Origin of the sequence: Paenibacillus radicis (ex Xue et al. 2023) (assembly GCF_024722015.1) — a bacterium.
GTDB lineage: Bacteria > Bacillota > Bacilli > Paenibacillales > NBRC-103111 > Paenibacillus_S.
The window spans coordinates 1-57,671 of the sequence record NZ_JANQBD010000005.1 but is presented as its reverse complement, the minus strand read 5'-3'; the positions used below and the strand labels follow the sequence as shown (position 1 = coordinate 57,671).

Here is a 57,671-nt window from a genome sequence, read left to right as displayed (position 1 = left end):
GCGTGACCGGCTACGATGTGTACCGTGGCGGTGCGCTAGTTGGCAGCTCGACCGGCACATCGTACAGCAACACGGGCCTGGCTGCGAGCACCGCTTACAGCTACACCGTGAAAGCGAAGGATGCTGCGGGCAACGTCTCGGCTGCGAGCAATACCGCTAGCGCTACAACACAAGCCGGAGGCGGAGGAGGAACTATCGTGACCCTTAACCCAACGGATGACTCCTACGTACATGAGAGCAATGCAGCAACAAATTACGGGAATGCTACAACGATGTTTGTTAAAACGGATGCATCTCAGAATCGGTATGCACTCCTTAAATTCAGTCTTAGCAATATAACCGGAACGGTTACAAATGCCAAGCTGCGTGTGTATGGAAGCTCCTCTGCTTCAACAACATTAACCGCTTCACAGACAACGGACTCCTGGACCCAGGCGACCTTAGTCTGGAACAACAAGCCGGCAACAGGCTCCGCAGTTGGTACCGTAGCAATGAACGCAACGGCCGCATATTACGAGATCGATGTAACCTCTTATGTAGCAGCACAAGCAGCCGGTGACGATATCGTTTCCTTTATTCTGAGTGAGTCAGCAGGCAAATATACAACGCTCAACACTAGTGAGAATGCGTCCAACAAGCCACAGCTGGTCGTTACGAATTAAATGGTTAATCCCTTCAGGAAGTTCATTATTAAGGAGCTGAAGCCGTGAATAGGTCTATCCAATTAACTGGTTGGCTAATGAGTATTCTTTTATTCGTATCCATACTGAATGTGGGTGTAGTATTTGGCGCCACCTCCACACTAAATCCTACCGATGATTCCTATGTGTATCAAAGCAATGCAACTACAAACTTCGGTACTGATACTTCGATGTTCGTAAAAAGCTCAAGCGGAGCAGATCGGCTCGCGTTTCTTAAATTCAGTTTGAGCGGACTTTCGGGTGTAACCAGCGCGAAGCTCCGATTATATGCCAAAGCATCTGCAGCCTCGACCTTAACTGCTTCGCAAACGACAGATAGCTGGACACAAGGCGCAATCACATGGAACACCAAACCGACAACAGGCAGCTCTATCAACAGCGCACCCCTAACAGCAGCCTTCCAATATGTTGAAATTGATGTAACGGCCTACGTTCAAGCCCAAGCGAGCGGCGACGGTATTGCTTCCTTCGTTTTATCGGAAACCGCCGGAAAGTATACTGAAATCAATAGCAATGAGAATGCGTCCAATAAACCGCAGCTGGTTGTTGTCTCCGGTACGGGAGGCGGAGATACAACAGCTCCGACAGCACCAACTAATTTGGGAGCTTCGGCAGCTTCAAGCAGCCAAATCAATTTGAGCTGGACTGCTTCTACAGACAATGTTGGAGTAACGGGATATGACGTATACCGCGGAGGCAGCTTCTTGAAATCGGTAACAGCAGCTTCCACTAGCGATACCGGTTTGAGTGCGTCCACCACTTACAGCTATTATGTGAAAGCCAAAGATGCGGCAGGCAACCAATCCGCAGCGAGCAACACCGCGAGCGCAACCACACAAGCCGGCGGTACGACCGGATGTACGGACGCTTTAAGCTCTGCTTCAGCCATTCAGGATGCGATGAAAAATGCAATCGCTGGAACAGTAATCAAGATCGCGCCTGGAACTTATTCAGGTGTCCGGGCTACAAGCGGCGACCCTAAAGTGGATGGAAGCGGTGTTCCAACTGGAGTCTTCTATTCCGGCGCAAGCGGCACTTCCAGCAATCACATCGTGATTAAAGGCTGCGACCCTGCCAATCCTCCGGTACTGCAAGGTCCCGCTACCAATGACGGGTCTTACGGCATCCATTTGACAGGGGATTACTGGGAAATTCGTGATATTAAAGTTACAAGAGCACAGAAGGGCATTATGATAGACAACGGGAATAACAACTTGATCTACAAAGCGGAAATCTACAATATCGGTGACGAAGGCGTTCATTTCCGCGATGGAAGCTCCTACAATACACTCGATAGCTCCAACATTCATGATACTGGAAAATATCAAGCCGGTTACGGTGAAGGTGCTTACGTAGGATCAGATGAGAGCGCTGCTTATGAGCATACGGTGATAGGCAACGTAATTCGTTATACAACTTTCGGTCCAGGTATTACAGCTGAGCACATTGATATTAAAGAAGGTGCAGACGGAACGCTGGTGGAATATTGCTCCTTCAACGGGACGGGAATAAGCGGCGCTAACTCGGCGGACAGCTTTATTGACGTGAAAGGCGTTAACTCCAAAATTTACAACAATACTGGCAGCCGTAACGGCAACAGCAATGTGGTCGATGCGTTCCAAAATCGCACTCATGGTTCAAGCTACCCGACCGGTACCAACAATGACTTTAAAGACAATAGCGTCAATCTTGATGGAGTCGGATATATCGTTAATGCGGTAGGCGGCTCGGCTAAAGTTAAAGGCAACACGAGATCCGATGGTTCTTCTAACTTGTACAAGGGCAACTACACCGTATACTAGTTTATTTAAAACAAGGCTATCTCATAAGCGGCTATCTCCAGCCGCATATAAGATAGCCTTTTGTGCTTATACTTCATATCAGTCTTGTTAATTATCTTTTTACATATCTGTCGTAAGAGGCTTGTTGAATTTTCAATACGGCATCTATACCCATTTTATCAATTTGCTTCACATAATCGTCGAACTTGCTAAGCGGCTCAGAGCCCATAATGAACTTGTTCAGCATTTCGTCCTTATAGGTTGTAATTTCTGTAAATTTGGAGTTAAGAACGTCTCGCTCCGGCTGCTTGAACGAAAGAGTGACCGGATACTTATCTTTAATAAACGGTGTTACGGAATCGCGGATTTTAGCCAATTTAGGTGGAACCATTGCATTCTCATAACGGATATCCCATGCGTAAGCAAACTCGCGGTGTCCGAGCTCATACATTTTGATCAACGGGGAATTGTTCTTATCCTTCATGACCAAGTCCGTATACTTAGGTTCATTATTTTCCATGGTATAAGTCTCGCCAAGCTTACCAAAGTTCATCGCAAGCTGCCCTTCCGGACTGTAGAACCAATCATGCACTTTGGCCAGCTCCACCTTGTATTTCGATTTCGAGCTGATAGCAAAGCCATCCTTAATCAGAGTCTGCTGGCTCTTGGTGTAGGGAGGAGCGCCGTTCGGCCCTTGTGGAGGAATCACTCCCGTCATGTTCACATTAGGATTGACCTTCGCAATCAGCTTCTCCAAATAATCAACGCGTGGGAAAGAGTCGAAGGTAGCTCCGGATACTTCATTCGAAAATCTGGATTCCCATATTTTCTGGTCGTTCGTAATGTATTCCTTATCGATCAAGCCCTCGCTGTACAGCTTGGCGGTAAAGGCAAGTGCATCCTTCAGCCTAGGATCGGTAAATGTGTATTTAACCTTGCCGTTGTCCACATAAAACTCTTCTTCAAACGAAACGCCAAACGGCTCTACGAATGGCAGCAGGCCTTTAACTTTATTCCGTGTTGTGAATGGAATTTCATCATTTTTGCCATTGCCGTTCGGATCCTTTTCTTTAAAAGCCTTCAATACCTGATAGATCTCATCCGTTGTCTTAGGCTCCTTCAAGCCAAGCTTATCGAGCCAGTCCTGACGGTAAATTTGCAGGTTAATTGTTTTGACGGCGGAGATTTGCGGAAAGAAATAGATGTTGCCGTCATCGGACTTAATATCCTTCAGAATCGCAGGATTTTTCTCCACTAATTTCTTGAAATTAGGCATGTATTGGTCGATCAGCTTGTTTAAAGGCTCAAAAACGCCGTTCTCCCCGCCCTTATTCAATAAATCCGGTGTAGCTTGCATAAGATCCGGCAGGCTTCCGCCTGCAAGTGTCAAATTAAATTTTTCAATATAATCATTGTTGTCGGTAGGTGCCTTTAGCCATTTGAAATTAACGTTGGTCTGATCTGAGATGGGCTTCATCCAAAGCAAATCATTCGATTCGACAGACTCAGGTCTTGGCTTCATAAAGACGCTGATTTCTATCTTTTTATCCAGCACCTTCCCATCGGCATTCGCCTGTTTGTTTCCTTGCTCGCCAGCCTTGGCCTCCGGAGCACTTACAGCCTTCTCATTGCTGCCAGTCTGGCATCCCGTTAGGGCAACCGATACAACAACTGCACCTGTCAAGCCTTTCATCCACTGTGATTTCAACATAGTGACGCCTCCTTTTTTCTCATCTCATTTATTCAATCAAGGGTTGTTCCCTGGATCTTCAAACCATTCAATTACATGAACCTCACGGATCTGTTAGCCTTTAATCGACCCCATCATCGAACCTTGGACAAAATATTTCTGGATAAAAGGATAGATAATCAATATCGGCAGTGTAGCCACGACCAGCGTCGCATACTTTATCGATTCACTGATCAGGCTTTTATCATCAAACACGTCCACCATAACCTGATCCGTCTGATTCTGAATAACGATGGAACGCAGCAGGATTTGAACCGGAAACAAGTTCTCATCATTCAAATAAATCATCGCAGGGAAAAAGCTGTTCCATTGATTGACCGCATAAAATAATCCTATCGTCACCAAGGACGGAACCGATAACGGCAAAATAATTTTGATTAAGGTTTGAACCATCGAGCAGCCGTCAATTTTGGCGGCATCCTCCACCTCCAGCGGAATTTGCTCGAAGAAGGTCCTTTGGATAAATACATAAAAGGAAGTAATAGCGGTCGGAATGACGATAGCCCATATCGAATCTCTCATGCCGAGGGCATTTACAACGAGAAAGGTCGGTATCAGTCCGCCACTGAACAGCATAGGAAGCAGTACAATGCCTGTCAGAAGCTTGCGTCCGGGCAATTCTTTTCTTGATAGCGGATAGGCCGCGCATATGGTTAATGCCAAGCTGATGGCTGTACCAACTACTGTATAGGTAACGGTATTCAAATAGGATCTTCCGAGCATCGGGAATTCAAGCACTCTTCTATAGGCTTCCCATTGGAACCCCATCGGAATGATTCCCACTCTCCCTTGCTGAATGAAGAGCTGATCGCTTAATGAGGCGGATACAACATACAAAAACGGGTACAAGGTCACAACCATAACTAAACCCAATATGATTGTGTTGATTATTGTGAACGCCAGTCCTCCCAGCGTCATGCGATGGAATGCCATCTGATTTCCTCCCTCCTACCAAAGACTAGTTTCCGAGTATTTTCTTGCCAATCGGTTCGCAATAATGATAAGAATAAGCCCCATAACCGATTGGAACAGTCCGACGGCGGAAGCAAAGCTGTAGTTAGCATCCAAAATTCCTCTGCGGTACACATAGGTGCCTATTACATCTGCAGTCAAATACGTATTGGGGTTGTATAAGAGCACAATTAACTCATAGCCAACCTCCAGCATATCGCCAATTTTCAGCAGCAGCAGAATGATAATGGTAGGTGCAATGCCGGGAAGTGTAATATGCCAGGTTTGCTTCCAGCGATTGGCGCCATCTACTCTGGCCGCTTCGTACAGCTCCGTATTAATGCCTGTTAAAGTGGCAAAATACAAAATAGCCGACCAGCCTAATGTTTTCCACAAATCAAGAGCCGTATAAATCCCCCAAAAGTAGTTCGGGTCCAGCAAGAAATTAGTTCGTTCCATTCCGAATTTCACTAAAATATTGTTGATTAACCCAACACTCGGCGACAGAAAGGTTACAGCCATACTAGCCACAATAACGGTGGATACAAAATGGGGCAAATAGCTGATCGTCTGAACCGTACGCTTGATAACCGTTTTACGAACCTCATTTAAAAGGAGTGCGAAAATAATCGGCGCCGGAAACACGAAGATAAGATTTAATAAATTAATCATCAATGTATTCCGAAGCAGCCGGCCGAAGTAAACCGAATCGAAAAAATCGATAAAATGCTTCAATCCAGCCCATTCACTCGCAGCAATTCCCTTATAAATATTGTAATCCGTCAATGAGATAACAACGGCCATAATAACAGGAACATATCGGAAAATGAGATAATACAAAAGTGGAAGCAAAAACATCAGATAGTAGGGCATTGCTTTCTTCCAAGTGTTTCTTCTGCTTGATGCTTTTCGAACCTCCATGACAGTCGATGGCTTCGCGGCAAATGCAGTGTTTTTAGACAATGGCTCTGACTCTCCTTTCAAGTTCGGGTGATGCTTCAGTGATTCAGCAGCTCGCCCTCTAAATGTAAACGTTCACAAGTATTTCGTATATCGACTATTCTTTTGAAACATCAGCTTTTTTCTATTTTGACAAGCATTAATATTTTAGATGAATCGGCTTTTCCTGTGATTTGACACCTTAAAAAAAGGAAAATGGACGCCTCACGGCGTCCTTGCTGGTGCATTAGCGGTTAATTGGCACTAGCCTTCTTCTGTCATGCGCATTTGTCTGAATTGACCCGGTGTGATCCCTTCATGCCTTTTGAATACACGGATGAACGTATTGGAATTTGTAAATCCCACCTTGTCGGAAATTTCAACGACCGTTTCATTCGTTTGCCGCAGCATGATTTTTGCTTGATCAACACGCCTTGTATTAATGTAATCCACGAAATTCATGCCCGTAGTTTCTTTAAAAATACTGCTGAGGTAGGAGGGAGACAATCCAATATTTTCACCCAAAATAGTGAGGGACAAATCCAAATGATAATTATGCTCCACATACTCTTGAATCTGATTAAATAAACTGGTGTTCTGCCCCTGCTTCTTCTGTTGAATCCATTGACTGATGCTGCTGAATATCCTCTCGATGAACTCCTTCTTGTCCTGCAGCCTTGCACAGGCATTGACTTCTTTATATAAATCGAAGGAATCGCCGAATATTTCACCGGCAGTCGATTGTACTTCATAGATGGTCCTGATAGCGGTGCCAGTCAAAGCTTGGAAGAGGTTGGAAATAATCTCGGGCGTGAAGTCCCCTACCTTCAGATTGTCGCCCCATATTAGTAATAAGTGCTGACGCAGAGCCTGCATATTGCCTGTTTTAACACAATTGATGATATGCTTCTCTGTTTCAATCGAATATATAAAGGAGCGCTCCGGCGTCTTGCCAACTTCGTCCACGAATATGACACTGCCCTCTCCTTTGACGATCTTATACTGAAGGGCCGACAGCGCTTCCACATAGGATAAAGGGACCTCCTCCGCCAGCCTGTGTACATTGCCTATCCCTACCGTAAATGTCCGGCCATGCTCCCGCTCGAAATAAGAGGTAACCTGCCGTATAAAATCATGAATGATTTCCGGCTTCGGACTACTGTGATCCAAATTTAATAAAGATATAATTTTATCATTTCGCTTACGAATCGATTTCACCGTCATATGGGCTTCTCCCGATCCGTCCGCTGCACCAGCCATCCCATCGATTAGCTCCAAAATATTATGGTAATAAGGGCTGATTCGATCCTCCAGAGAAAAATCGACCGTTTCAAAAACAATGATCTGAAAAGCATCATATTTAAATTCCATTTGCAGTTCTTCGGCAAGTCCTTCGAAATTAACAGACGAAACTCTGCCCTCAATCAGATCATAAAGAAACTTTTGCTGAAGAGCAGGCAAGTTTTTTTCAAAGGAGTCCCTCAAGCTCTGATTTTCATAGTACACATAATTAATTATTCTATCGATAAACCCAAGCTCATCTTCTTTCAAATGCTCCGGGCGATCTGTATGCTTGCGGGTAAATAAGCTGATATAGCTTATGATCTTATTGATAGGGCGGTAAATCCGGTTCGTTAAAAAGTAAGACATAACCAGCCCGCCTGCCAGGCAAATTAGAGCCGCTATAAACGTGAACTGCCCGATTTTGTTCGCCTTTTCCGTAATAAAAGCAGTGGGAACGATGCTAATATATTTCCAGTCGTTTATATTCGATGAGGTAAATACAACCTGGTACGACCTGCCGTCTATCGTTGTGTTCAGGTACCCTTCCTGCTGGTCTATTTTCCTTACTTCTCCTGTAATGGCCTCCTTGACGGTGTTAATAAGCTCATCTTGCTCACTGCGAATTCTGCTGTTAAACAGCACCTTGCCATTGGCATCCACAGTATACACGAAGGCAGGATATGGATCGCTGATCCTTTGTACCATTTCCGAGAAGCTATCCGTATTTATAGTCAGGTAGAGGGCACCTGTCGGTTTTAATTCACTTAGTGGAACCGTCCGCATAAATGTAATATTGGATGAGCTTACACCGTAGGAAGAGATTTTGAATCTACCGAGTGAAGCAAACCCTTGGTGGCTGGAAAGGCTGCTGTTCCATTCGGATTTTTGCTCGGTCTTGTAAATAGTGGAGTAATAATAGTCTTTATTATATTTGGATTCGTAGTTCACAACGACAGGATAACGGTAAAACTGGAGCCAAATATCCGATATTAAATTGTTCGACAGCTTTACATTTTTCAAATATTTAATCATATCCAAAAACAGCAGCTGATCGCGGTCCCACGTTTCATCTGAAAGGTAGAGAGCCCTTCCAATTTGGGACTGCAAAGAAATTTGAAACGACAGCTCGTCGAGAGACCTTAACGTCTTATCGATATTATCCCGTGCCTGCTCGATATATTTATTATTCGATTTAACAACTTCTTCAACAAGCAAGGAAGAGGATTGCGTATACGAAACATATCCGAAAGTCAGAATAGCGATTAATATGAACAGGTTAAAGAAGAACAATGTTTTCACAAAAATACTTTTTTGTTTATACACCTTCAAGCTTTGCGGAATTAATTTCATAGTGTATCCCCCACTTACCTGCTTTTCCCGGAATGTACAGTCTTGAATGCACCCGACTTAATCGGTCTGTCCCCGGTATGTAAATTGCTTGAATAACGCTTTGCCTTGCGGCTGGTACATGACCCCAAGAGCAAACAGACCAACCCGTGGCGCCGTATAGCACTTGTACCTCGCAAAATTTTCCGGATACAGGAAGTCCGCGGGCACCGTAAGGTCAATCGGCTCATACTTGACGCCATCTGTCGAGTAGGTAAACGTAAACCTCCTGTTGATGGCATCCAGGCTTGTCTTTAGCCAGATGTCCGTCCCATCCGTAACCTCGAGCTTCTGCTGATACAGCTGGTTGCGGAAGCATTTCTCCGAGCGATCTATTTGCAAATATAGTCCGTCATGCTCCTGCTTCTCATGCAGCCTGCTGACATCGAGCTTTTGTCCTGACGTTTGCCCTATTCCGTTACGGATGCTGACCAGCAGCATGCCATCCATGTCTCTGTACAGCAGCAGTCCGGCTTCTTCGCCTAACGTTTGTGGTTCGAAGGAGAGGCGTACCTCCGCTTCGAAGGCTAAATGCTCCCAGCGGCGTGTCAACAGAAGCGTCTCATCTGGAACGTACAGCGAGTAAGGAGCGCAGTCCATTTCCAGCCCTTCCCCGGTGAGCCTGAAGCTGTCCTGCAGCGGATGCCTCACCCATTCCCAGACCGGGGAGAGCTGCGGCTCGGTGAACCGATCCGTTTCACCTAAGGCGTTGACGGCTTCAACGGCGTATGTGTGCGGGCCAGGCAACCGCTCCATTCCTGCTGGAAGCTCGATCCACTCCGCCGGCTCACCACTGTCGCCTACCTCCAGCCAGCCGTCATCTGTCCAGCGGACCGGCTCGAGGAAGGTTTCACGGCCCAGCGGTGTACTGCCGTTCGGCGTCAGTGGGCGGCCGCCCAAGTGGAGCATCCACCAGTTTCCATGCGGATCATCCACCAGCTTGCCGTGCCCGGCTTTTTGCAGCGGTTTGTTTGGATCCCGCTGAGTTAAAACCGGATTTAACGGGCAAGGTTCATAAGGCCCCCACACCGAACGGCTGCGGGCTATCGTTTCTTTATGTCCGAAAGCCGTGCCACCCTCCGCCAACAACAAGTAATACCAGCCGCTGCGCTTCAAAATATGAGGCGCTTCAGGCGTGCTCCCCCCAGTGCCAGACCACACCTGTTTCGGCTCACCCAACAGTCGGGAACCGTCACCGGCAAGTTCTTGTAGCCAACCTCCGCCAAAGGCGAGGTAGCGCCTGCCGTCGTCATCGTTGAAGATCGATGGATCAATGAAATGATGATTAAGCACAATGCCATCACTGTATGGACCTTCCGGACGGTCAGCAACATATAACACATTCGTACAACGGGGCTGACCGTGAAAATACGGCACAACCACCCAAAACTTCCCATCATAATAAGAAATATCGGGAGCGAATACGCCATGCGAGTCGGGTACTCCGGTCAGGTCAAGCTGGCTGCGGCGGGTAATAACGTGACCGATCGGCTGCCAGTGCACCAAATCGTATGAATGATGTATCATCACACCAGGAAAGTACTGAAACGTAGAAGTGACAACGTAGTAATCAGAGCCAACCCGAACCACAGAAGGGTCAGGATGATCTCCCGGAAGCACAGGATTAGGGAAACGATTTATAGGGTTAGACATTCTTATCACCTTTCATCTCTTTGTGTACACGCGTACATTATAGGAATGAAGTTAATATTCGACCTTAAATCAGTAAATCCTCCCGTACGGCCGTTTTTAAATTATCTGTCCTGCAGCGGCGGCTCCGTCTCCAACCAATTCCATTCATTGTTCGTAACAAAGATGCTGACAGCTTGATGACGGGATACACCCCAATCCTGATACCCGCTTATAAGCTCAACAAAAGCAGTGATGCGTTCCAAAGTCGGCTGCTGTAAAAGTTCATTAGCTAACGCAACGAAATTATCCGGCTTATCAGCAGCCTTCTCCACCACTCGCATGAAGGATTTGTGGCATGGAAACAGCACCCTGTTATAGGCAAGAATCATCCTTCCTGCGAACAAAACAACATTACTGACCGAATGGCTCAATAAATAAGGGTTGTTTTGTTCTATCGCTTTTTTGGCAAAATAATTTCCATACAAGGACACCTGCGCATAAAAGTCAGTCATGTTCTTCTCACGATTGGACTCGGGATATACAGGGATTTGTTGAAGTAGTACATCCAGCCCCTCTATTCTGGAAAAAGCCGCATAAGATCCGAGAAATGAAGCTCTAGTCGGTTCGCTTCCACGTATAACCGCCTTTTCCAAGAAGCTGTATGGAATAACCTTGCCATCGATATAACCACCAGAGTAGTCGCATACTTCTTTATTGAAGTAGAATAAATCATTTCGAGCCTCTCTTTCAGCAAACTCCTCGTCCGTAACGACAAGATATACATCAATATCTGAATCCTCCCTCTCGATTCCTTTGGCGATAGAGCCTGCGATTATAAGTGCGAGAACCTTCGGGTCTTTTTGTAAAACCTCGACTAAATTGGCAATCGATCTGCTGTGATGCTCTCTCATTAAACATCCTCCCCTTTCTTTATTTCACACATTTGGGTGATTCTCTAAACAAAACAAGCAGCATCCTTCAACAAATAATGCTGAACTGATGCTGCTTTATGATGATAATTTTATAGGCTATCTCCTTAGCACATAAGACGAGTCCCCTGCGGTCAAACAGCAGCTCTTTGCCCTCTATCTATATGGCTCATACAGCTTTGCCTACTTGCCTGCCCGCTTCTTGTAAGCGTCTGTGATCTCTTGACTCATTTTTACAACGTTCGGATCATTTTTCATTTTATTGATATAATCATCCCATGCCGTAATTGGCGCGGAGCCGAGCAAAATTTTGGTTTTCAGATCGGTAAGATTTTTAACGAACTCAGGTAAAAACTGCTGCATCGTCGGGGAGTACAATCCAATGCTGATGTCGGCAACACTGTTCTTCGTCCGGTCATCTTGAATTTTCTTATACAGCTCGTTTGCTTCCTTAGGGAAGAAAATTTTGGTTGAGCTTGCATACGGATCGGCTACATACACAATTTGGTTAAAATCCGGTCCGCCATGCTCGGTCAGCGCTTTGGAATCGACTACCTTAACGCCGTCCTTCACAGTATGATCGATGCCTTCCATTCCATACGTTTGGATGTCGAACACATTATCGTTCATCCACGTGTCAACCAGCTTCAAAATACGCTTCATTTTCGCTTCCGGCACAGATTTTGGAATAGCCAGTGTTCCGGCAAAGCCAGGTCCCTTAGGATTATAATTATTCACAGAAGTAAGCGGAAAGAAGTCCGTTTCTTTGAACGACGGCGTCGTTTTTTTGATTTCCGTGAAATAATTGATCATTGTACCTGCTTTTTCCGTAATCATACCCGCTTTGCCAGCCTTAAACAAGTCTCCAACCTGAGTCGATTTCATGGATGCAAAATCTTCGGGAATAAGCTTTTCCTTCACAAGCTTCGTCATGAATTCAATCGCTTGTCTGGCTTCGGGCAGGAAGGCAACGAATACCATTTTACCGTCAACAAGCTTCCAGTTCCCATTTACACCGGTAAAGCTGTTTTCAATTTGGCCAAGCGCTCCCATTGTTGCCGCAGAGTTAGTCGGCTCCACGTTAGCTGTGAAAGCTATTGTATCCTTTTTGCCATTTTTATCAGGGTCATTTTCTGCAAACGCCTTCAAGACTTGATACAATTCATCTGTTGTAGTGGGCGGCTTCATACCAACCGCATCCAGCCAATCCTTACGAAGAATAAAGTAACTGTCAGCTTCAGCTGGACGTGGCCGCGGAATAGAATAGTTTTTTCCATCTTCCATTTTGGTCAAATCCCAAGCTGTTTTTGAAATTTTGCTTGAAAGATTCGGGTAGTCTTTAATGAAATTGGTAATATCCCAGAATGCCCCCTGCTGTACCATAGAACGGAATACAGGAGAAAACGGATCGTTAATATAGGTCAAATCTGCAATATCTCCTGATGCCAGAGTTACATTGAGCTTATCCGAATAGCTATTGGACGATACCCATTGGATGTTCATTTTGGAGTTGGTTGCCTTCTCGATAGCCCGCTTGATTGCGTTATCATCCGCTGGAGGTGTGGGATTTAAAAGAATCGTCATAATACTAAGACTAAGCGGCTCCTCCGCCTTACCCGGCTGTGCTCCCGTACCTGCGCCAGCAGTTGGCGCTTGATCCGTGCCTCCTCCACATGCAGACAATAGCCCTCCTAACAACATAACGGAAGCTAAGCTGATAGCTGTCTTTTTCTTTGTAATCATTGTTTTGACTCCTCCTTATTATTCCTTATACAAATTCTCTTTTAAGTTCTTTGCTGCAGCTTAACCGTATGCCAAATCACATCTTCAAACAATCGCACTTTCTTGCATACGGCCCATTCCTGTTATTGGACTTTATTGCACAACCAGTAGTAATCCATTTTCGGGTAAAAGCAGCTTATTTTCCGCGTAGCTACGGCCTGTTGCCAGTTCAATGCTCCCTGAGCATGTCTCTGTATTGGCTTGGAGTGACACCTTCATATTTTTTGAAAATGCGATTAAAATAGCTCTGCTGATAACCTACCCGTTCCGCAACTTCCGTTATTTTCAGCTCGCTCTCACGCAGCAATTGTTTGGCTGTCGCTAAGCGAATATTGGTTAAATAATCAATAAAATTAATACCTGAAATTTGTTTGAAGGCCCGACTTAGCGTATAGGGACTCGTTCCAAAATGGTCAGCACAAGAATCAAGCGATAAATCAGTCATATAACGTTCATTCAAATACAGCATGACCTGCTCGACCATTTGCTTTAAGTGGAAATCCTGCTTGCTGATAAGCTCTTGAACGAAGGTTCCGATCACTTTATGCTTGAACCATTTGAGCATTTCATCCGGACTGTTCTGCATGCTTAAATGATCGAACAGGTTAGCCCCTTCGAATATATGAATGGGATTCATGCCCGACTGAACCATTGAGTTAAGCACACTGCCCAACAGCTGCAGCATCCCCTGTCTGACAATCATTTCAGTCGAGCCTTCATGAGACAGCTCCTGCAGGAACTGCTCGATCAGCTCCGCTGCTTCATCCTCGGAGCCCATCCGGATGGAATGAATGATCTCCTTTTCCAGTGTAAAGGGATAGCTGAACTTCCTCTGGGAGTCCGTTTTGTTCAACTGCTCCAAATCAATAATTTGATTAACCTCAGGCAGCTCGCGATAGCTAAGCGCATGGCGGGCTTCTTCGAACATATAAGGGATTTGCTTGATTTGTAAGGTTTGTTTACTAATGGATAAGGTGATTTGCAGCTTTAGCGTCCGGCCAATAGCTTGGATAAGCTCCTCACAGAAACCATGCAGCTCCATACGCAGCCTTTTAGGAGATTCATCCGAGGGCAGCATCAGCAGCACACCTATTGTTAAGTCATGGAAGTTGACAATCTCTCGCTCCAGCCCTTTATTTTGCGACAGCTCCCCGACAATATTCGTGACCGCGAAGGTGACAAGCTCCTCATCTCCTGAGGAGAAACGGCCTTCCATCCCGGATAATCCTCTTATCTGCAGCATTATAGCAACAAATGACTTCTCTTCAGTATCTCGCCCGAAGTGCATGAGCCGTTCGCGAATATCATGCTCGGAATAAGAAAACAGATAGCCTTGAACGAGCTGGAGCATGTATCCCTCGCGCACTAACGGCAGCTGTTGGTTAAGAGTATTACGCAGCGATTCACTTTCACTGGTCAGCGACAGCCAATGGTTTTCGATCATGCCGAACTCATCCTTATGGTCAGAGCGATCCGTGCTTTCCTTATTTCCTGCGAGCAGGCCAAGAAGCCTTTCGATCGGTGTGTACAGTCGGGAAGTTCCCAGCCAAGAGAAGAGGAATGCCAATAAAAGTCCGCCCAAGCTGATCATCAAGATCACTTTGGAGACGAACAGCACAGGAGATGTAATCGCCGTCAAAGGAGCCGCGGACAAATAAGTCCATGTATTTCCGAGTCTTGAGAAAGACCCCGAGGAAACGGAATAAGTAGTCTTGTTATGGGTAAACAGAAACGAGCTCTCCTTGCCCTCCCTCTTCTCGTATTCCTCTCTCAAAGCTGAATCGAGCTCTGTCCGCTTGCCGCTTCCTGTCAGGAACCAATTCCCTGCTGTCGACATCAGAATAGAGGAGCCCTCGTCATAAGGAGTCAGCGTTCTCAGCAGCTTGCTTAATTTAGCTTCATCGATCGTTGCGATCAGTACGCCGAACGGCTCCAGGCTCCCACCAGGAAACTTGGTCATTAGCATAAGCTCGGATTTGCCGCTGTTATTGCTTTCTTGGGCATTGTTTAGAAATGTATCTGTCCAGAAGATCGTTTTTTTCTGCTTCAAATACGAATTATAGGTGTCGATCTCCGAGCTTTTTTGCAAAAATACATACTTTTCTTTATTCATTGTCAGTGGTTTGGGTTTGTTTAAAAAAAACTCCGCCTTCTCAATAAGCGGATGCGAGCCTTCAATCACGATCATTGTTCGGTACAGCTCCTGCACCTGATCGTATTTATATACAAAATCAATATCCTTCAGCTTCTGGTCAAATTTCGGATCGAAGGACCAGTGTGAGAAGGTAAGCTCCAGGAAAGCAAGCTGATCGTCGATATTTTCAGCCCGCTGTTTAATCTGGCTTTGATGCAGCCTTTGCAGCTCGCCCTCTATTTTACCTGTAGTTAGCCAGTAGATGGCCGCACCCGTAATCAAGCCGGGAATACAAGCAATCAGTACAATCATCAGCAAGCTTTTCTTATAAAAGCTGCGCCGGTAGCCTTGATCCTGTTTACGCACCTTTAGCCAATCGAATTTTGATTTTTGAGACATACTGACACCTTCCTAAAGACGTTGTTGTAAGTGATAACTTCAACGGTGGCCATCCGAACTCCTTTATTCGCTCAAGTCTAATAGGTCCGGCTTCAGAACCGAAGGGCACGACAAGCTTTCAATTCATCCTTTAACCGATCCTACCATGCCACCCTTGGCAAAATGCTTTTGTAAAAACGGGTAAACAATCAGAATAGGAACCGTTGCCACAATAACCGCGGCCATCTGAAGTGTAGTGGAAGGAGGTGCTTGGGAAGCGGTGCTCGATACCATCAGATCGCTGTTGTTGGCGCTTAGCAGCATATTTTGCAGGAGCACTTGAATCGGCCATTTGGTGGCATCGTTCAAATACAGCAGCGCTGTGAAGTACTGGTTCCAATAACCAACCGCGTAAAACAGTCCAAAAGCGGCAATCGAAGGCAGTGACAATGGCAAAATAATTCGAAACCAAGTCGAAAGATCGCTGCTTCCATCAATCGCCGCCGATTCCTCAAGCTCCACTGGAATACTGTCAAAAAAGCTTTTCATCAGAATCACATTCCAGCCGCTTGCCAAAGCCGGAATAATGAGCGACCATAAGCTATTTATTAAGTGAAACTGGCGCACTACCATATAGTTCGGAATGATCCCGGGGCTGAAAAGAATGGTGAGCGTGATCAGAAACATAAACAATCTTCTGCCTCTTAGCCGTTTCCGCGACAAGGCATACGCCAAACCTGCTGTAACTACAAGGCTGCAGGCCGTTCCTACCGTTGCCAGAAAACCGCTGTTGCCAAGTGAACGAATGAATGCTTTGGATGACAGCATATATTGATAGGAAGCCAATGACCAGTCATGCGGCAGCAGCACGAACGGCTTTTGCAGAAACTCGGAAGGCTCCGTGAATGAGACTACGATGACATAATATAGCGGGAAAAAGGCCGCTGCTGCAATGATTGCCAGCAGGGTCAGGTTCGTAACGTTAATAATACGGTCTCCTATGTTTTCTTTCATGGTTTATCCTCCTAAAGGTTTCGCTTATAGCGAAACTTACTTCGTAAGCTTCGGCTTTCATTGTGCTAGAATACGCCTTCTTCGCCGAATTTTTTGGCTACTTTATTGGACAGCACGACCAGCGCCAAGCCGACAACTGATTTGAACAGCCCCACAGCCGTACTGTAGCTGAATTGTGCCTGTTGAATACCTACTCGGTACACATAAGTATCAAAAACTTCGGCAACATGGGAAACCGCCCCGTTATACATGAGAAAAATTTGCTCGAAGCCTACATCCATAATATGGCCTAAACGTAAAATTAAGAGGATGACTATAACGCTGCGGATTGCAGGCATTGTAATATGCCACATTTGACGGAATCTTCCGGCCCCGTCCATTCGCGACGCTTCGTATAGCTGCGGATCAATGCCGGCCATGGCCGCCAGGAATACGATGGTCCCCCAGCCCGCTTCCTTCCAGGCCGACTGTACCGTCACCATGATCCAAAACAAGTTCGGACTCGTCAGAAAACCAATCCTCTCCATACCGGCGGCTTCCAATATTTTGTTGAATACGCCTTCACCCTTTGCAAACAGAAGAAACGTCAGCCCTGCAATAATAACCCAGGATAAAAAATGCGGCAGGTAGACAATGGACTGAATAAGCCGTTTATATACGGCATTCCTCACCTCATTCAACATTAGTGAAAGGAGGATCGGCAGCGGGAAAAAGAAGACCAAATTCAGTAAACTGATTGCCATCGTGTTCCGAAACAACAGCATGAAATCCGGGTTGGAGAAAAATCTTTGAAAATGCATAAATCCAACCCATTTACTATTCAGAATACCGACAATCGGCGAGTAATTTTGAAAAGCAATAACGACTTCCGCCATCGGCACGTATTTGAATATAAGGAAAAATAACAGACCCGGCAGGGCCAGCATGTACAAATATTTGTCCCGTTTAAGATCCTTCCACAATCTCGATTGTGTAGAGGCTCCAACCCTCCGTGCCCTTTTTTCCGTGTGTACTTGATTCATAGAGCCAACTCCTTAACTATATTTCTCGTACAGCCATTCCTGTCATAACAAACCTTCCACAGGCAGCACTTTATGTGTGTTGTAGTCAAAATATTTACCTTCCAATAGACCCGTCAGCGTTCCAGTCACCCGTATTTCAACCTCAAAGCTTTCTTTATCACCTATTATGGCTGTAGATCCTTGCCACAGATAAGGAGACCAAGGTCTGACTGCGAGACTCTGGCCATTAACAAGTACTTCGACCGTGTCATGCGTATCCCAATCCTTGAAGCTTAGTTCAAACTGCCCCTTGGTCATGAGAGCATCGAGTTTTACAGTCCGTCTATAAACCAATGTACCTGCATAATAAGGATAACCCGCACAAAATAGTTCAGGTAAATCAGCCATGCCCGAGGGCTCTGTTGTCAGGATCGCCGTACCTTGTTCAGCGAAAAAGACACCGAATGGACCTTGCAAATATAAAGCGTCAACGACACCATCTCCATCCTTAAGCACTTGCACTTCCACCACAATCTCATTTAAGCCCTGCTGCAAATACGGGAGCACATCGCATGCAATATTTTGATGATCGTAAACTTCATGGTGATTAAAGTCAGCACGGGTCAGCCTCTGACCATTAATCTGAAGCCTCCAATCTCCTGCAATAGCTGATTCATCCATAAATAATCGGCATGCTTGCGGAATTTGCTCTACTTGAATAGAGATCCGGTACGAGCAGGCAACCGGATAAGCAATGCTTAGCTTGGGAGGAGTTCCAAATATTTGCCGGAAGGCGACTGGGAATTCCCGCTGCTGAGCCAAATCGTGACATTGCTCAATAAAAGTTTTGGCTGTAACCTCGAAGCTGGAACCTGCCATCTCGTTGTTCGGTACGCCTATCGTCAATTGAAATTTTTCCAGACGGATTGCATTCTCGCTGAGAGCATTTACCGCCCAAGGCCCCTGCTTGGATAGCAATACGGCATTCGATTTAGATTGCTGCGATGATCCAGCTTTCACTTGCGGTTCCTCGGTTTGTGACCATATTAATAGATGAGACTGGTAAGGTTGAAAGGTTAGACTGATCTTCCAGGCATCATCCTGCAAAGCGGCATCAATGGGCTCCGAATTTCCTGTTTCCAAGTCGAGCAGCCGGAATTCGTAGGAAGCAGAACCTGGCTTCATGTGCGTCCCTCGCATACGCTCCTGATTTATCTGAAGTTCCGCGACCTCTCTGCCCCCTTCTTGGTTGCTGATAAACACAGCGCCGCTGTGCTCGGAGAGCTCCCGTGTCTGCATCAGGAAGGGCTTATGCCTTCCCTCCGTATGCAGCTTTACAGCGGCTGGAGCTGCTTGGTCCAGCAATACAAGCAGCGTTTCCACTGTATTGGTGAAAGTTCCCCCACCGCTCGGTATGAAATAGGCGCTGCAGCTCCCTTTGGACCATGAACCCGCAGCATGGATTCTATCGGCCGGTGCTGCCACTTCCGCTGGTACCGCTGCAGCTATGCTCTTCCAATACTGCGCTTGTAGAGAGAGTTCTGCTCCGAACAGCTCGGCAGCCTCCTGCTCCGTAGGACTGCCCTCTTCAATGAGCTCATATGGAAGCAGTCCTAATCCTATTACGGTACCCCCGTTATCAACAAAAGTCCGGATGCTTCTCCACGCGTCAGCCTCCAGATTCGTAACAGGAGGTATAATCAGTACTTCATATTCAGCAGTTCCCAGCTTAATGGTACCACCAGAAAGATCCGACTCAGCAAGCAGTTCCGCGTCCAAATGATCGAAATCTATACGGCTTCGGAGCAATTGAACACCCAGCTCTTCCCAATCTCCGCGTAATTTCTCCAGGCGTTTCTTTTCCCCCGGATCCTCTCCCGCATAATCGAAGCGGTGAAATGGATTTCCCATATGTGTCCAGAGCGTGGTCGTTGGATCCAAAACCGCGATACGAATATCCGCCTTGCCTTCACTCATCAACCAACTGATCCTCCCCGTATAATCTGCAAGCTGACGAAAGTGCGGCCAATAAGGATTTTGCAAAAATTGGGAAGGAGGCGCATCATGCTGGACCAAACCGTCCAAAGTATAAAAGAAGGCATGAAAATTATAAAAATTCGTGCCGAGCGCAGCCATCCTGTCAATCATCCATTTGGCATCCTGAAGCGTCATGGACCAGCCTACGCTGTGAAAGCATTCAATTAGATTACGTTCCCGGTTCAACTGGCGAGCCAAAGAGCTAACCATCTTCGGATTATTCCTAAATTGTCCCATATACTTGTTGAGTATCCACTCCAATGAACGGCCGAGCTTCTCATGTGCCGAATCTCCACCTGGAACATGACTAAATAGCTGTGTCGTCATGCGTACGGACGGTACCTCTGCCACATACTGCAATCCATGCCGTTCACACCAGTCATAAATCTGCTCATGGTAAACCTCTCGCAGCAGTAAATGAATCGACTGATAGTAGTCATAGCGGAATTCCGCCGCACCCGGACTATCCGAATAAATAAGCGCGCCAAGCTGCTCCTGCATACCGCGGCCCGTCCGTTGTTTATAATAATCGGGCAATTGCTTGGACCATGGTATTTTTCCAAGCAACCCCGTTTCATCCGTAAACATCCCTTTGATAGTTTTACCGAAGTGATCCCCGATATAATAGGCATACTTGTCATGCGTCAGTCGGATAAAGCATTCAATAGCCTCCCGATGACAGGGGTCCACGAAGGTACCGTAATACTTGAAATCATCGATTTCCTGCTCAAGGAACAGGATCACATCCCATTCACCTGCCGGAACCTCCCAATCCATTTGATAAATGGTCCGATAAGTGAAGTAGCGTTTCTGGTTATACGCGGTAAGGCCTGATTTCTGAAACACTTGATCCGCCTGAATATTACCAATCGTATGGCGCACATCTACAGCTTGATCCCACATCCTCTGCCCATCCGGCGAAACCGGCACAGCCTGTGCGGACAATATCCTTGCCCATGGCAGCTCCAGCTTAAGCTTGGTCCCACCGGATACCCGCTCGGAACGATGAACCAAAGTGCAATGCTTGGCATCAGGATACTCAAGGGTAACCTCTCCTCCTGCAATGCCGCTTGGATACGGGTATTCGTCATACAACCATACATGCATGTCATGCTGCTTGGCGCATTCTACGGCAGTACGCACTTTTTCAAACCAGGCCTCTGACAAATACGGAATTTGCAAGCCTTGACGAGGGCAAATAAAAAATCCGCCGACCCCTTTATGTTTCATTTCAGCAATTTGCCTTTTGATTTGATCGTTGCTCATCTCTCCGTTCCAAAACCAAAACGGGTGAATACGGTACTCTGCGGAAGGATTTTTAAATTGATTTTCCATTATTTCACTGCCTCCTGGCTCCTACTGCTGTAGTTGTTGTCTTCACTGTAGACGATTCCCTATCAAGCGGCAATCGCACTTTTTTGATAGCAGGGTAAAGGGTTGTAGACTTTTTTGCACGGATTAAACATTGTTGCAGAGTGTGGAAATAGGAGCTCCGTACGGCATTTATGAACTCAAGTTCTAAGCATCAATACGCACGAAATAATTTACTGAATAATCAGATAATTTATCACATTGTGTAATACAATATATTTAATAAAAACAAATGTGCAAAGAGACCCTGCTGAGACTATCCCCTAAAACAGACGATCAGGCTTGATCTATGTCTGTCCTATAGGATTCATCCTCGTTGCAGGGCCATAAAAGAGATTTTTAATTACTAGCTAAACCAATGATTAGTGTCTAACTGGGTCAATTTGCTGAAGCAGCAACATCACATCTTTTGAGTCGAACTTTCCATCGCCTGTTAAATCATATTTACTGTTTTTTATCCACAGCAATATTTCATTAATACCAATACCGTCATGCTGTGCATTCAACGCAGCTAGTTCACGTCGAAGCACTTCGATTCCGTTAGTCACTTGTACATCGGCGCTTGTGTTAGAACTGTGGTTCAAGTACTCAACGGCCCCATTTTCAATAGCAAGAGTAATAAGTTCACCATATCGGATTTCCCGTTCGAGCTTAAGAATGACCGTTCTTCCTGATCCATCAGAGGAATCGTACACAGCTTGACTGACACTGACCGCTAGATTGTTAATCTTAACTTTGAATTTTTCTCGATTAATCTCTGCTGGGAGAATGGCTTCGCTAAACATAACCTTAATCTCATTTCCAATCCCTCTCGCGACAATGGCCGCTCTTAGAACCTTAATTGTATAAGTTTCTGTTTTGGATCCATCTTGTGCGGTTACCTCGATAGTGATTTGAGTTTCCGGGCCTAACAACCTTACCGGTATGCCACCGTTCTGGGAAGCACCGTATGTGACCCCGTTCACAGTTATGCTGCTGTAAGCATCCTTCGGATTCGCATAAACATATACCTGATATACAATCTCTGCCACGCTCGCTTGATAATTTGCTTGAGTTGGGTTAAAGGTTGGCGATAAAGGGATAAATGATGAAACATTATCGCTTGATAGCCTCAAATTGTCCAAACTCGCATTGTTGCTACGTCTTGTAACTTCAATGGAATAGGTCTTTTGCGTATCATCTTGCGCTGTTACTAGGACCTTGATCGTGTTCACGCCTACGTTCAAGCTTAACGATCCGCTCGCCGCCCCACTGGTTACAGCTGCATATTCGCCGCCGTTCACCCGTACCGCTACTTTAGCTGTGTTATCTGATACTGTTGGTGTTACGGTCAAACTGCTTACCGCATTGCCCACGCTTGCGCTGTAGCTCAACGTTCCCTCTGCAAATAAAGGGCTTAATGTTCCTTCAGATAAGATCAAATCATTAAGATTTGTATTATTATTTAACAATCTTGTGATTGCTATGGAGTATGATTTCACTGCTGTGCTGTCTTGAGCTGTTACTCTTACATTGATCGTGTTTATGCCTATGTTCAATTTTAACGATCCGCCTACTGTTCCGTTTGCATAAGAACTATATACAGCGTTATTGACGCTCACCGCTATGCTTGCGGTCGGATCCGCCTCTGTCAGCATTGTAATGCTGCTTACCGCATTGCCCACGCTTGCGCTGTAGCTAGCTGTCCCCTCTGCAAATACAGGGCTTAATGTTCCATTCGATATTTCCAATTTGCTCAGGCTCGCATTATTGCTTAATCTCTTAACTTCTATTTTGTATGATTTCACCGTGCCATCTTGTGAAGTTACTTTTACATCGATCTTGTTTATGCCTACGTTCAACTTTAACGATCCGCTCGCCGTGCCGCTGGATACATCTGCATATTCGCCGCCGTTCACCCGTACTGCCACCGTCGCTGTGTTATCTGACACTGTAGGCGTTACGATCAAACTACTTACCGCATTGCCGACGCTTGCGCTGTAGCTCAACGTTCCCTCTGCAAACCCAGGGTTCAACGTACCTTCAGATAAAATCAAATCATTAAGATTTGCATTATCATTTAACAATCTTGTGACTGTTATGGAGTATGACTTTACCGTCGTACCGTCTTGCGCTGTTACTCTTACATCGATCGTGTTTAAGCCTACGTTCAATTTTAACGATCCGCCTACTGTTCCATTTGCATAAGAACTATATACAGCACTATTGACGCTCACTGCTATACTTGCGGTCGGATCTGCCTCGGTCAGCATTGTAATGCTGCTTACCGCATTACCCACGCTTGCGCTGTAGCTAGCTGTCCCCTCTGCAAATACAGGGCTTAATGTTCCATTCGATATTTCCAATTTGCTCAGGCTCGCATTATTGCTTAATCTCTTAACCTCTATGGTGTATGATTTCACCGTTTCGTCTTGCGCTGTTACTTTTACATCGATCATGTTCACGCCTACGTTCAGACCTAACGATCCGCTCGCCGTGCCGCTGGATACAGCTGCATATTCGCCGCCGTTCACCCGTACTGCCACTGTTGAGGTGTTATCTGACACCGTAGGCGTTACGGTCAAACTACTTACCGCATTGCCGACGCTTGCGCTGTAGCTCAATGTTCCCTCTGCAAACCCAGGGTTCAATGTACCTTCAGACAAATTCAATTCGCTCAGGTTCGCATTATTGCTTAATCTTGTTATTGCTATTGAGTATGATTTCGTCGTACCGTCTTGCGCTGTCACTTTTACATCGATCGTGTTTATACCTACGTTCAGGCCTAACGATCCGCTCGCCGTGCCGTTGGATATAGCTGCATATTCGCCGCCGTTCACCCGTACTGCCACTGTCGCTATGTTTTCTGACACTGTAGGCGTCACGGTCAAGCTTCCTACCGCATTGCCCACGATTGCGCTGTAGCTCGCTGTCCCCTCTGCAAATACAGGGCTTAATGTTCCATTCGATATTTCCAATCTACTCAGGCTCGCATTATTGCTTAATCTCGTAACTTCTATGGTGTATGATTTCACCGTGCCATCTTGTGAAGTTACTTTTACATCGATCGTGTTCACGCCTACGTTCAGGCCTAACGATCCGCTCGCCGTGCCGCTGGATACAGCTGCATATTCGCCGCCGTTCACCTGTACTGCCACTGTCGAGGTGTTATCTGACACCGTAGGCGTCACGGTCAAGCTTCCTACCGCATTGCCCACGCTTGCGCTGTAGCTCACTGTTCCCTCTGCAAACCCAGGGTTCAATGTACCTTCAGACAAATTCAATTCGCTCAGATTCGCATTATTGCTTAATCTTGTTATTGCTATTGAGTATGATTTCGTCGTACCGTCTTGTGCTGTTACTTTTACATTGATCGTGTTTATGCCTACGTTCAATTTTAACGATCCGCCTACTGTTCCGTTTGCATAAGAACTATATACAGCACTATTGACGCTCACCGCTATGCTTGCGGTCGGATCTGCCTCTGTTAGCATTGTAATACTGCTTACCGCATTGCCCACGATTGCGCTGTAGCTCGCTGTCCCCTCTGCAAATACAGGGCTTAATAATCCATTCGATATTTCCAATTTGCTCAGGTTCGCATTATTTCTTAATCTCGTAACTTCTATGGTGTATGATTTCACGGTTTCGTCTTGCGCTGTTACTTTTACATCGATCGTGTTCACGCCTACATTCAGGCCTAACGATCCGCTGGCTTCGCCGCTGGTTACAGACGTAAATCCTCCACCGTTCACCTGCACCGCTACTGTTGCTGCGCTATCCGACACTGTAGGCGTCACGGTCAAGCTTCCTACCGCATTGCCAACGCTTGCGCTGTAGCTCACTGTTCCCTCTGCAAACTCTGGGCTCAATGTACCTTCAGACAAATTCAATTCTCTCAGATTCGCATTATTGCTTAATCTTGTGACTGCTATGGTGTATGATTTCACCGTCGTACCGTCTTGTGCGATCGCTTTTACTTCGATCGTGTTCGCACCAACGTTCAAGTTTAACGGTCCGCTCACTTCGCCGCTGGTTACAGGCGTAAATCCGCCGCTGTTCACTTGTACCACTACTGTCGCTGTGTTATCTGACACTACAGGCTTCACAGTCATGCTGTTCACCGCATTGCCGACAATTGTGCTGTAGCTCACAGTTCCCGTAGCAAACGCCGGGTTCAGTGTACCCTCAGAAAGTGATAATCCACTTAAATCCGCATTATTACTTCGTTCCCGCGTTACAGTTAATGTGTAGGTCTGCTCCATGGTTGCGTCTGGTGCTGTTACCTTCACCCAAATAACATTCGCACCTACGTTAAGGGACAACGAATTGCTCGAAGCTCCACTCAAAATAGGAACATATGTGGTACCACCATCCATACTTATTGCCAAAGTAGAATTGCTTTCATAAGCAGTAGGTGTAACCGTTAGGCTGCTCACCCCATTACCGACAATTGCAGAGTAATCAAATGTCCCCCACGAAATCGGCTGGCTTAATGAGCCTGCTGAAAGAGTCAATCCTATCAATTCGGAACGGTGATTGACCAACGTCGGATCACTGGCCGTGTTATTCTCACTGCTAACATCGCCTCCACCAGATACCGTTGCACCGCTTGTTAGCGATGCACTTGCATTTGACGAGACACTCATCGTCAACGTAATGGCTGGATAGCTCTGACCTGCCGCCAATGCATCGCTACGCGTACAAATTAGCGTGATGAGATCACATGTCCATCCTGTACCACTTATCGCCGTGGCCTTTAACCCTTCCGGCAACGCTCCGCTCACGGTAACAGTACCGCTTGTCGGCCCCATACCACCATTGGTTACAGTAATCGTGTATGCAGCCCCCGTCTGACCTTGCCTGAAATCGCCGGTATGACTCATAACTACACTTAGATTCGGGTTCTGAGTAATCGTTGTAACGTCGGTAGCACTGTTGTTAAAGGTGTTGAGCTCCCCGATGCCTGCTCCAGCGACAACAGCCGTATTCGTAACCGAGGCCGCCGCATCCGCCGCAACATTGACCGTCAACAAGATGACAGGATAACTCTGACCCGCCGCCAACGCCCCATTGCGCGTGCAAGTTAAACTACCCGGATCACAACTCCAACCGGCACCGCTCATTCCTGTAGCAGTTAATCCGGCAGGTAGCATATCCGTCACCGTTACCGTTCCATTACTACCAACGGCCCCGGCATTCTGTACAGTAAGAGAATAAGTCGCACCTGTCTGCCCCTGCTTAAAACTGTCTGTATGACTGGCAGTCACCTTCAAATCGGGATAATCAGGATTCGCACCTACATCACTGGCAGCGCTGTTTGACAGATTGGTATTGCTTGTAATGGTTGTACCCGTTAAAACAGGCGGTGCATAACCATTGATATATAACCCGCCGCCTCTGCCATAGTTCCCGTTTCCGGCGATAGTAACGCTGTTTAAAGCTACAGCACCATTGTAGAAATCAAGTACAAGCCCGCCGCCATCGCCATCGGCATTATTTCCGCTAATGCCAGTGTTAGTCAACGTTGCAGGCGAATTCAGATATATACCGGCGCCTCTGCCTTCTGAATCTGCTCCACGTATCACTGACTTCGCTTTATTACTGGAGATCGTTGAATCGCTTATCGTTATCAGACGAGCTGCTTGTGATTGAGGTATAATTGCAAGCCCGCCGCCTAATCCGAAGGAAGTGTTATTTTCAACGGTTATATAACTGAATTGTAGATTTACATCGCCTTCCACATAGACCCCGCCGCCTTTAGATCTGTAGGGCGGAGTGGTTGTGCCTGCGCTATTGTTACGAATGATGGTATGATCCAGTACTACAGCGCCACCCAATTTCCCGGAGAAGTACAATCCGCCGCCATAACCGTGATTGGATGCGATGTTTTCTTCAATAATACTATTCGCAATGGTTATGGTGCTCGTGCCGGTATCTCCGGCAATACCTCCCCCGCCGTAGCCGTTAATGTCTGGCGCTTTGCCGTTGCGTATGGTCAGCGCCTTGAATGAAACCTGAAATCCAACGTCGTCCAAGCTTGGATTGATCTCAAATACACGATTCGCTGCCGTATTTGGAGTGGCGGCAGCTTGAATAATCGTCTGAGCAGGGTTTCCGTTCACATTCCCGCTTGCGCCTACAATTGAAACATCACCTTTTATCTCCAACTGGCCCAAGCCACTTAGTGTATAGACCCCTATGGGGACCTGAATCGTATCAGAGCCGGGTGACGCATTGCTTTCCTCTATAGCCGCCCGCAACGAACAAGCGCCTGTACCATCAGAACATCCTCCGTTTCCAGGATTGCTGTCTGAAGTATCGTTAGTAGTATTAACGATAAAAGTAGCCGCCGAAGCTTGGAGAGGTACGAATATTGCAAGTAAGAGTGTGAGAGCTATAATACTAAAGAATAAACTAAACCATCGAAAAAATATCGGTCTTAGCAGGGCGCTGACAATCGAAGGACGAGATACGACTTCCACATGAACACCCTCCTTTCTATTTAAAGTCTATTTCTAACTGCGAGGCGGAAAAACCCCTTGTAATGCAATAATAAACGTAACCGTTAGATACGGCTGCATATTGTTATGGGGAGCATTGTTTCCCGTCGTTTGAATAGCTTGCGCACTCATTGGAGTAAGGGATGTAGTTCCACTGGCATAAGCATGTACGGGCCTGCGGCCTTTCACATCTGTCCATAAAGCACCGCTAGGACTCTCTTTGGAACCTGTCGATACCCCATACTGTAGCTCATGTTTATGTGCAGGTAGTTCACTAGCAATTAATGGGGCCACTTCCTGACCCCCAGCCTCACCTAAATCATGTATTGAAAGTCCCGGTCCTTGCCCTTGATGCATCGGAGCTCGCCCCTGCAGATTAGGAAGCGCAAATGTACTCTTTCCATCACCGCCATAATTGGTGCCAAGCAAAGAAAACAAAGCCGTGTTTTGAGAAATCGGCAGAAGCTGCCCATTGCAAAAAGCCCAACCACGCGGTGCAAAGTTTCCTGTAAACATACGAATTTCTCCTACAAAAGGTTCTGCCATTGCGGATACCTCCTTCTTAATCTCGGCTTGGGAAAATCCCTTGTATTGCGGTTATAAAATTCAAAGTAATGTACGGCTGCATGTTGTTATGCGGCTGCGAACCGCCTACAATTGTAACAACTTGGGAATCTACAGGACTATCAGCTGAAGTGTGATAGGAACTAGCGGCCGTTGTTCCAAAGACATTGCCCGCTGGGGTTGAGGAATTAGCTGCATCCGTCGTTCCTTTGAGTTCATGTGAGTGGGAAGGCATCTCGTTAATCGTTAACGTGTGACTCTCTTCCCCGCCTTTTTCTCCAAGAGTATGTCCCTGACCAACATGTATAGGGGCCCTGCCTCTTAAATCGGGAAGACCAAAGTTGATTTGTCCGTTACCGCCGTAGATCGTTCCCATTAAGGAGAATAGGGCCTGATTTTGGTTAATAGCCATCAGTTGTCCATCACAAAGTGCCCAGCCCCCCGGAGCGAAATTAAACGCGACCAATCGAATCTCCGCAAGGAAAGGCTCCGTACCACCGCCTCCGCCTTGAGAAGGGAATATCCCAAAAAGCGAGATAATAAAACTCACCGCAAGATAAGGCATCATGTTGTTATGCGGTTGGCTGCCTCCGGCATCGGAAACAGCCCCGATTTTCATTGCGGCTTTGGAGCTCACTTGATCGGAAAATTGATTCAGAGTTGACTTCGCCCATACCGCGTTGCCAGGCTTGTTCGTGTTGCCCCAATTGGAATATCCATTAGCCCCATGGGTATGTGCAGGAATTTGTTGTACAGTAAGCGTCACTTCTTCGCTGCCCGCGTGTTCACCTAGAGTATGAGCCGATCCACTGCTTGGATTAGTCCCTTGGTGAATGGGAATCCGTCCGCGTAAATCAGGTACAGCAAATGTGCTTTGCCCATCGCCGCCATAAGTCGTTCCTATCAATTGAAAAAGAGTTTCGTACTCCGATATAGCTAACAATTGCCCACTGCAAAACGCCCAGCCAGCCGGCGCGAAATTCCCGGCAAACATGCGGACCTCTCCCACAAACGGTTGTGCCATAACTATTCCCCTTCCTGCTCTATCGGGATGTTATCCCTGATATGAATTCTCTGCCTGCATCTAATAACTATTTCATTGCAAAATTTAGGGGCTCCATTCCATAGTGTGATATACCCCTTGCTCCTCTATAATCCGGAAACCAAGGCGCAGATACAATCGCAAAGCTCTATTGGCGGCCTGCACATTCAATCGAATGGGTTTTCCACAGGCCCTTGCCTCAGACTGCAGCATTAGCAAATACGTCGTTCCGATGCTTTGATTCTGATATTGGGGAAATAACGACAGATCTATTACATAGATGGCATCCGCCCTATCGGCAACTACAACTCGTCCTACCCTGCACCGATCTGCACATACAATACTTATCACCGCATCAGGATGCTGAGTATGAAACATTCGCCGTTGAAATTCAAACTGCATTTGAAGAAACGATTCCTTCTCAGAAGCATCCCAGCCCCAGCCCGTTAGCTCCTCGTATCTTGTGCTAGCATACAGCTCGAACAAAAAAGACTCATCTTCCGGTACAACCGCAACGAAGCTTAACATAGACGCCTCTTCTCGTAATTTTTCACTATGATAAAGATACCATAAATTATTGAATACATTGTATCCTTTTATTATAAAATATTTGTTTTTTTCGTCATTTATCGTCAAATTTATGGTATCGTAGAATCATCTGTGGGTTTATACAATTATTTTTATTTTACATACATTTTTTTACTATGGAGGGTTTGGGATGGATGAAAAGATGAAGTTATCACGCCGCAAATTCCTTGGTTATCTTGGGACAAGCACAGCCTATTTTGCTGCCGCCTCTGTCGGCTTGGGATCATTCGGGGGAAAAGCGGAAGCCGCACAATCAAATCAAGCTTTGTTCGATTTTAAAACAATCAAGGTCTCCAATACCTTCAACCCAACTAAAGAAACAGCCACCGCCAGTGATGATCTCGTTTTATCATCGGGCTTCAAATACGAGGTCATAGCGGCATATGGGGACAAAATCAACGCCAAAGGCGATACATTCGGGTATAACAACAGCTATACTGCCTTTTTCCCAATCGAGGGCTCGAATGTAGAAGGGCTTCTCTGGGTCAATCACGAATCCATGAACGAATTATGGCTCGACGGCATTAAACAGAACGAACAATTGAGCTTGATGCAAAAACAATCGCTATTGTATAACCAAGGCGCTTCCGTCTTGAAGGTTTCCCGCAATGTAAGCGGCGCTTGGAAATTGGATACGGGTTCTGACTATTCCCGCCGTATTACAGGTTTGGATTCCGCAGAATTGACGGGGCCCGCTCGCGGAACAAGCGCAGTTCATAATGCTACAAGGGTTCAAGGTACTTTCGCCAATCGGGCTGGAGGAAAAACATTATGGGGCACGGTTCTTTCTTGCGAAAATCAATACGAAGCCACCTGCAGAAGCACAGGCCTTGATCTTACTCATTATGGCTGGGTCGTAGAGGCTGATCCTTTCGATCCGAAAGGAAATCTCCAGAAGCATACAGCACTAGGACGGTTCCATCACGGCAATACAGCTATGGGACTAACCACAGATGGCAAAGTAGTCGTCTACATGGGGGAAGATGCCGATGATTCATGCGTCTATAAGTTCATCAGCACTCATAAATTCGATCCGGCTAGAGGCAAAGCTAATTCCAAGCTCTTGAACGAAGGATCGCTTTATGCTGCGAATAAAGTGACTGGGCGTTGGGTGGAGCTGACGATCGAGGCTGTGAAACAATCTCTTGAGGATCTCCAATATGAGGTGCCTGTTGCACTGAATCTGACACGCGAAGCCCTTGCATCCTTATTTAAAGAGCAGGCTGATGTACATGTATACGCTCGTGAAGCTGCTTTGCTATTGGGAGCGACCCCATCCGACCGCCCTGCTTCGTTAACCATAAGTCCAATCGATCATACCTTGTTCATCTCTTATACTAATAATGACCAGCGTGGAAACCTACATGGTCAAATTATTCGCCTTCTTGAGAAAAACAACAATTTAGGAGCTGCCGAGTTCACTTATGAGATTTTTGCCGTTGGCGGACCTCAGAGCGGATTTAGCTCACCTGGAAGCCTAAACTTTGATGCAAACGGAAATCTTTGGGTCGTAACGGACATTTCATCCAAAAAGCTCAATAAAGGGGCTTGGGCAGAATTCAAAAACAACGGACTGTACGTGATCCCATCGTCAGGCTTGACTAAGGAAACACGGCAGTTCGCTTCCGCCCCTTATGATGCGGCACTTGACGGCCTAAGCTTTACTCCTGACGAACGGACTTTGTTTATGACCGTTAAGCACCCGGGTGAAACGACCGAGGAGGTAGATACTCCGACTAGCACTTGGCCACACCGCTTTGGCGACGGTAAACCGCGTTCTGCAGTGGTTGCGGTTAGCGGAGCTTCGTTTTAGAGCTCTCCCCAGCATTAGCGGAAGTAATATTCCGCTATGGCATAAAAGCACGCAAAACAGAGAAATAACGGAGTTTTACTACTTCCGTTATTTCTCTGTTTTGTGCTTAGGACTCATCATTAGCCCCACATGGCGGAATTCCAACTTCCGCTATCGTCTTAAATGGGAGGCGGCAGATTAAATATCGGAATTTTCAGTTCCGTTCAGGACCTTTTGAGCCATAGCTGCTTCCCGCTATCCGAATATAAAAGGGGCTGTTCCAAAAGGGTATCAGTGAATGAATCAGCCCAAACTATGTACAAAGACGCCTCCAAAACCACCATGGAAGCGGAAATGGAAGCGTCTTTTTTGTAGGGAAATTCCCTTCAGAGTGGGGTTTAAAAGATACAAAAATGAGTCCGGCCGCTTTTGGATGTTACTTAAGTGATGGGGCGAGAAGTGATGTTCAAAGGCTGCTTTCAATCTAGAGGAGACCATGATTTGTCGGGGCGGCTGCGGAAGGAAAGAAAATAGATGGAAATTGTAACGCTAATCCAGCGTGGATATCGCCTGAAATCAATCTAACTGGAAAAACTAACTCTAATATAGGTGAAATGGTGGATATCAGCTAAAATACGTAGAATTAGCATGAGGAATTCCAGCTATAAGACTTGGAACGCTATTTTCGGAGTAACTAACTTGACATTTTCCTGATAATTGCACGGAGTGCGCCAGACTGCCATGCAATGCCGTAACCGAACCACGAACCCGATACCCGCGATGAGTACGCGCTGGAAAGCGACCTCATCTTATTCATCACTAAGAATACACAAGAATGTGCAAAAAAACCTTCAACTATTAAAGTGGAATTGAGGGCTCTTTTGCAACCATCTATTCAGGATAAAATGGTGGAGGGGTTGTCTCAAAATGTCTTTTGGGACAGCCCCTTTATCGTCAGCTGTTTAAAGCAGCACTTACTTTTTCGCCAAGTACTTACGAATATCGAATGCAACGGCTGCAACGATAATCAGGCCTTTAATGATCAGCTGCCAATAGGGACTAACGCCGATGAAAGTAAGTCCGTAGTTGATAACACCGAAGATCAATACGCCAACCAACACACCCGGTACCGTGCCGATCCCGCCCGCCGTAGACACTCCACCCACTACGCAAGCTGCAATCGCATCCAGTTCATACATATTCCCGTAGTTATTTGTTGCCCCTCCGGTTCTCGCTGCTTCCAGCACTCCCCCAAGACCATACAGCGCACCTGCAAAAGCGTAAATTTTCATCAGGTTGCTTTTTACATTAATGCCCGAAACCGTTGCTGCCTGGATATTACCTCCGATAGCGTACATGTATTTGCCAAGCCTCGTTTTGTTAAAAACGACCCACACAACGATGGCTACTATAAGCGCTATAATGACAATATAGGGGATCGAGTAAGGCCCATTCGGGCCAATAAATCCAGTGCCAAGATTCGTAAAATCTTTTCTAAGACCGGCAATCGGTTGGGATTCGTTAGGCTTCAGGTCGAAATAAATCGAGTTTGCCCCATACACGATAACCATCGTGCCCAAGGTTGCAATGAATGGAGGCACGCTTAACCGTGCAACAATCCACCCGTTAAGCAAGCCGATAACCATACCCGCCAAAATCCCGATTACGATAGGAGCCCATAGCGGCAGATCGGGCATGTCTGGGAAAAAACGCCGTGGATAATCGCTGATTTGCAGCATGGATGCTGATAAAACCGCCGACAGCCCAACGACACGACCTGCCGATAGGTCCGTACCGCCTGTAATAAGAACAAACGCCATCCCAAGTGCGATGATCGCGCGGGTAGAATTTTGCAGTAAGATATCACGTAAAATATCGACCGAGAGGAACCGCGGATCCGATACGGCAATTCCTAGCACAAGAACAAACAAAACAATATAGATCGCATACTGCGTTATAAAACTACTGGCACTTTTTGTGTTCATCGAAAACGGCCTCCCTGGGGTATCGTAAGAAACATGCTACTCGTAGAAATCATGATCGCTATGCCATATATTTTGTCGCCAGACGCATAATATGCTCCTCTGTCGCCTCTTTACCATCGATAATACCGGAGAGACGGCCTTGGCACATCACCATAATGCGGTCTGACATCCCAAGCAGCTCAGGCATCTCAGAGGAGATCATGATAATGCTTTTACCCTGCTTCGCCAGATCGGCAATGATCGAGTAAATCTCAAATTTGGCGCCGACATCAATTCCGCGTGTCGGCTCATCAAGCAGCAATATATCCGGCTCCGTTAGCAGCCAGCGGGCAAGCAGCACTTTCTGCTGGTTTCCTCCGGACAAGTTCTTAATCAATGTTTTGACAGTAGGAGTCTTGGTCCTAAGCTGCTCAACGCCTCTGCTTACCTCAGCTCTGCTTTTCTTTTCATTCAGAAAACCAAGAGGACTTATATACCGGTCCAGGTTGGCAATAACTCCATTCTCATAGACGGACAGAACAGGAAATATTCCCGTCACACGGCGCTCTTCCGTCAGCAAAGCAATTTTATGCTTTTTCGCATCAAGCGAAGATTTAATCCGCACTGTTTTACCGTGAATGCTAATCGCGCCTGAAGCCAATGCTCTTAAGCCGAACAAAGCTTCAATAACCTCGGTCCGCTGTGCTCCCACCAGCCCTCCGATGCCAAGTACTTCTCCCTTGCGAAGCTCGAAGGATACGTTCTGGAATGACTTCTCATGCGGTGAGGAGAGTCCTTCTGCTTTCAACAATACAGCTCCTGGAACATTCGTCCGCTCAGGAAAGCGCTGTCCAAGATCCCGTCCTACCATCCGGGTTATGATCAAATCCGTTGTCATCTCAGTAGCCGGCCAGGTGCCTATGAGCTTGCCGTCACGCATGATTGTAACCTCATCCGAGATACGAAGAATTTCCTCCATTTTATGAGAAATATATACAATGGAAACGCCGCGGCTTTTTAGCTGATCAATAATCTTGAAGAGCGCTTCTACCTCATTTCCTGTGAGAGAGGAGGTCGGCTCATCCATAATAATAACCTTGGAATTGAAGGAAACCGCTTTGGCAATTTCCAAAGATTGCAGCTTGGATACGGACATATTCCCCGCAAGCGTATTGGGGTTAATATCCATATTCAGCTCTTTAAACAGCTTTTCCGTATTCTCATACATCTTTTTATGATCGATCCATTGTAAAGGCCCGAACCCTTTCGTGGGAAAACGCCCGAGCCAAATATTCTCCATTACATTGCGCTGCGGTACAGGATGGAGCTCTTGATGAATCATAGAAACGCCCAAGTCCAGCGCATCCTTCGAGTTGTTCATCTCCACCTTGCTGCCGTTCAAAAGGATCTCGCCTGCATCCGGCTTATAAATACCGAACAGACACTTCATTAGCGTTGATTTCCCTGCACCATTCTCACCCATTAGGGCATGCACTGTACCAGGTCGAACCTTCAATGTAACGTTATCCAGCGCTTTCACACCGGGAAATTCTTTGGAAATTTGATTCATTTCAAGCACATAGCTGCTATCCGTCATCGGTAACGCCCCCTGCGTATGTTGATGTATACGCCTCTTTCCTTGTATAGAGATACTTCATTAAAGAGGTATGATAAGCTTGAAAAAAAAGCAAGGGCACAACGCAGCAACCCTTGCCCCTCGCCTTGTTCTTGCTTTAATCTTGCCTTGCTCTTGCCTTGATCTTGCTTTGATCTTGCTTTGATCTTGCTTTGATCTTGCTTTGATCTTGCTTTGATCTTGCTTTGTTCTTGCCTTAATCTTTCTATTCTTACCTTAAATCTAGAAGTACGGTGAACACGTAGCGGAGAGGCTGAGTCGTTCTGTAGAAGCGATAGCGTTCGCCTTTGTCCCCGGATTTCTACAGCTATAGTTTTTATATAATCAAGGAAATCCGGGGACAACAGCGATCGGAAGAACGATTCAGACTCGCAGCGGCCTACTTTCACTGTACTTCTATCAACCTTCACCGTACTTCTAGCGACCTCCCCCCTTACTTGGCGTCATTCATATTTTCTTTGGTGATTTTTTTGTAAGGTACCCAAACATATTTGCCGTCCGTTACTTCGTAACCGGAATTATCTTTATTAGGTGTTTGGCCTGCTGCCAATGCGGCTGCCAGGTTGAGAGTCGCTTTACCTTGGTTTTTCGCATCATTTAATACGGTTCCGAGGAGTGTGCCATCTTCCAATGCTTTCAAGGCAGGTGCTGTTGCGTCAACTCCTACAACCGGGATAAATTTATTATCCTTGAAGTAGCCTTTTGCTTTCAAAGCTTCAATCGCACCTAGCGCCATATCATCGTTGTTAGTAATTACGGCTTCGATTTTATCGCCATGGGCTGCCAGGAAGGCGGCCATTTTCTCCTGGCCTTTTACGCGATCCCACATCGCTGTATCTTCAGCCAACTTCTCCACCTTCATGCCGGAATCCTCAATCGCTTTAATCGAGAACTTGGTGCGCAGCTCTGCATCCTGATGCCCCGGCTCGCCTTTCAACATAACATACTGCAGAACGCCATCCTTATTCTTGTCGGCTTCCGGATGTGCCTTGAAGTAATCCACTATTAATTGGCCTTCCATCGTACCGGATTGCTCCGCTTTCGCTCCAACATAGTAAACCTTATCCCATTTCTTCATATCATCAGCCAAAGGCTCGCGGTTAAAAAATACGACCGGAATGTTAGCTGTTTTCGCTTTATCGATGATAACGCCAGCACCTGTGCGGTCTACTGGATTAATAGCAAGCGCATTCACTTTCTTAGTAATAAACAAATCTACCTTGTCGTTCTGTGTAGGTTGAGCATTTTGGCTGTCTACAATATCAACCTGTGCCTTACCTTCGGCAGCTGTGGAAATAGCGTTACGAACCCCAGTCATAAAGGTATCGTCAAATTTATAGATGGCCACGCCTATTACCGGTTTTTTAGCTGCAGCCGGTTGTTCTGTTTTGGCGCCGCCTGCCGCTGCACCCGTGCTAGGAGCGGCTGTCTCTGTCTTGGCACCGCAACCTACAATCGTAGTAATTAACGCTGCTGCGATAATTGTGGAAACTATCTTTTTCATGTTATGACCTCCGATTAACTTTTTTATTGTTTCTTTCTTACATCACTTATTATCATGGATATGCTGAAACATTCACATGCAATATTCTCATCTGTTCTATAAATATCCTGCTGTGTTTGAAGGTAAAAAAATAACCCTGCAGCCAAGACTAGCAGGCTGGCAGAGTTATTTTACAAATGGGAACAGAAGCTTTTGATTATCCGACCAAAACATGTTTTCCTGATCAATCACTTTGGTGCCAGTGTCTATAAACTCCGGTATTTTCTTTCCTCCGAGCGCCTCTACTGCATACCTTACACCCAGATAACCCATACTGAATGGATTTTGGATTAAGGTCGCCTGAATAACGCCTTCCTGCAGAAATTCGATATCCTCCGGAGTGTTATCGAATGTAATTACCTTCACCTTTCCAGCCAAACCCAGCTTCTGAATCTCATTAGCCACTCCAAGCGAGGAAATCGCATTTAACGCGATGATTCCATCAATTTTCGAATGCTCTTCAATTATTTTTCTCGTCTGATCGCCACAAAGCTTCTTATCGGAAAAACAATATTCTTTCTTCAGCACTTGAACATCCGGATATTGAGCGATTTCCTCCATCAGTCCCCGTTCGCGCTGGACGGAGTTTCGCGAGTCTTTCCCGTTGCTCATAACCGCAATCCGACTATGATCCCCAGTCAATTCGATCAGCTTGCGCCCCGCCTTTCTCCCCGCGTCATAATTATTTATGCCGATAAAGCTGCGCACCTTGGAGGAGTTTACTTCGGAATCGATCGTAATCACGGGAATTCGTTGGCCCGCTGCTTGTTCAGTTACTTCCGCTAATGCATTATAATCGTTGGCAGCAAGCACCAGTGCAGCCGTTCCCCCACTTATCGCCTCGTTAACTAACGCAATCTGACCGCTGACATCTTCCTCATCCTTAGGCTCCAGTACATTTAGATTGACATTAAATTCCTTGGCAGCAGCCTCAGCACCCATCCGTACGGTTTTCCAGTAATCACCGGTCTGCATTTTGACGACAAGCGCTATATTTCTCTTAGTCTCTGGAGTGGTAACAACCTCGGTCTTCGCTGAACAAGAAATGAGGAAGATCAAGCCAATCAGCGCCAGCATACAACAAGCTCTTTTTTTAATCATGTATACCTCCAACGCTCTCATAGCCCTCCCTCCTCACCTTCTTGTTTGATCAGTGGAATCCAGAGTTTTACGGTTGTTCCCTCCTCCAGCTCACTTTCAACCTCCAAACCATAGCTGTAACCATAACTCAGCTGAATCCGCTCATGAACATTTTTAACACCGACACCAGAGCCTTCATCAGACCTCACGCTACCCGTCAAAAGCTGCTTCAACTTCCCCTCCGGTATCCCCAGCCCATCATCACGAACCTCAAACAGCAGCTTGCCATGAACAATGCGTGCCGATATGGAAATATGCCCCGGGTCCGCCATCATTTCGATTCCGTGATAGATCGCATTTTCCACAAGCGGCTGCAAAATCAGCTTTAATGTATAGCAGGACAGCGCCTCTTCATCTGCTGAAATTTCGTACTCAAATTTATTTTTGTATCGAATTTTCTGGATCACTAAATAATTGCGGATATGCTCCAATTCTTCTTGAACCGTAATGATATGCTTACCCCGGCTGAGTGATATGCGAAAAAACTTCGACAAGGAGGTGATCATTGTAATGACATCCTCGCTTTTACCACTACCTGCCATCCGAACGACCGAGTTTAAAGTGTTGTACAGAAAGTGCGGATTAATTTGTGACTGAAGCACCTCCAGCTCGCTTTTCCGCTTCGCTTCCTGTTCATGAACACTTTGCTCCATCAGCTGCCGGATACGGGCGACCATGAAGTTGAAGCGACGGGACAGCCTTCCGACCTCGTCATCCCCGCGTACAGCAATATGAATATCGAACTCGCCTTGCTCCACCTTACGCATCGATTTCTCAAGCCGCTTGATGGGCTGCGAAATTTTGGCCGACATAAATGCGGAAATCAGCAGTACAAACAGCAGCACTATCAGCAGCAGCCAGGAAATGAACCAGCCAATCTCTTTGCGTGTTGTAACAATTTCGTCCATATAGGAAACGCCAATAATTTTCCAACCGATATTGTTCACCGTCTTAATCGTTATCAGCTTCTTCTCCCCGCTGGATTCCTCTAAATAGCTGCCATATGTATACTTCAACGCTTGCTCTACATTCTCATACTTCAATCCTATGTAAATGAGCTGCTGCTGCGGATGGTAAATCATATTCCCCGCTGATTCATCAATAATATAGACATATCCCTTTTTCCCCAGATTTACCCTGCTGCACAGATCATCTATCGTCTTAAAATTGACATCTATCATGACAACCGCTTGAATCGTTTCGTTATTACGAGTGATCGTAATGCCCTTGCTCATGGAAACAACCCAAGTATATTGGCCCTTGTACAAATTCTGAATATGCGGAAGCGAAAAAGAGAGATGGTTGGGATTCTCCAGCGCGTTCTTGAACCAGCTTTGCTCTGTCAATTTAGTGTTGCTGCGCATTTCTTTCATTGGCAAGCCGGTAACAAGCTCTCCTTGACTAGTAAATAACGCCATTGAAACAATATCTTGACGCGTATCCATAATCGTATTCAGCTGCTCAACCAATTTGTCGTTAGGGATGCCCTCGCTTCTACGAATCTTCTCATCAGCCAGCTCGAACACCTCAGTCATGCCTTTTAAATAAATGTCCAGATTATAGCTGACTTGCTCCACGATCTGCTGGTTGCTTAGAAATGTATTCTGTTCAGCGGTCTGTGAGAACTTATTGTACAAAATGACACTAACACACAGCATCACCAAAATAGTGATCAAAGTAAAAGACGCCGTCAAAATAAACTGAATGCTTTTGCCTCTCCACGTGTTCAAAAGGCGAGTCAGCCATTTTCTTAGACTGAATAGCATCGTGTATCGCCTCCATTAACCATCTCTGGAGCTACTTCGATATTCTTTGGGCGACACGCCGACATGCTTCCTGAAGGAAAAGCTGAAATAGTTCGGTTCTGAATAACCAACCCGCTCCGCTATGTCTAATGTCCTCAGATCTGTCGTTCGCAGCAATTCCTTGGCTGCTTCCATCCGGATTTGCATCAAATAGCCTACAAACGTCATCTTCGTTTCCTTCTTGAAAATGCCGCTAAAATAGCCCGTGCTAATATGTAAATACTGGCACACCTTCGTGATGGATATATCGCTTTCCTGAAAATTCAACCGCGTATACTCCTTAGCCTTGTCCACTAAAGATTTATATGCGGACTGTCGATCACTGACAATATTATTCATTAATTTGCTGCAAAGTCCTGTTATCCATTGCTTGGCTTCCTGCAGATTCGTAAATTGATTAACTTCGGCAAATGGATTGAAATCGCTGCCTAATGTCGCATCGAGATCAATATCTGCAGCTTTGGCAGCCTTCAGTATGGCAGTTAATATTTCTAACAAATAAATCTGGTAATCCTTAATAGAAACCTGCGTGTCCGCGATCCCATGGAACAGATCCTCGATAATTTCTCTTAGCTCCTGAAGTGTGCCGACCTTGATACAGCGGATTAGCGCATGCTCCTTTAACTCATCAAAGCGAAGCTTCTCCACAAACCTTTTCTCTACATCATCGATGCAAATCACCCGGTTGTTGCCAAGAATAAGCCTATAATCCAATGCAAAAATCGCATCCTTATGCGAATAGCTAATATTGGTAATATCTTCAGTTACCGTACCGACACCTATCGTAACGGTAAATTTCAAATATTTTTCTATATTTTGGCGAATCTCATCAAGAATGGCTAACGTTCTTTTCATCACTGACTCACGATCTGCATCGCCATCAACAGTTAGTAATACGATGTAATCATGATGGAGGAAAACCAATCCTTGGTTAACCCTATTAAATATTTCCTCGGAAATATTTAATACCGCAAACCATTTGAGCTCATTATCCCTCGAGTACTTCAAGGATTGTGAGGCAGCTTGATTATGAGCTTGCGCTTGCTGCTGATTATTAGCGGAGTCTTCCTGCCATTCAGGATTGTCGATGCTAAGTACAGACAGAAGAAAGCTGCGTCCCTGCAAATTCACGTTATAGTTCAGAGACTTTTCCTCAATCTCCGATCCTCTTAATCTCCGATTAATTAGTGAAGCAAGAAATACCTCGCGAAGGACCGGCAGGCTTTGTCGGTAATGCTCCTGCAGAGCTTGGACATTTTCCTTCTGCGCCATTTCTTCATCTAACAGCAGCTTGATCTTGATTAATGCATGGATAAGCTCTTCGGCCGAAAACGGTTTCAACACATATTCGTCTATATGCATTTTTACAGCTTTTTGCGCGTATTCGAATTCATCAAAGCCAGTCAAAATAATAATCTTGGTGGTTGGATACTTATCCCTAATCCATTCCGACAGCTGCATTCCGTCCATAAAGGGCATTTTGATATCCGTCACTACGACATCCGGCAGCCATTTTTCGATCATATCCAGTGCTTCTTTACCATTCTCCGCCTTGTCCACGACCTCGAACCCATACTGCGCCCAATCAATCTCCTGCACGACGCTTTCCCTTACATCTTCTTCATCTTCCACTAATATTAGCTTGTACATCCATTGAACCTCCTGGTCGGGCAGCAGATAATAATCGATCGGCCACTTGTTTGTGATATTAATTTATCAGAGTTTGGAAGTGTTTGGAAGAGCAAGCATTGGGATGATACCTTTCATGAGAAAAAGTGGAGTCATGGCTAAGCTATTGGCTACACTCCCCCAATCCACTAATGCAATGTTTTCCATACATCAATTAAGACTTCATTTCTTGCTCTTGTCCTTGATAGCTTGAGCCTTTTTTAGAACCCCCTCCATCTGCTTATGTGTCTTCTCCATATCTTTAAACATTTTCTGCATTTGCTTATTTTCCATCAAAAACTTTAAGGCCTCCATGTATTTCAAAGCATCCACATCCTTTCATCATCCTGATCATGCAGTATATGGACGAAGCTGAACATTGGTTTCCGCATGTACCCTGGTGTTTGCAGTATTATTTTATGGGATGCGCAAATAACCTTGACAAGCAATGGAACGCTGTCAAGGTTAAGCGGATATATTAGAATCTTTCCTTATAGCTTCGGGATACTGCTTTAGAGTGAATCGCAACGTCTTCCATTGATGTAATAACCATCCTCGCGGTAAACCTTAAAGGCAATTTCCACTTCTTTAACACCTATGGAATGTATATGCTGAGTGACCGCTTGTGCAACACGATCTCTTATGGCCGTTCCCCGTTCAAACCATGCAATCTCAACGAAAGGATACGTATCGACTCTCTGACCCTCAAATACCGATACTGTCTGTATACAATCAAGCGTAAAGTTGTCCGATCCACATTCACAAATCAGCGCAAGCTCCCCTATCATTGGCTTACTAATAGCATTTATTTGGTCGGCAGAAATCCCTCTAACGTTAAGCTGCGGCATAATTGGGCTCCTTTTTTCCTAAAAAATAGTTGCTAGGTTGAATGAATACCTTTGCTTCATGATTTAAATATAGCATATGAACAAATAAACTCGCACTATGTTCCCCGGAATTAACGAAGCCATACTAATCGGCCCTAATTCCAAATTGCCAGTTGATATTTTAAAGGAGTACGTCTATAATAGTGATTGATCAATCACTAATTAAGTATTTCCGTTTCAACAGGAGGAATCTTTTATGGCCCGACGATCGACCCTGGATAAGACAGCCAGCCCAACGCAGTCATCACGCCGTGAAGAAATTTTGGAAGCTGCTGTAGGCGTGTTCGCAGAGCACGGTTATTACAGCACAACAACCGCACAAATAGCCGAGAAGGTCGGCATTTCTCAGCCCTACGTGTTCAAATTGTTCAAGAACAAGCAGGAGCTCTTCATTGCCTCACTGGAGCGAGCTTTTGAGCGTACGTTGAATTGTTTCATACAGCTAAAAGCTTCCCCAGATGAGCTTTTGCATAAGATGATCATCGTCTATGAAGAGTTGATGCTCACTCATCATCATGAAATTGTTCTGCAGGTTCAAGCCCAAGGCATTCGCGAAGAACCAATAAAGCAAACAGTACGAGAAGGATTGAGCAAAGTGAGGACGCTTGTGCTTGAACGGTTTCGGGAATCAGGTATCGAGGATCCCGAAGTCGCGGTAAGCAGTTTTATGGCCAACGGGATGTTATGCCATGTTGCCGCGGTTCTGGATATGCCGGAAATGAAGCCGCAGCACAAGAAACAAAAGTAACACCAAGACAACGAATCGGTTTCTGCGAATCAGGTTCGTTTCTTTTTATCATATTAAGTGATTGATTGATCACTATATATTAAAACAATAAAACAATGGAGGTTTTCACAAATGAAAAAAGCTTTAGTATTAGGAGCGACCGGTGGGTCTGGTCAAGCATTAGTAGCCGAATTATTAAGCAGAGGAGTAGAAACCATCGCATTTGGCCGCTCTCAAAGTAAATTGCGTGAGCTAGCTGCACAATATGGAAATCCCAAGCTTTTGCATACTGCTGTAGGCGATGTTTTTAATCCTGATGATATTATTGCCGCTGCAAAGGATGTCGATGTTATTTTTCAAAGCGCAAATGTCAAATATCAAGAGATGGCAAGCCAGCTTCTTCCACTTGGCGAAAGCGTAATGAAGGCGGCTGATCACGTTGGTAAAAAGATCGTTATTGTAGACGGCATATATGTTTATGGCAGATCACAGATGACGAGAGTTACAGAAGATCACCCCAAAAATCCGCACACAAATAAGGGGAAAATACGGGTGGAGTTTGAGAAGCTAATATTTGATAAAAAATGGCAGCATGCCCAGGCTCTCATTGTACGTTTACCCGATTACTATGGGCCAACCTCTCAAAATGCATATCTGCATCCTACCTTGCAAGGTATTGCTGCTAATAAGACCTCTATTTTTATTGGTGATCTCAATACACCGAGAGAATATGTTTATTTACCGGATGCCGCGAAAATGATTATCGAGATTGCTGACCGGGACGAATCGTACGGAAAAAATTGGAATATCCCGGGACTCGGTGCTATTAGTGGACGAGAAATACTGGACATCGCCAGGAAAGTAACCGGTTATAGAAAAATGGTTATTCCGCTCGGCAAAAGCATGATTAGCCTCTTGGGATTATTCGATCCTCTTATGAGGGAAGTCGTTGAAATTTTGTACCTTACCAAAGAGCCGCTCATCCTTAGTGGAGAAAAATACAGTAAGCGAATAGGGACTATACCTACAACTCCATTCGAGAAAGGGATTGAAGAAACATTAAAAATATGGATGCAAAAAAATGAGACTAAAAATCACAAAAATAGGAATATAGTCCCTTTCAAATAGAGGATTTTGTCATTTTACGTCGAATTATGTAATAATATGATGCTGTCATAATTCTTGTACGGATTTGGAGGATAAAATATGAGAGGACAATTCCGTCGCCTACGTCTTATTTACCTTATAACCGGGCTGGTCTTCCTTTCTATTCTGGGAACCTCCATCGTTCAAATTATGGCCGCCTACAAGGCTGAAAAAGCCTCTTTATACGAGACCACTCTCGCGCTAAATTATGAATCAGCCCAAAAAATGAGCGTCACTATGAACACTTTATTCAAATCCATGAAACACAGTTTAAGCGTGATGTCGGAGCATATAGCCAAACAAGGAAATGCCGACGCTTCCCTGCAAAAGGACCTTGATTTATTTTTAAAGAGTACCAATTATTTTAACTCCGTATTTTTTGTAAATAAAGACTCTACAGTTCAGAACGTATCACCGGCATCGTTAGGAGCAACTACTCCCAAGCTCACTTCCGAAGCATCATTGCGAGCATTAGAGCTCCGCCAACCGACCATTTCTCCTCCGTTCACGACGAGCACCAACAAGCTGATTATTTTTATGACTCATCCTGTTTATAGCTCATTGGGGGAGTACATTGGTTATGTTGGAGGTACGATATACTTGCAGGAAAATAATATTCTCAACAGTATTTTCGGCTCCTTTACAGCGTCCCAATCTTATGCATACGTTGTAGATGGTGAAGGTACTCTACTGTATCATCCGGATAAAACACGATTAGGCGAAAACGTCTTAAGCAATCCAATAGTAAAGAAACTAACCGATGGCTATAAAGGACATGAAGAAGTCGTTAATACGCAAGGAGCTTCTTTCTTGGCAGGTTACGCCGATTCCAGTGAAAATGAATGGGGAATTGTCGTTCAAACCCCTATTGAGGTCGTTACGGCCGAATCGGAAATAATGATTAAGAACGTAGTCCTGATCTCACTCCCTTTATTTCTTGTTATCCTCCTTGTTACTTTATGGCTTGGCAAAATGCTCGCCGCTCCTTTTTCATCCTTAGCCGAAACCGCACAAAAGCTGGTTAGCGGCAGCCGCGTGTCAGATCTGCCAAAAGCTGTGCACTGGAATTACGAGGCCTATCACTTGAATGAGACTATATTATTAACTATGGATACTTTACAGCAACGTGTCGACAATTTTTCCCATGAGGCACAAACCGATCCATTGACAGGACTTTCCAACCGCCGGACGATGGATGCATGTTTAGCTGATTGGACTGGGCAAAATAGACTCTTTTCCGTTATTGCTCTAGATATTGATCATTTCAAAGCAGTAAATGACACCTATGGTCACCAGACCGGTGATGAAGTATTGAAATATTTGGCTGCCGTTGTACTTTCCGTAACTCGTAAGGAAGATTACTGCTGCCGGTTTGGGGGAGAGGAGTTTGTTGTGCTGCTGCCGGATCTCTCTATCGAACATGCATATAAAACAGCGGAAACATTGCGAAAGAAACTGGAGAATCAAAGCAGTCCGACAGGCAAACCCATCACAGTTTCCCTTGGCATTGCCTCCTATCCACATCATGCTTCCCTGGACCAGCCGGTCATTCAATGTGCCGATCAAGCCCTCTATATTGCCAAAAGGAACGGTCGCAATCAAACTGTTGCCTATAAAGCAAAGGCTGTATAAGAAAAATACAGAATAAGAAAAACGCCTTGCGGCGTCCTTGGTGTACAATTTACGTTTGTGCGTTTGGAGCGATGGATGTGGGATTCCGGCCGCTGTTGAAGTTGTGTTCCTTTGAATGGAAGGCTTGCAGCGGGAGGAACATGAGCTTCAAAGGCAGGTTGCATACCCGAGCAGTCACCGGAGGTGACGACCAGGGCGGACGCTATCGCTCCTCCATCCCACATCCATTCCCTCTTTGTTCTACTCTCTGCTTTCTGCTGCTTCTTTCATCCCTAACCGGTCTTCGATCCGGTATTCATAGCCATGTACCCCTTGGTAGTATTCTGGGTACATCTCTCCACCACGCTTCACATCTAAACTGCGGCGGTACCTCAGGATCCCCTTCGTCCATCTTATCAAAGTCACGAACCACATAAAGCTGTATTTCCGCTGAGATCTCGGATCATCCTTTCTAAACAGACTTGTGTGGTTTTGCAAACGGCATATTTTACTGAAAGCTACCCTTCACCAGAGATGAGGTCGCTTTCCAACGCGTGTTAATCGCGGGGTTCGCGTTTACAGCATGGCATAGGAGCCCAGCGAACCCCACGCAATTATCAGGAAAATGTCACGCTATTTTCCCAAAAAATAGCGTTCCAAGCCCTATAACTGGAATTTCTCATGCTAATTCTAAGGATTTTGGCTGATCTCATCCCTATTGCCTAGATTAGCAGGAGTTTTTCCAGTTAGAATGAGTTCAAACGATATCCAGGCTGGATTAACGGGAGGATTTCCATCTATCGTCTTTCTTTCAGCAGCCGTAAGAGTATCCTGGTCTCCTTTACCATGAAAGCAACCTTTGAACATCCGTTTTCGCTCCATGACTTAAGCAACATTAGAAAGGGCATTCCCTCTTTAGCGCTGTAGAGCACTTAAACTTTCTTCCAAAAAAAGGTTGAGGCATAGTGCCTCAACCTTTTTTTGCTTCCGAACAACCTATCTGACAGCTTCCGCAACTCTTCCTCTGCGCTGCTGATTTTCAGCTGCCAGATCGTATGGATAGCTAACTGGCAGTTCGCTCACATCATTCAAACGGTGTATTTGTTCCTCCGTCAATGACCATCCGCTTGCTCCCAGGTTGTCATCGAGCTGACCAACATTTCTCGCTCCGATAATTGGCGAGGTAATGACGCTGCGGCTCAGCATCCAATTCAAAGCGACCTGTGCCGAAGATTTGTCCGTTTCTTTGGCAATATCACCAAGCGTATCGATAATGTTCCATGTGAATTCATTATCGTAGCGCTCCCACACGGCTTTGTTAGCTCCAACCCGGGTATTCTCCTGCGGAGTCTCCCCGCGCTTGAATTTACCGCTCAGCAAGCCGCCGCGCAGCGGACTCCAAGGGATAACGCCTACTCCCTCATGCTCACATAAAGGCAGCAGCTCATATTCCGTTGCACGGCATAGCAAATTATATTGCGGCTGCAGGCAGACAAAAGACTCCCAGCCGTTCTGGCGGGACACATAGATCGCCTTTTGCAGCTGCCACGCTCTATAATTGCTTGCACCGATATAGCGGATTACGCCCTTGCGAACGAGATCATTCAGCGTGCTGAGCGTTTCTTCCAGCGGAGTTGCAGCATCCCACGCATGTACTTGAAACAGATCAATATAATCAGTGCCTAGTCGGCGTAAGCTGTCTTCAACGGATGCTAAAATATGCTTACGGCTTAAGCCCATATCATTAGGCCCTTCTCCCATTCCAAAGCGAACCTTAGTAGCGACAACGAAATCATTCCTGTTCTTTTCCTTTAACCATGCACCCACAATTTCTTCAGACAAGCCCTGTGAATAAACGTTAGCCGTATCGATAAAATTTCCGCCTGCTTCCGTATAGCGATCCATAATTCGGAAGCTTTCTTCCCGGTCAGCCGCAGCTCCAAAAGTCATGGAACCCAAACATAATTCGCTTACCTTCAAGCCTGTTTTCCCCACAAATCGGTAATCCACAAGTAATTCCTCCCCAGTTAGGTTTATTGGCTGATGTCAATTTCTATGAAATTGCTGTCTCCTACTTATTATAAAAACAAATCAACCGTTACGTAAGAGCTTACATTTTCATAACCTAGTTGGGTTGAGGTAAGTAATACAGCAAAAACACGCCCCGTAAGCCGGAGAAGGCCTCTTGTAATAAAAGACCTCCTTGCTCGTCGAGCGCGTTTTATGAAATGATTAGAAGCTAATATTACTTGTTAGTAAACTGGATCGACAGCAAAGCTTTCTCTAACAGCTGCCACTGCTCATCCGTTTTAACGGCATCATTAATACGTTGACGAAGGGTGTAGATGATATCATTCTTTTTGAATACATACTCGTTTAACGTATAAGGAACGTTCTTGCTCTTGTATTGGATTGAGAATTTTTTTACCGTTGTTTCAAACATCGCTTCATCCGTCACAGCATATTTATAAGTTGCATCTGCTTCAGCATTTTTCTTATGCTCCTGCTCAATCCTATTGATTACTTCGTCTAAGCCGGACCGGTCATCAGCCGATACACTCAGATTGCCGCCTTCAAAGTTGAACTGCTTCATCGGGCTGTCAAACTCGCTTTGATAACTCTCACTCCAGCTTTCCGGAACATGTAAGGCGTACATATATTTTTTGTTCGTATACGTTACAGTCCGTTTTTTATCCAGCATATCTTCCTCATCTTGAATAAATCCAAGCGAGCTATTAACAGCTTCCTTGGAAAAATGCACGGATTTCACGAAAGTCCCGATTAACTCATCCATCTCTACAGCATTAGAGGTCTTAGGGAATGAAAAGCTCAATTTGTATTTATACTTGTCTTTGATGATGTAGATTACATGATACTGATGCCATTTATCACCCATGGTTGTTGCATAACGGTTCTCAAGTGCCGGCACACCACCGACTGTTATTTCTTTGAGATCCTGCATCTCACGGTACCCTGCAACATAGCTATCTGTGAACAAGCGTTCCTGCCTTGCCGTCCAATCCTTAACCGTATCACCGGATGCCGCTGAAGTTACCCTGATGGATAACGATTGTTCCCCATCCTCTTTGGCGAAGTTCATATCCCGACCCCAGCCTCGCTTGCTCCATTCCTTGGGAACATCGAAGGTTAAACCGTAATCTGTTGTCACAGTATTCCCCGTGTTATAAGCAGATATATCCTTTAACGCCGTATTGCTTGAATCGAAGGACAGAACGAATGTATCAAGAAGATCATTATAGCTATTACGTTTAAATTCGTTATTGTAGTTATCCTCCTTATCAACCAGCAGCATTACATAAAAAATTTTATCTCCCTTCAAAAAGGCCCGAATTTGATAATAGCCACCATCATTATCGCGTTTTCCGACCAATAAAGCATAAGATTGCGGAGACTTCTCGATATATCGCTTTTCGAGTACTGTGTCGCTTGCTTGCCCGCCTAATTTTTTCAACAAACCTAGCGGTGACAGATCCTCGCTCTGCTTCTCCTTAACAACAATATTGATTGCAAATTCACCCTTGGCATCAGCGAGGAAAATATTATCGTCCCCCTGGGATTGATCAGCTTTAATCAACCCAGCCGGATATTTCATAGACCATCCAAAATGGCTGTCGCCGATTTGAGTTTTGCCTTGATCCGCATCGATATAAGAGCCGTCGGCATCCTGCACAACATTAGTTGAGTGGGAACGATCCTCTGCCAGCACAATATCGACTTCTTTGGTTAAGCTGCCGGATTGCAAGGTTAAGCGCACCTTCTGCTCGGGTAGGTAGTTTTTCAAAGCTTCATTATATTGCACCAGATTGCGTGTCTGTTTGGAGTCGATAGCTAACAGAACGTCACCTTGCTTAATTCCTGCCTTGGCAGCCGGAGAATCAGGCTCCACATAGGTTACCTCCAAGCCGTTGCTAGTTGGCAAGCCAACCACCGCTTCCCAGCTTTCCCCAAGCTCCAGGCCAAGAGTTGGACGTACAACTTTACCATATTTACGGAAATGCTCCAACACATGCTGCACAGTATCGATTGGAATTGCAAAGCCCAAGCCATCCACACCATACTGAACATATTTGAGCGTATTAATACCGATGACTTGCCCCTTCATATTGACCAACGCCCCCCCGCTGTTGCCCGGGTTAATTGCAGCGTCCGTTTGGATCAGTTGATACTTGGATTGAACCGAGCGGTCCATACCGCTGACAATCCCGTAGGTTACTGAGTTTCGCAGCGCAAAAGATAGTGGGGTTCCGATTGCCATTACGGATTCTCCGACTTTAATGTCCGATGGTGCTGCGAATGTCGCCGGAGTTAATCCGGTTGCATCAATCTTAACCAAGGCCAAGTCGCTTTCTTCATCATAATGGGTCGTTTTGCCTGGATAGGATTTGCCATCCGAAGTTACTACATTGATATTACGCATATTTTTAACCACATGTGCATTAGTAAGAATAGATCCATTGCTTTCTACTATAACACCTGTACCGTGGGCAAGGTCATAACGATCCCGTCCCCCCGAATCCTTACCGTTGCTCGGCTTGCCAATAATAGCCACCACAGAGGCAGTTGTCTTCTGAATGACCGATGGTATTGAGGATTGGTCAGTATAAGCGTCTGCATACGCTCCTGTCCCCGCTACTGTCATTAACAACAGAGCCGCCGCTGTAGCTCTCATCAAGCCCTTGCTTACTTTCTTCCATCTCTCCAATTTACATGTCTCCCGTCAATAATTTCCATCATGTTCCATTAAAATCTAACATATTGGAAGAACAGCTGGCAATGATAGAATGGTCCTGTCTAGCAAAAAAGGTGATAAACTTATCATTTTAAAATGTAAGGAACCACTAGCTAAGCCTGTGATATAATCGTCACAAAGACAAATGGCAATAATTAGTAGAAGCCTTAATGAAATGAGGTAGGATGACGACATGAATAACAGAGATGATAGAGATGGTAGAGATGAAATAAATAAAAATGAGCATTTGGCAACCCGTGTCGAGGATTTGGAAAAGAAAGTGGCTTATCTCGAGCAGCAGCTTATGGAGCTGCAGCAGGGGAGCCCAGCAGCAGCGCAAAAGCCTGCTTCTGTATCCACCGGGCAGACTGTTGTAAATAAGGAGCTTGTTGCGCCTGCAGCTTCCCATACATTTCAGGCTCCGGCGCCCCAGCCCAAGCCTCCCAAGCCCAAGACAGACTGGGAGCATCTGATTGCGAGAGTTTGGCTTCCCCGAATTTTTATCGCCGTTCTGCTTATCGGTGTTGTATGGGGTTTCACTGCTGCCGTTAGCGCAGGCATTATTACGGAGCCAGTACGCTGCATATTAGGCGTTTTGTCAGCAGCACTCATGTACTGGCAAGGAGAAAAACAAACCCGCCAAAGCCGCCATTCGCTCGGGCAGGTGCTGCTCGGAGGCTCCGTCGCCGTACTGCTCCTATCGTTAGCCGCTGCTCATATGCAGTATGCGCTTATTCCAGCCTGGCTTGCTTTTACGCTTTATGTACTCACCATCGGCGTTGGCCTGTGGACGGCATTGCGTCACCGTTCACAAGCACTTTCCGTTATCATGATGCTTGCAGGCTACTTGATCCCGTTTCTGGTGGACAGCGCCAAACCAAACATTTGGACCTTCACTGCCTACGAAACCGTGTTTTCCATCGCAATGATCCTGTTAGCTCATCGCTATGCTTATAGAGTAGCGTATTATACCGCTTTCTTCGTTTTACATGTGCCGCTGCTAATCGGTAGCTTGATCGGTGATGATCCAGGTAGCCGATACGCTCTTATGATTGCCGTACTGCTTCAGCATGCTGTGCTGTTTGCCCTGTCTTCCTTCCGATGGAACGGAGCTCAGCAAGCTAACCGACCGGTCTCCCTGTTCCTCAGCTTTGGCTTGGTCGCGGCTTGGATGTACGGCATGTTTGGAAATGAAGATCCTTACATCTATCGCCTTATTGTAGCGTCCTGTGCTCTTGTCTACAGCATTACAGCTTATTGGCTCGTCAAGCAAAAGAACACCGCAACCACCCATCTGGCCATAGCGACCTTCGGTTGGTTCCTCTGGTTGGTGCATGTGCTTGAAGCAGAGCATCTATCCACTGCAACAGTGGTCGAAGGCACATTAGCGATCATCTTGGGCATTACGCTGAAAAGCAAGCTCCAGCAAATAACAGGTGCCTTAGCCTATTTATTTGGAATGTTCTGTGTATGGGTGCAGCCCATTGATGCTATCCTTTCGGCTGAAACGATAGCTTGGCTGGTGCTGTTGGCTTCACTTGCCGTACTGTATGAATTTCTAAAACGGCTGCCGGAAGGTACTGCCGACAGACACAAACGTTACAAGAACAGCTTGCTATGGATAGATTCCGTATTATTCCTTATATTCATCACCCAGGTTACCCAAGTCCTGACACGTTCGTTGTCTATCGATTTACAGCATTTGCTGCTCTCAGCCGTGTGGGTTCTTTATGCGATTGGAGTCATTGTTACAGGTGTTGTCACAGGCAAGCCAAAGGTCCGCCTTGCGGGTATTCTCCTCTTGTTCGTCACTCTGTTGAAAATTATTTTCGCCGATCTTCCTGATGTCTCAACCGCCGTCCGCGCCGTTCTGTTTATCGGGCTTGGCATCATCGGCGTTGCAGTATCCCGGCTGTTCTATAAGCGAAAAGATTAATCCTGCCACGCAATGGAATTAAGCTGGGGATGAATATGAACCGGATACCGTTCACACCAAAAGACTAAGACCAATCCGCTGGGATGCGGCCGGGCTTAGCCTTTTTGGCATGGACTGATTTTAGCTGCTTGTTAATGAGGCTTTGTATTAACTTCAAGAATCCATACGGAGCCCTTCTTGTCTATCCCAAAATCATAACCGAGCGCCCCGATACCCGGATAGCGGGATTCCAACAGAAATGTACAAGTTCGTGCAACTCCGCACATCGTGTCTCTTTTCGACTTAACCAGCCTTGCAGGAAAAGTCCGCCGAAGGGCATGAGATCCTTGAAGCAGCGTACCGCCTCTGCATAGATTGGTCACGAACAGACCTGGACGGGCAAGCCGGCCGACTATCGCTCTTATATTCCAGGAGCGTCCGGTTTTAACCAGCTTAACACGATAATCTACAGGCCTGCCATCTATTGTAGTTAGTTGTATACCTTGCTGCAGCATATAGGATCGGCCGGAGCGAATCCGATTTAATGCGCTAACAAGCCCTTTCAAGGATTTGACCTTTATTTGATTTCCGTAATAGTGGTATAAATAGCCACCTTGTGCTTTTTGAATTTTTACGACCCGGTGCCCGCCACTTCCAACAAAAGGCTTTGCTACAACAAAAGGGTATCGATTTAGCATATCCTGCAAATTTGCTGCGCTAAAATGCCTCATAGCAGGAATATGCTTGGATACGCCTTGATGACGAAGCAGGATAGCGAATTTCGTCCATTTATTAGCGACTTGTCGCATGAAATTGTCCCTCCTCTCTGTTCATGCAGCATGTATAATAGAGTATTCAGGACTGTTCATTTTAACCTAGACGCTTGTCACATACAGGTTGGCTTTTATTTTGGAGCGTTTGTCGAGGCTATTGAAGATGAAAAAAAAGCTTTTTGGGGAGCATTTCTCAGAGCCTCTGAAGATGAAAAAAGGCTTTTTGGAGGACAGTTGTCAAAGCTTCTGAAGATGAAAAAAGGCGGCTCCGAGCTTTTATCAAGTTCGGGACCCCCTTAGTATAAAGCCTATTAAGCTTGCTGCCATACCTCTCGCAACGCCATTCTGAACAAATCATCCAGTACATCCTCCTGCTTCTCTGCTCCGGTAGGCGCTTGGTTGGCCGCTTCTTCGATGGAAGCTAACTGCTTTTCCAGAAAATGATTAACCATATTAACCCTAGGCTCCAAATCGAACTCCTCGCCCGCTTTTTTACGAATAATTAACGCCTCGATCGCCCTCTTTAATACAGGCTCTAATTGAAGCCCCGAGATCAAATCTCCAAAATCAACCGGTGCTACACTTCCCCGCTCCAAGGTCCACATGCAAGCAAGTATAGGCCGGAGCACATAAAAATACTTTTTAATTTGTACGACCTCACCTTGGAGATAATGTCTATAGTTTCTTTTTGCCATATGCAAGTAGTGATAAATACTCGACCTCGGGGAGAAGATTAGCGGAGCAAGCTCTCGAATTTGCTGCGTTACCGTATACGGCTCCACATAAGCGATTGGCGATTCCAGCCACTCCAGCAGCGGCGGATTCGATTTGCTGAACAAATTGAGTGCTTTTTTCAAATCCCATCCGTTGATATCAAGCTGATCGCTTATAGGACGTTCAATCACATCCCGCTTCTCTAGGATCGATAAGTACCAATCTATTGGCCGGACATATAGAAACCGCACATCATAATCGCTATCCTGGGACGCAATTCCCCATGCCCGACTTCCCGATTCGCAGGCATACACTATCCTCACCTGCTCCTCGCGCTCGATACGCAGCAGTTCACTTTGTATTTTGAGGGTAAATTCGGACATTGTAAGCTGCCTCCTTTCTGATAAGCAATGATAATTTGACTTCTTACCACGGGAATCGTAGGCTTCCTAACGAAGGAGCGGATAGTAATTTAACAACTGTTGATCAATTTCATCTATATATCCAATAGGAGCAGCTTGATCCCAGAACACAATTTCTTTTGCTTCCGCATTTTCTTCAAAAGGTCTTTCTTTTTCAATAAAAGCACAATACAAGCCTCCATATTCAGTTTTACCACTGGCCAGCACGAATTTCATCAAGCCCATAAACTGTATTTTATCAGGAATTTGATTCGTTTCTTCGAGCATTTCTCTAAGTGCACATTCCCGAAGGCTTTCTCCTTCTTCAAGCATGCCGCCTGCTAGCTCCCAATGCTTTTTCCAAGTATTATACAATAATAAAAAACCATTAACACTACGGGCAACAACCAATGCATGGGTTAGCGGATACTGCAGGTTGCACGACTCAATCTGTTCCTCTGGAATTTCAATAAATTGTTCAAAAATATCTCCTCGTCTGTTTATACAAATGGGCATTCACGAATCTCCCTTCAATTAAAATTTCTCTATAGATGCCGTTCGGCTGCAATTCGCAAACAATTAGTGAAGCTGGCGGGACTTGAACCCGCGACCTCCGGTCTGACAAACCGGTGAGAACTCCCACTTCTCCACAGCTTCATAGGGTTGGACGGATAGGGACGGAGTGAACCGCATGTCTGCCAGCCACCGAAATTGCAGCAGCCTCTATGACTTCGCCTATCCATATAAAATGATTGGGGGAGAACAACAGGAATCGAACCTTTTCTTACCGATTCATAATCGGCCGCGTTTGCCTTTTTCTCCCCAGAAATTAAAAAGACTGCTCGCCCACACGCTCTTCCCTGCCAACTAAGGCATAAGAAAAGTCACTGTGATCCAGCAGCCTTGGAATCCTATTCCTGATACACACTAATTTGAATGTGTCAGGTCAGCCCCTCTTACTCAAAAAAGGAGGGGGTAAGGATGCACAAAGGCTACTGCAGGTATATGAAATATTTGGATGATTTGGATGATTAGAATGATTTGAATGATTTGAATCGTGCTCTCCATGCTGCAATTCATTTTTTAACTGCTTTTGAACCAATACGGATTGATGTAGCTGTATACTCATTGCGTCCATCTCCTTTCAGTTAAATTTTTGTAGTAATTATGGAAAATACTCTGTAAATTAATGAGTATTTAAAGCGTGTTTTACAAGTTTCGAGCCAAGTAAGAGGAAGCTTCGGGACTTCAAGCTTGTATTACTTTGTATAACATTCAGCGAAGTTCCACTAGAGCCTATGCGTTCGACCAATCACCCTGCAATGAAGTTCCACTAGAGTCTATTCGTTCGACCAATCACCATGCAGTGAAGTTCCATAAGAGCCTATTCGTGCGACGAATCACTCTGCAGAGATGCAGCCCCTCTCGGACACACATCAGTTTCCAATTAGCGGGAAAACCTCCATCTATATTGCCCAATACTTTTCATGGATTGAATCTAACTGGATTTTCCGGCGCTAATTTGGCGCTTTTTCCCACTATGGGACATTTTGAGACTAATTAGAGGTAGATTTTCCAGCAAAATGCTCCGAAATCGTGTGGAAGACAAAATTAGCGGTATGTTTTCCAGTTCGTGCTGCCGTGCTGCCATATAATAGCGATGGACTTCTGTGCTATATATATCAACAGTGAATTTCAGTGTCGACTCACTAAAAAAGCTGCTCTTCCCGCCTTCTTCCCTGCCTCCCGGGCAAAAGAAAAAGGCTGCGAATTCGCAGCCCCACATACCATAACCTATCGTACGGTCAATTTACTGGTCGTAAAAGCGTACTGGTACATGAAGGCTGTGCCAAGCGCGAATATTCGTATAGGAATTATGATTGAACTCTTGATGCAAATGATTTGAATGGTTATGCTTAGTCATCTTCCTACACCCCTTCCGCCCAATGGCTTTCTTCAACGTGGACACATCTTAACACGAGATTTTCAAATAAGTCAACCATTTATTGCAAAACCATGGTTTTTTTTACTTTTTAATGATTAACAGTAGTCAGCTGCCAGATGCCCTTTTGATGGTAGAAAAACGTATACAAAATGAGGTATAATAATTTATAAATATAAATGGGTCGTGAAGCACACGCCGTTTCCATTCATGCAGCTATTGGAGTTTTACTCCTTAGGCATGAGATGGGAGCGGCGTTTTTCATTTGACCATCATTATGGGGGGGACTTAAATGAAATTTGAGCAAGCATTCGAGCATTTTATGCATTCTCAAATCATTGCTGAAACAACCGTCAGAAGACGAGAACGACTAGAGAAAGGGCTCGGACATGGTGAAAAAGAATTTTTACGAACGATCTGGTATCCGGCAGTGGGGCATTTCGAGCATCTCTACCCCGAATGGGAAGTTAGTGATTTCGCGAACGGATACAGGTACTTAGATCTTGCTTATATGCCAGGAGAAGCCAAGGGTGCTATAGAAATACAAGGATACGGGTCCCATGCGCGGGATATTGAGGTTTGGAGATTCAAGGACCTCTGTATACGTCATTGTCATCTTGCGCTGGACGGTTGGATGGTTATGCCAATTGCTTACCCGTCAATTATTGAAACGCCTAAACAATGCCAGCAGCTTATTCTATCATTCATCGGCAAGTTCATTTCGTTGGATGTGCCTGAGAAGCTATCCTGCCTAGAAAGTGAAACACTACGGTTCGCGCGAAGATTACTCCGTCCGTTCACACCCACAGAGTTGTCTGCCCATCTTAGAGTAAGTACTAGGCATGCCAGAACTCTTCTACATAGCTTGGTCGATAAGCAACTTGTATTCGTGGTGGACGGCCAAGCGCGAGGGAGAACATACAAACTCCATTTCTAGAACGGAACCTAGGTACGTAATAGTACCTGCAAATGCCGATATTTCCAATCAAGCGGGTAGCGTCAAGAAGTTTGTGTAAGGCAGGTTTATCCATCGGGACGATCGATAAGAAAAATTAGTTAATTGAATATTCAGACTTTACAAAGGATGAGGGTGTAGCCCAAGCGAAGGCGCGGGAGCTGGTTTTTTATTCCTCCTTAGGTGTGGAAAATGGATAACGTTCTTCAAAAAGCTCCGTCAATTTCTTCTTGACATCAAGATCTCCAAATCCTCGGATGACTCGATCTGCGAATCTTTCGTTATAATCGATTGTGTCTAAATAAACAATCTTTTCTGCAGCGTCTATATTGGTTAGACTGTTCATTGGTTTTAACCGCTTGCGGAACTCTTTGTTCATACGTTCTATAGGATTCGAGGTATAAATGGCTTCTTTAATGAGTGCCGGAAACTTGTAAAAGGTCAAGAGTGTGGGCAATTGGTCTTCCCATGATTTGATTTCCTTTGGATACTTCTTGCCCCATTTTGCCTTTACCGTATCGAAGGCAGCCATAGCAAGATCATGATCGAGTGCATG

39 protein-coding genes, 1 tRNA gene and 1 pseudogene (1 of these 41 running past the window's edge) are annotated in these 57,671 nt (G+C 45.6%); 8 read left to right on the top strand and 33 right to left on the bottom strand.

Translation table 11 applies throughout. The features are described 5' to 3' along the window. Both NV381_RS08410 and NV381_RS08405 read left to right on the top strand, forming a co-directional pair. Window positions 1-662 carry the 3' portion of a DUF7594 domain-containing protein gene (locus NV381_RS08410; RefSeq protein ID WP_258212827.1) on the top strand. Its footprint begins 2,218 nt before the window's first position, so only the last 662 of its 2,880 coding nucleotides appear in the window; its start codon lies beyond the left edge, outside the window; it ends in the stop codon at window positions 660-662. 44 nt (window positions 663-706) lie between these two features. Beyond that, the gene (locus tag NV381_RS08405) at window positions 707-2,503 is read left to right on the top strand and encodes a DUF7594 domain-containing protein (RefSeq protein WP_258212826.1); all 1,797 of its coding nucleotides are present in this window, start codon (window positions 707-709) and stop codon (window positions 2,501-2,503) included. A gap of 91 nt (window positions 2,504-2,594) precedes the next feature. Here NV381_RS08405 and NV381_RS08400 read toward each other — a convergent pair whose 3' ends face one another. From NV381_RS08400 to NV381_RS08325, 16 genes and pseudogenes are all read right to left on the bottom strand, one after another. After that, on the bottom strand, window positions 2,595-4,193 hold the full coding sequence (locus NV381_RS08400) for an extracellular solute-binding protein (protein WP_258212825.1): 1,599 nt from the start codon (window positions 4,191-4,193) through the stop codon (window positions 2,595-2,597). Window positions 4,194-4,286: 93 nt separating this feature from the next. Further along, window positions 4,287-5,165 (bottom strand): carbohydrate ABC transporter permease, encoded by an 879-nt coding sequence (locus NV381_RS08395; RefSeq protein WP_258212824.1) that lies wholly within the window; start codon window positions 5,163-5,165, stop codon window positions 4,287-4,289. 15 nt (window positions 5,166-5,180) lie between these two features. Continuing rightward, on the bottom strand, window positions 5,181-6,104 hold the full coding sequence (locus tag NV381_RS08390) for an ABC transporter permease (RefSeq protein WP_419182252.1): 924 nt from the start codon (window positions 6,102-6,104) through the stop codon (window positions 5,181-5,183). A 282-nt stretch (window positions 6,105-6,386) separates the two neighbouring features. Beyond that, complete coding sequence (locus NV381_RS08385; RefSeq protein ID WP_258212822.1) at window positions 6,387-8,756, bottom strand: helix-turn-helix domain-containing protein; 2,370 nt, start codon at window positions 8,754-8,756, stop codon at window positions 6,387-6,389. 57 nt (window positions 8,757-8,813) lie between these two features. Beyond that, entirely contained in the window at window positions 8,814-10,445 is a 1,632-nt protein-coding gene (locus NV381_RS08380; RefSeq protein ID WP_258212821.1) for a glycoside hydrolase family 43 protein, read from the bottom strand. Window positions 10,446-10,546: 101 nt separating this feature from the next. Beyond that, entirely contained in the window at window positions 10,547-11,335 is a 789-nt protein-coding gene (locus NV381_RS08375; RefSeq protein ID WP_258212820.1) for a nucleotidyltransferase domain-containing protein, read from the bottom strand. Window positions 11,336-11,536: 201 nt separating this feature from the next. Further along, the gene (locus tag NV381_RS08370) at window positions 11,537-13,096 is read right to left on the bottom strand and encodes an extracellular solute-binding protein (RefSeq protein ID WP_258212819.1); all 1,560 of its coding nucleotides are present in this window, start codon (window positions 13,094-13,096) and stop codon (window positions 11,537-11,539) included. A 208-nt stretch (window positions 13,097-13,304) separates the two neighbouring features. After that, window positions 13,305-15,668, bottom strand: a complete 2,364-nt coding sequence (locus NV381_RS08365) for an AraC family transcriptional regulator (RefSeq protein ID WP_258212818.1) — start codon at window positions 15,666-15,668, stop codon at window positions 13,305-13,307. A 123-nt stretch (window positions 15,669-15,791) separates the two neighbouring features. After that, window positions 15,792-16,661 carry a carbohydrate ABC transporter permease gene (locus tag NV381_RS08360; RefSeq protein WP_258212817.1) on the bottom strand — a complete coding sequence of 290 codons (870 nt, stop codon included), beginning with the start codon at window positions 16,659-16,661 and terminating at the stop codon, window positions 15,792-15,794. A 65-nt stretch (window positions 16,662-16,726) separates the two neighbouring features. Further along, window positions 16,727-17,683, bottom strand: a complete 957-nt coding sequence (locus tag NV381_RS08355; RefSeq protein WP_258212816.1) for an ABC transporter permease — start codon at window positions 17,681-17,683, stop codon at window positions 16,727-16,729. A 42-nt stretch (window positions 17,684-17,725) separates the two neighbouring features. Then, complete coding sequence (locus NV381_RS08350; RefSeq protein WP_258212815.1) at window positions 17,726-21,034, bottom strand: hypothetical protein; 3,309 nt, start codon at window positions 21,032-21,034, stop codon at window positions 17,726-17,728. 398 nt (window positions 21,035-21,432) lie between these two features. Further along, on the bottom strand, window positions 21,433-27,534 hold the full coding sequence (locus NV381_RS08345; protein ID WP_258212814.1) for a cadherin-like beta sandwich domain-containing protein: 6,102 nt from the start codon (window positions 27,532-27,534) through the stop codon (window positions 21,433-21,435). A gap of 33 nt (window positions 27,535-27,567) precedes the next feature. Continuing rightward, window positions 27,568-28,098: a phage tail protein gene (locus tag NV381_RS08340; RefSeq protein WP_258212813.1), complete on the bottom strand. Its 531-nt coding sequence runs from the start codon at window positions 28,096-28,098 to the stop codon at window positions 27,568-27,570. 16 nt (window positions 28,099-28,114) lie between these two features. Next, on the bottom strand, window positions 28,115-28,639 hold the full coding sequence (locus NV381_RS38415; protein WP_258213006.1) for a tail fiber protein: 525 nt from the start codon (window positions 28,637-28,639) through the stop codon (window positions 28,115-28,117). Window positions 28,640-28,963: 324 nt separating this feature from the next. Continuing rightward, a pseudogene (locus NV381_RS38410) lies at window positions 28,964-29,110 on the bottom strand (phage tail protein); the annotation flags it as partial. A gap of 114 nt (window positions 29,111-29,224) precedes the next feature. After that, window positions 29,225-29,686, bottom strand: coding sequence for a GNAT family N-acetyltransferase (locus tag NV381_RS08325; RefSeq protein WP_258212812.1), 462 nt, complete (start codon window positions 29,684-29,686; stop codon window positions 29,225-29,227). 190 nt (window positions 29,687-29,876) lie between these two features. Here NV381_RS08325 and NV381_RS08320 point away from each other — a divergent pair, with 190 nt between their 5' ends. Then, the gene (locus NV381_RS08320) at window positions 29,877-31,559 is read left to right on the top strand and encodes a PhoX family protein (protein WP_258212811.1); all 1,683 of its coding nucleotides are present in this window, start codon (window positions 29,877-29,879) and stop codon (window positions 31,557-31,559) included. Between the two features lie 953 nt (window positions 31,560-32,512). On the opposite strand, the gene mglC is transcribed toward NV381_RS08320, so the two are convergent. From mglC to NV381_RS08280, 8 genes are all read right to left on the bottom strand, one after another. Beyond that, window positions 32,513-33,523, bottom strand: a complete 1,011-nt coding sequence (gene mglC / locus NV381_RS08315; protein WP_258212810.1) for a galactose/methyl galactoside ABC transporter permease MglC — start codon at window positions 33,521-33,523, stop codon at window positions 32,513-32,515. A gap of 58 nt (window positions 33,524-33,581) precedes the next feature. Continuing rightward, window positions 33,582-35,099, bottom strand: coding sequence for a sugar ABC transporter ATP-binding protein (locus NV381_RS08310; protein ID WP_258212809.1), 1,518 nt, complete (start codon window positions 35,097-35,099; stop codon window positions 33,582-33,584). 472 nt (window positions 35,100-35,571) lie between these two features. Then, window positions 35,572-36,642: a galactose ABC transporter substrate-binding protein gene (locus NV381_RS08305; RefSeq protein ID WP_258212808.1), complete on the bottom strand. Its 1,071-nt coding sequence runs from the start codon at window positions 36,640-36,642 to the stop codon at window positions 35,572-35,574. 165 nt (window positions 36,643-36,807) lie between these two features. Further along, window positions 36,808-37,803, bottom strand: a complete 996-nt coding sequence (locus NV381_RS08300; RefSeq protein WP_258212807.1) for a substrate-binding domain-containing protein — start codon at window positions 37,801-37,803, stop codon at window positions 36,808-36,810. Then, window positions 37,800-39,587 (bottom strand): sensor histidine kinase, encoded by a 1,788-nt coding sequence (locus NV381_RS08295; protein ID WP_258212806.1) that lies wholly within the window; start codon window positions 39,585-39,587, stop codon window positions 37,800-37,802. The genes NV381_RS08300 and NV381_RS08295 overlap by 4 nt, the downstream gene beginning before the upstream one ends. Before the next feature lie 15 nt (window positions 39,588-39,602). Next, a complete protein-coding gene (locus NV381_RS08290) occupies window positions 39,603-41,276 on the bottom strand; it encodes a response regulator (RefSeq protein WP_258212805.1) in 1,674 nt (557 codons plus the stop codon). A gap of 201 nt (window positions 41,277-41,477) precedes the next feature. Next, window positions 41,478-41,618, bottom strand: a complete 141-nt coding sequence (locus NV381_RS08285) for a hypothetical protein (protein ID WP_258212804.1) — start codon at window positions 41,616-41,618, stop codon at window positions 41,478-41,480. Between the two features lie 188 nt (window positions 41,619-41,806). Beyond that, on the bottom strand, window positions 41,807-42,142 hold the full coding sequence (locus NV381_RS08280) for a DUF1904 domain-containing protein (protein ID WP_258212803.1): 336 nt from the start codon (window positions 42,140-42,142) through the stop codon (window positions 41,807-41,809). A gap of 235 nt (window positions 42,143-42,377) precedes the next feature. Here NV381_RS08280 and NV381_RS08275 point away from each other — a divergent pair, with 235 nt between their 5' ends. The 3 genes from NV381_RS08275 (at window position 42,378) to NV381_RS08265 (ending at window position 45,686) form a co-directional block, all read left to right on the top strand. After that, window positions 42,378-42,929 (top strand): TetR/AcrR family transcriptional regulator, encoded by a 552-nt coding sequence (locus tag NV381_RS08275; RefSeq protein WP_258212802.1) that lies wholly within the window; start codon window positions 42,378-42,380, stop codon window positions 42,927-42,929. Window positions 42,930-43,040: 111 nt separating this feature from the next. Beyond that, window positions 43,041-44,036, top strand: a complete 996-nt coding sequence (locus NV381_RS08270) for an SDR family oxidoreductase (RefSeq protein WP_258212801.1) — start codon at window positions 43,041-43,043, stop codon at window positions 44,034-44,036. Between the two features lie 78 nt (window positions 44,037-44,114). Next, on the top strand, window positions 44,115-45,686 hold the full coding sequence (locus NV381_RS08265) for a sensor domain-containing diguanylate cyclase (protein ID WP_258212800.1): 1,572 nt from the start codon (window positions 44,115-44,117) through the stop codon (window positions 45,684-45,686). Window positions 45,687-45,926: 240 nt separating this feature from the next. Here NV381_RS08265 and NV381_RS08260 read toward each other — a convergent pair whose 3' ends face one another. The 4 genes from NV381_RS08260 to NV381_RS08245 form a co-directional block, all read right to left on the bottom strand. Next, the gene (locus NV381_RS08260; RefSeq protein ID WP_258212799.1) at window positions 45,927-46,085 is read right to left on the bottom strand and encodes a hypothetical protein; all 159 of its coding nucleotides are present in this window, start codon (window positions 46,083-46,085) and stop codon (window positions 45,927-45,929) included. A gap of 270 nt (window positions 46,086-46,355) precedes the next feature. Beyond that, on the bottom strand, window positions 46,356-46,532 hold the full coding sequence (locus NV381_RS08255) for a hypothetical protein (RefSeq protein WP_258212798.1): 177 nt from the start codon (window positions 46,530-46,532) through the stop codon (window positions 46,356-46,358). A 129-nt stretch (window positions 46,533-46,661) separates the two neighbouring features. Beyond that, a complete protein-coding gene (locus NV381_RS08250) occupies window positions 46,662-47,675 on the bottom strand; it encodes an aldo/keto reductase (RefSeq protein WP_258212797.1) in 1,014 nt (337 codons plus the stop codon). Window positions 47,676-47,910: 235 nt separating this feature from the next. Beyond that, window positions 47,911-50,388 (bottom strand): S1C family serine protease, encoded by a 2,478-nt coding sequence (locus NV381_RS08245; RefSeq protein ID WP_258212796.1) that lies wholly within the window; start codon window positions 50,386-50,388, stop codon window positions 47,911-47,913. A 220-nt stretch (window positions 50,389-50,608) separates the two neighbouring features. Here NV381_RS08245 and NV381_RS08240 point away from each other — a divergent pair, with 220 nt between their 5' ends. Next, window positions 50,609-52,351, top strand: a complete 1,743-nt coding sequence (locus tag NV381_RS08240; protein ID WP_258212795.1) for a DUF2339 domain-containing protein — start codon at window positions 50,609-50,611, stop codon at window positions 52,349-52,351. 131 nt (window positions 52,352-52,482) lie between these two features. Here NV381_RS08240 and NV381_RS08235 read toward each other — a convergent pair whose 3' ends face one another. From NV381_RS08235 to NV381_RS08220, 4 genes are all read right to left on the bottom strand, one after another. Beyond that, a complete protein-coding gene (locus NV381_RS08235) occupies window positions 52,483-53,139 on the bottom strand; it encodes a YheC/YheD family protein (protein WP_258212794.1) in 657 nt (218 codons plus the stop codon). A gap of 275 nt (window positions 53,140-53,414) precedes the next feature. After that, on the bottom strand, window positions 53,415-54,200 hold the full coding sequence (locus tag NV381_RS08230; protein WP_258212793.1) for a nucleotidyltransferase domain-containing protein: 786 nt from the start codon (window positions 54,198-54,200) through the stop codon (window positions 53,415-53,417). A gap of 66 nt (window positions 54,201-54,266) precedes the next feature. After that, window positions 54,267-54,734 (bottom strand): NUDIX domain-containing protein, encoded by a 468-nt coding sequence (locus NV381_RS08225; protein ID WP_258212792.1) that lies wholly within the window; start codon window positions 54,732-54,734, stop codon window positions 54,267-54,269. Window positions 54,735-54,801: 67 nt separating this feature from the next. Further along, window positions 54,802-54,875 (bottom strand) — tRNA-Asp (locus NV381_RS08220). 1,577 nt (window positions 54,876-56,452) lie between these two features. Here NV381_RS08220 and NV381_RS08215 point away from each other — a divergent pair. After that, complete coding sequence (locus NV381_RS08215; RefSeq protein ID WP_258212791.1) at window positions 56,453-57,097, top strand: transcriptional regulator; 645 nt, start codon at window positions 56,453-56,455, stop codon at window positions 57,095-57,097. 187 nt (window positions 57,098-57,284) lie between these two features. Here the strand turns inward: NV381_RS08215 and NV381_RS08210 are convergent. Continuing rightward, window positions 57,285-57,671, bottom strand: a 387-nt coding sequence (locus tag NV381_RS08210; RefSeq protein WP_258212790.1) for a transposase, incomplete at its 5' end; no start/stop codon positions are given.

Bases quoted from the DNA above. Each gene is read 5' to 3' on its own strand.
- NV381_RS08270 (WP_258212801.1), top strand. From the start codon at position 43,041: ATGAAAAAAGCTTTAGTATTAGGAGCGACCGGTGGGTCTGGTCAAGCA.
- NV381_RS08375 (WP_258212820.1), bottom strand. From the start codon at position 11,335: ATGAGAGAGCATCACAGCAGATCGATTGCCAATTTAGTCGAGGTTTTA.
- NV381_RS08290 (WP_258212805.1), bottom strand. From the start codon at position 41,276: ATGTACAAGCTAATATTAGTGGAAGATGAAGAAGATGTAAGGGAAAGC.
- NV381_RS08385 (WP_258212822.1), bottom strand. From the start codon at position 8,756: ATGAAATTAATTCCGCAAAGCTTGAAGGTGTATAAACAAAAAAGTATT.
- NV381_RS08320 (WP_258212811.1), top strand. From the start codon at position 29,877: ATGGATGAAAAGATGAAGTTATCACGCCGCAAATTCCTTGGTTATCTT.
- NV381_RS08360 (WP_258212817.1), bottom strand. From the start codon at position 16,661: ATGAAAGAAAACATAGGAGACCGTATTATTAACGTTACGAACCTGACC.
- NV381_RS08390 (WP_419182252.1), bottom strand. From the start codon at position 6,104: ATGGAGGTTCGAAAAGCATCAAGCAGAAGAAACACTTGGAAGAAAGCA.
- NV381_RS08255 (WP_258212798.1), bottom strand. From the start codon at position 46,532: ATGTTCAAAGGTTGCTTTCATGGTAAAGGAGACCAGGATACTCTTACG.
- NV381_RS08395 (WP_258212824.1), bottom strand. From the start codon at position 5,165: ATGGCATTCCATCGCATGACGCTGGGAGGACTGGCGTTCACAATAATC.
- NV381_RS08305 (WP_258212808.1), bottom strand. From the start codon at position 36,642: ATGAAAAAGATAGTTTCCACAATTATCGCAGCAGCGTTAATTACTACG.
- NV381_RS08240 (WP_258212795.1), top strand. From the start codon at position 50,609: ATGAATAACAGAGATGATAGAGATGGTAGAGATGAAATAAATAAAAAT.
- NV381_RS08300 (WP_258212807.1), bottom strand. From the start codon at position 37,803: ATGAGAGCGTTGGAGGTATACATGATTAAAAAAAGAGCTTGTTGTATG.
- NV381_RS08365 (WP_258212818.1), bottom strand. From the start codon at position 15,668: ATGTCTCAAAAATCAAAATTCGATTGGCTAAAGGTGCGTAAACAGGAT.
- NV381_RS08380 (WP_258212821.1), bottom strand. From the start codon at position 10,445: ATGTCTAACCCTATAAATCGTTTCCCTAATCCTGTGCTTCCGGGAGAT.
- NV381_RS08265 (WP_258212800.1), top strand. From the start codon at position 44,115: ATGAGAGGACAATTCCGTCGCCTACGTCTTATTTACCTTATAACCGGG.
- mglC (WP_258212810.1), bottom strand. From the start codon at position 33,523: ATGAACACAAAAAGTGCCAGTAGTTTTATAACGCAGTATGCGATCTAT.
- NV381_RS08215 (WP_258212791.1), top strand. From the start codon at position 56,453: ATGAAATTTGAGCAAGCATTCGAGCATTTTATGCATTCTCAAATCATT.
- NV381_RS08295 (WP_258212806.1), bottom strand. From the start codon at position 39,587: ATGCTATTCAGTCTAAGAAAATGGCTGACTCGCCTTTTGAACACGTGG.
- NV381_RS08310 (WP_258212809.1), bottom strand. From the start codon at position 35,099: ATGACGGATAGCAGCTATGTGCTTGAAATGAATCAAATTTCCAAAGAA.
- NV381_RS08400 (WP_258212825.1), bottom strand. From the start codon at position 4,193: ATGTTGAAATCACAGTGGATGAAAGGCTTGACAGGTGCAGTTGTTGTA.
- NV381_RS08235 (WP_258212794.1), bottom strand. From the start codon at position 53,139: ATGCGACAAGTCGCTAATAAATGGACGAAATTCGCTATCCTGCTTCGT.
- NV381_RS08340 (WP_258212813.1), bottom strand. From the start codon at position 28,098: ATGGCAGAACCTTTTGTAGGAGAAATTCGTATGTTTACAGGAAACTTT.
- NV381_RS08355 (WP_258212816.1), bottom strand. From the start codon at position 17,683: ATGAATCAAGTACACACGGAAAAAAGGGCACGGAGGGTTGGAGCCTCT.
- NV381_RS08370 (WP_258212819.1), bottom strand. From the start codon at position 13,096: ATGATTACAAAGAAAAAGACAGCTATCAGCTTAGCTTCCGTTATGTTG.
- NV381_RS08325 (WP_258212812.1), bottom strand. From the start codon at position 29,686: ATGTTAAGCTTCGTTGCGGTTGTACCGGAAGATGAGTCTTTTTTGTTC.
- NV381_RS08350 (WP_258212815.1), bottom strand. From the start codon at position 21,034: ATGGAAAATCAATTTAAAAATCCTTCCGCAGAGTACCGTATTCACCCG.
- NV381_RS08230 (WP_258212793.1), bottom strand. From the start codon at position 54,200: ATGTCCGAATTTACCCTCAAAATACAAAGTGAACTGCTGCGTATCGAG.
- NV381_RS08280 (WP_258212803.1), bottom strand. From the start codon at position 42,142: ATGCCGCAGCTTAACGTTAGAGGGATTTCTGCCGACCAAATAAATGCT.
- NV381_RS08225 (WP_258212792.1), bottom strand. From the start codon at position 54,734: ATGCCCATTTGTATAAACAGACGAGGAGATATTTTTGAACAATTTATT.
- NV381_RS08275 (WP_258212802.1), top strand. From the start codon at position 42,378: ATGGCCCGACGATCGACCCTGGATAAGACAGCCAGCCCAACGCAGTCA.